Below are 57,671 nucleotides of genomic sequence, written 5' to 3'. Positions count from 1 at the left end.
ACAAAGTAATCTTGGTGAAAACGAACCATTACAGCTCCATTCACTACGTAAACATACTTTGTGATGATAAAACTTAGCTCTGTGTAATCCGTGTTTATGATCACAGGAATACGTGAATTGTCCTGATTGGACTTTATATACCGATTCACTTCCTGATCTAGCTTAGGGAATGAAACATGATTGTCCATTTACAACCAATCCTCTCCAGTGGTACAATGACCACAACTGTTATTTCCGATGTGTCCACTAGTTGCCGCTAGTGGGCTTTTTCATTTTTTAGCCATTCTTGAAGTTGTTGTCTTATCTCCCCGGCAGTTCCCTTTAATCCGAACCATTGACCGTTAATTGGTTTTTGAGGGAGTTTCACGATTCACACCCCCTTAAGCAGACTCAACATCAACTCGATACTGAATCGCCATTTCCTTTACTATCGCCAGATAAATCTCTGTCAACCTTGCATCATCAGCAATAACATCCATTTTGCTAACCTTGTCGATCTTGGACTTTGACACACCTTCCAACGCCATCTGTCTTCTCTTATTTGTTAGCCGAATCGATAAATTACATTTTGCTCGATCTTCCAATTTATCGTAGCTTTCGTTTCGTACCTCTTGGTAAGCTCCATGTCCTCCGCGTTCATAAGCAATTTTATTTAACAGTGCCGTTGTCTTTTTCCGCCATTCCGTTGGGTTAAGGCTCATTACTTCAGTGATGTATTCCTGGCGTTTCTCCGTTACATCTATTCGAGACTCGATCAGCGTGAGCCGTCTGGCCTGATCTGCCGCGTGTTTGGCTACAGCAGCAATCATTTCGATCTCGGTTAGCTGAGGGAGTTTCTTGGCTTCCTTCTCCATTTCGATAAAGTACCTTCGCGCCTGCCTGCCTTTCTCGTTGTTCTCCACCATGCTAAGTTCCTTTGCCATTTCAATAGAGAGCGAGTAATCATGACGGGTAACGTTTTGACGTTCGCCAGTTTTGGTGAGCGTTACTTTGAAGTCCGCACCTTCAACGAATCCGTATTTTCGGATTCGTTCTTGAATCCAATCGGTAAACTTTGTTCCTGCTTCCAAAAACTCGTGAAGCTCTCGGCCATCAATCCACATGCCGGTGTCAGTAGATTCGATAGTGATGATCTGTGTTTCGTTCATGTTCATCATCCTTTCTGTATACTTGTCCACTGGCGACTCCTAAGAGCCGCTTGCTGTTTTAAACTCTTTGCTTTCGATTAACTCATACTTATTTCCAGTAATTAATTCCGCAAAAATCAATTTACAACGATCAGGTAAGTCAGTTTCTTTTGGGTCAATCTCAACCTTTTCGCCATTAATGATCATAAAGTGTGATCTTAATCTAAGTTCTGGTTGCTTCTTTCGCATTGAGCATCCCTCCCGCTGAATTAACATATGCTCAAATGTCTGTCCAACTTACCTTGTTTTAGAGAGTACTGTTAAGCACTAGCAACAGTACTCTCAGAAAGTTGTTTTTGATATAATCCGTGAAACTCGGACTCCTTGCCAAAAAAAATATTACTAAACGGTACTTTGTATAGTTCTAAAAGAGATAACATAAGGTCATGTGGGATATTTGAAGAATCAGCTTCATATTTACTCAGGGTATCAATGCACCTTCTAGTCTTCACAGATACTTCTTTTAAAGTAAACCCTCGATTGATTCGAGCTGCTCGTAGTGTTATTTTAAAAATCATCTTGTTTTCACCGCCCTTCTAAAGCAAATGTTAGTCCGAATTTCCCGGATTGTCAACCGAGTTTTTCGGATTTTTTCTTTACAAAAACGCTTTAATCCTATATTATAGGATTAAAATATTATTGAAACGGGGAATTATCGTGGCAAGACGGAGAATAACCGAAGTGGAACAGAAAATAATGCAAGAAATTGCCATTAATTTAAAAAAGATTCTAATCGAAAAAGGCATCACTCAAAAACAAGTTAGCGAGCTAACTGGAGCTTCAACGAGTGCGGTATCGGATTACATAAATGCCAAAACACTTATGGCTCCAAATATCATCCAACTATTTTCAGAAAAGTTAGGTGTTCCTGCTAGTAAAATTTCATCATCACTCGCGCCTGTTGATGGCACAAACAATGATCCATCTATCATTATGCTGCCAGTTGTCGGAAAAATTTCTTGTGGAAACGGTTTGTTTGCTTATGAAGATGTTGAAGGTTATGAGCCAACACCTAAGGATTGGTTAAACGGCGGGGAATATTTTTATCTTCGTGCTAAAGGCAACTCGATGATGGGGGCAAGAATTTTTGAGGGTGATTTACTTTTGATACGTAAGCAGCCAGAAGTAGAAAATGGCGAAATTGCAGCAGTTTTGATCGGAGATGAAGCTGTTCTTAAACGGGTTTTTCGGAATGGAGATACGTTGATTCTCCAATCCGAGAATTCACAATACCCTCCAATCATCTGCCCACCAGCGGATGTGCGTATCCTTGGAAAATTAAAAATGAATGTAATAAAATACTGAAAAGGAAGGATCTATAATGCGAATAGCATCCTATATTCGAGTTAGTACAGATGAACAGGCGGAAAAGGGTAACTCTTTGACAGAGCAAAAAGAACGTCAAATAGCATACTGTATCGCAATGGGATGGGGTAATCCTGAGTTCTTCATTGACGATGGTTACAGTGCAAAAAATTTAAACAGACCAGCTATTCAACAATTGATAAACCGTGTTAAAGAAAATGAATTCGATTTGGTACTTACAACAAAGTTAGATCGGTTTTGCCGTAAACTACTTGATTTGCTTCAGGTAATTGATTTATTTACTCAGCATAACTGTAGCTTCGTTTCAGCTTCGGAAAGCTTTGATACGTCTACAGCGGTTGGACGGATGACGCTACAGTTGCTGGGCACATTTGCAGAGTTTGAACGCGAGAGAATCAGTGAGCGCGTTAAGGATAATATGATGTCACTCGCTAAGAACACAGATAAGGTGTTGGCCATACCTTGTTACGGGTATGACATTGTCGATGGAAAGTATTCGATCATTGACTATGAAGCTGCAAATATACGATTTATGTTTGAATTAGCTGAACAAGGACATGGCCACAGAATGATAGCAAAGGAACTGAATGATCGAGGAATTACAACAAAACGTGGTAAGCTTTGGGATCAGGTTAATGTTAAGCGTCTCATTAACACAGAAACTATTGCTGGTATAATGGTTTACAACAAACGAAAAACACAAAGTGGTAAAACAGTAATGAGAGATAAAAGTGAATGGATAATCAAAGAAAATAATCACCCCTATATAATCCCTCCAGAACAATTTTACAAAGTCCAATCGATCATGCAATCCCGTTCTCGGGCTAATAAACACGCAGAAAGTGAATCCTACCTTCTCACGGGTCTGGTTAAATGCGGGCATTGTGGAAAAAACATGAAGGGACAAACTAGTCGTTATAACAGAGCGAACAAAAGCTATACCTATTATCGGTACATTTGCTCTTCTTATGTTTTGGGTTACGGATGTAAAAGTCATACTGTCCACCGCGATCAACTGGAAAATTTTATTATCGATGAGATTAAAGATTTAGTTAATACTTCGACAAAAAAGCTCCATATAAAGGTTGCAGCTCCTGCCGCTCAAGGAGACGAAATTCAAGAAATTCACTCACAACTTTCTAAAATTGACAAGAGAATGCAAAAACAGATCGAGGCATATGAAAATGACTTAATTTCTGCTGATGATTTAAAACTGGCTCGCAACCGTATAGATGCTGATCGTCAGCGTTTACGCGAGAAGCTTCAAAAACTTGAAAGTAAATCTGGAGATCCAAAAGCAGTGAAAATAAACGCCACAAAATTATTAGATGATATAACTGGTGTAGATCGAATTAAAGCTAAAGCGGCAATTCGTCAAATCGTAGATCGTATCGATATTGAGAACGGTGAAGTTATTGATCTAACTTGGAAACCATAATATGTGCCTCAGTAAACAAATGGTGATCCCATCGCCGATCTATATGAAGATATTGCCGCTGAAGAAAAAGCGCGAGCAACTTATCAATGGCTGATTGATAGTACAGACGACGTCGACTTGCAGGACGGCCTCAAATTCCTTCGTGAACGTGAAATCATCCACTCCCTACGATTCCGTGAGGCTGTAGAGATTTTGAAAGAAGAGCAAGCCAGAAAGAAAGTCTTCTAATCACATAAGCTAAACGCGATATACATGACTCGCCCTCACGTAAACGGTGGGGGTTTATTTGTTCATGATAAAAAACCTAGTACCTGACTGATGGGTACTAGGTTTTCTCAAACCAGAATCTCCGAGGATGCCTATTAGCGAATATTCTGTGGAGTGGTTGCCAATCTCCAGCCAAAGTTGTCAACAAAAACAAAATCTACGGTCTTTGTTTCAACTCCTTGATCACCCACGGGAACCTGAAGGTCTGCTTTTGCCCTCTTGTCTTGTTGGATTAGCTTGATCACCTTGGCTTTGGACCAATCCAACAACGAACCGTAATCACCATCAGGTTGTGCCAATTGTCCGTCTACTTCTAACAACATTTTGCGAGCCAATTGATCATCAAGGTAACTCTTCACGGCTTCCTTGGAGTAAATCGTGCCTAAATAATTGGACAGGTTTTCTTTTGTGCCAATGTCTTCACTCAACCAGCGATACGGTGTTTTCATTCCGCTAGGTTGGAAGCTGGCTTTGCCAGACGAGCCTTTACCTCCAGTGGCAATGTACCAGAATCTGATTTGCGCTTCAGCCACTAGGCCTTTTAGGGTATCCTCATTTAGCTTAGGAGCCAACAAATCCATATTGGTTTTGAATTGCAGAGGTGTGAAGCTGTCGATTAGCCATTTGTAATCACGTTTTTTGATGACAACACTCGCGTTCTCAACGCCCATGAACCCCGTCGATGTGTATTCGGGAATGGATAGCGTATACTCTACGGTCGATTCATCTTTTTCTTTCACATTAACGACACGGTATTCTCTCACCCAAGGAGAGGAGCCCCCCAACAGCCAGTTGTTTTGTGCGAATCGTTGGTATTCACGCTTCTGGGCTTCCGGAGTAAGAAGCGCGAACAAATACGCTCCATTGCGGATGGCATAACTTTTGACAAATAATTCAGCCGCTTTATCCGCGGAGTCGGGCTGAATCGCATATTCGAGTTCGGCAAGTCGCTGTTGATCGCTCTTCTGATCGCCCATTTGAGTTGAGATTGTATGATTGCCTACACTGCCTGAATCCGCCCATGTCCATGCTGGACCAGTGAAGCTAAGCAACATTCCCGCTGCTACCACGCTTGCTGTTACGGAAACGATTCTTCTTTTCATCGGAACTCCTCCATACAAGGAAATAATTTCTATTCATATGACGGAGTTTTCCAATAAAAGTTACAAAAATTATTTTATTTAATTTTCCTTCCATAACGCCTCGAATGGTCCCGCTATTGCAGCTTTTTACCGTTCTTCGTTGTTGTAAACCCTCTGAGAAGTATTATAATGAAAAATCATCCATGATGGAGGAGATAAACATGACTATTCAAGTAGGAATCATCGGCTATGGATTATCCGGATCTATTTTTCACGCACCAATCATCAGTCGGGTAAAGGAGCTTCAGCTTCGAGGGGTTGTTTCGAGCAATCCGTCCAAAGTACATCAAGATTATCCGGAAGCCTTGGTTTACGCTGATGTAGATTCCCTTTTGCAAGACAAAGAAATCAATTTGGTCATCGTCACCAGTCCCAATACAACACACTTCGAGTATGCGAAACAGGCGATCCTTGCCAAGAAGCACGTTGTCGTGGAAAAGCCCTTCACCATTACCTCGCAAGAAGCGGATGATTTGATTTCCCTCGCTCAAGAACATCAGGTTCTCTTGACCGTTTATCAAAACCGCAGATGGGATCATGACTTTCTGACCGTTCGCAAGCTTCTTGACACTGGAGTTTTGGGCAACCTCTCTGTATTTGAATCCCACTTTGACCGCTTTCGTCCAGTAGTCCAAAATCGCTGGCGCGAACAGGATTTGCCGGGTTCTGGCCTCTTGTATGATCTCGGCTCCCACCTGATTGATCAGGCATTGCTATTGTTTGGAATGCCTCAAACCATTTGGGCAGATCTTCGGTCAGAGCGCCAAGGCTCCCCGACAACGGATTATTTTCATCTTGTGTTAGGCTACGAAAACATGCGGGTGATTCTCCACTCCGGTTCGCTAGTGCGGGAAAAAGGCCCGCGATTTGCTATTCATGGAGATCAAGGCAGCTTCATCAAATATGGATTGGATACTCAGGAGGAACAACTGAGACAAGGCAAAAAACCAGGTGACCCTGGCTGGGGGGTGGATCGAGAAGAGAACTACGGACAGCTTACTGCCGAAATTGGCGGACTTGTGATGAAAAGTACTGTGGAGACAATCACAGGTTGTTATGAAGCGTTTTACGAGGATGTTGCCAAGGCGATTCAATCTGGAGAGTCCGCATCGGTAAAGCCTGAAGAAGCCCGCAATACGATTCGACTAATTGAATACGCGATCCTAAGTCACAAGGAACAGCGTACGATTCATATCTAGTGACTCCTTGGAAAATTATCCTTGACGCTAAACTAACCATTGGTTATATTATAACCAATGGTTAGTTTACTTCGCAGAGCAACTGCTAAAATTATTTATCCAACCTCCCCAGAAGGAGTAAGTTATTTATGACTAGATCCCGTCAAGAAATTCGCGCTGAGGAAACCAAACAGGCTATTTTGTTGGCAGCTCAACAGCTTTTTGCCGTCCGCGGGTATGATTCCGTCACTATGCGGGAGATCGCCAAAGCGGCTGGATGCTCGCATACCACCATTTATCTGTATTACAAAGACAAAGAAGCGCTCCTTCACCAGCTTTCCATGGAGCCATTGACTGCCTTGCAGGAGCAGCTTAAGTCGATCACCCTGATTCAGGATTTGCCCGCAGTTGGGCGGCTAAAATCCTTCAGTCTGACGTTCATCCAGTTCTGTTTGCTGAATCGAAATATGTACTCCCTGTTTTTCATGGCCAAATCGTCACGCGTAGACGAACAAGAGCCTGCTTTGGAAGTACAAAAAATACGGAACAATTTGTTCGCGTTGATGCGTCAGGGAGTCCAGGATTACGTTGGCGACCAGATCGATGAGGAACAGCTGCTTGCGTACACACGCATCTATTTTTTTCTCCTAAATGGGGTAATCACAACCTACCTCCAATCCACGGAGTCCTGCGAGCAGTTAATGGAGCGATTGACCCCAACCTTTGAGCTAGCCATTGACGTTATGTTGTCGGGCTTTACAGAAAATCTTCACAGTGAGAAAACATCTGATGGGAGAGGCTGAAAATGAACTTTATTCTGTTTGTCTTACTTTTTACGGGATTAGGCGGGTGGCTGGACGCAAAAGCTCGATCTACAGGAAAGGGAGTGAACTAAATGTTTGCAGGACATTTCGGATTAGCGGCAGCGGTGAAAGCCAAAACCAAGCAAGTACCGCTTTGGGCATTGATGCTTAGCACGCAATTGCTCGATGTCATTTTCGTTCCGTTATTCTTAAGCGGCGTGGAGACGATGGAGCCTGTCGCTCCTGGGTACGGTGGAAGCATTATTCACGCCGATTACACGCATTCGCTCGTTGGCGCTTTGTTCATTGCTATGGTGGCTGGACATTTTGCGAAGTACCTATGGGGGTTAAGAGGCGGTTTGATTATTTCCGCAATGGTATTTAGCCATTGGATTCTGGATCTTCTGGTTCATCGCCCAGACCTTCCCATCTTGCCTGGCAATTATGGTAATTTGCCGCTTCTTGGTTTTGGATTATGGCAATTTTCAATCGTCAGCATCGTGATCGAATTCATCCTTATCGCCGTCGGATTGACGATGTACGCTCGATCGATCCTACCAGGAACAGTGGGTGTTCAAAGAAAGTGGGCGGTTCTCTCCACCTTAGTATTGGGCATTTTATTAGGATTATCCCTACTTACCGATGTACTGGGGATTGCCTAGCTTTCACAGCACCGAACGGACCGTATTATTTTATAAATAATGCGGTTTTTTTATTGGGGAATTAACGAATCCAATGTTACAATTGATAAATACCATAATTTAGCAGGTGATGAAATGACTGATGTTTGTGGAATTTGTAAGGAACGGTTAGATCATAATTTAAAATGTCGTTGCACGCGCCAAGAAACTCTGAGCCAAAACAAAAGAAAAGGCTGTCCCAAGTGCGGCTCTTCCTCCGCTTCTGTTACGGAGATGTCCGCGACCGGTGGCGTGCTATCCCGCATGCTGGATGTACATTACCAGCGATATTCTGTTGTATCTTGTAACTCTTGTGGCTACAGTGAATTTTACAAGCAGGACTCATTACTTTCTAATAATATTCTTGACTTGTTTTTTAGCTAAGTATCCCTTCGTTACTCGTGTGGTTATTGATTTAGGTAAATGAGAAAAAAAACACCAAGAAGTATACCGTGTAATAAAAACATACCCCCGGGGAAAAATACTGCTTGTAATACGCTAAAACAAAACTACACTACTGGGGGTAATTATGCTGAAAAAAATGAACATAACTGCCTTGGCCTTAGTTTTGACATTTGTTTTGGGTTCAGCAGCAAGTGCTGAAACTGTTGGTAATCGGAACGTATCCGGAACAACAGGAATGGGTACTACTGGAACAATGGGTACTACTACCGGAACACCTGGTGTTTATGGAACAACTCCTGGCACGTATGGAACTACTGGTCCCACAACTGGAGCTTACGGTACTACTGCTACCACACCAGGGGCTTACGGTACCTATGGAACCACCGGGACATACGCTCCTGGCACTTACGGAACTACTGGAACAGGCACTTACGGAACCAGAACCACTCCAAGCACCTATGGAACAACTAGCACTCCATCGACCTACGGTACCACTGGAACAAATACTGGCTACCGGACAAATGCAACAACCCCAACCCGCACTTCCAATTGGGGCTGGCTTGGTCTCTTGGGATTGTTCGGTCTTGCAGGCATGAGAGGGAAAAATCGCGAAGAAGGTACACAGCGATAATTCTAAGCAAAACCCACCTTTCAATTAAGGTGGGTTTCCGTTATTTTAGCTATGCATTCCGGCTGATCGTACCGGACGTTTCCTACTTTGGCCGAGACAGGGTAGGCTTCCATTTCGTTTGCGTCGTAAGGAACCAATAAGGATCGAAGCAATTTTGGATCATACTCCTCACGATCTAGCCATATTCCCTCATCCTCAGGTCTTAAAATGACGGGCATCCGCTCATGAATATCAGCCACAATACGATTAGGTTCAGTCGTAATGATCGTACAGCTATGGATTTTCTCCCCATCAGGACGAATCCAGGTATCGTACAGTCCAGCAAAAGCAAATAATCCCTGATTCTTTAGCGTCATCCTCATTGGTTGCTTGCCGTGTTTCGTTTGCTTCCACTCATAGAACCCGTCCGCCGGAATGATACATCGTTTCCGCGCGAAAAGATTCCGAAAAGCTGGCTTCTCCTCAATCGTCTCGGCCTTGGCATTCATCATTTTATAGCCGAGCTTGTCATCCTTGGTCCAAGCTGGAACAAGTCCCCACCGTAGCTGTCCGATTCTCCTCGTCCCTTTGTCTTGAATAATCGAGGGAATCATTTGCCCGGGAGCAATATTGTAGCGAGGGTGCAAATCAATGGGTACTCCATTAATAAAAAAACGCTTCATCATGGTCTCATGATCTGTCACAAGAGTGTATCGCCCGCACATATTCCGTCCTCCTGAGCTCATCTTATCCCTATTAAAGCAAAAAGTCCCCGCAAAGGCGAGGAACCCCAAAACAAAAAAAGCTATCGGCAAGTAAATAACCGATAGCACCCCCCATATAATTAATTGGCTTAAAGGGTAGTAAGTAAGTGATAAACCAATTGTACTAGTTCGATAGTCCTTTTTCATTGTAAAAAATACGGTAATTCATGCAAAAATAAGAAAAAAGCAACCTTCTGCAGAATTTGGTTGCTTTCCTATATCCCCAAGAAAATACTAGACTTGTTACCCTTATTTTCCGTCGAGTCAGGTAAAAAATCCATAGGTAAATGCTGGGGTCTAGACTTTTCCGCTTCCCCTTCTCACTTCCTCGACGATCGCTTTAACCCCCTCGTCAATCTGCTCCGGATTCGCCTGCGAAATGCTGATTCGCAAAAACTTTTCCCGCTCTAGATAATTCGATAGATAAAAACCTTTCCCAGAGACAACGCTAACATTTCTCATCGTAAGCCGCTTCGTTAGTTGCTCCAAATTGACGGTTGGCGGAAGTTTAAACTGTGTATAAACACCGGAGCTTTCGCCAGATATTTCAATCAATCCCGCATGGTTATACCGCCGTACGGCCTCTTTTAACGCGCGAACCCGCACCGCATAGAGGCTGTAAATTTTGTGCTTGTGTCGCTCGTACATGCCATTTTTGATATAGACCTCGAGTGCCGCCTGCGACAATAACGAGGTGTCGGGGTATCGTTTGTATTCATCGAACATTTCTTGCAAAGGTTCCGGTAGAACGACTGCACCCAATCTCAATCCCGGAAATATGATTTTCGAAAAGCTTTTTACATAAACGACGTGTGAAGTGGTGTTGTACGCGTAAATAGGATCGAAACCCTGTTCCTCTCCCAAGTCGGCCATGTAATCGTCCTCCACGATGTACACGTCGTATTTGCTTGCCAAACGGGCGATCGCTTTCCTCTCGTCCACGCTGTATGAAGTGCCGAGCGGATTGTGATATCTTGACATCGTGTAAAAAAATTTAATTCCGCCGTTTTTAAACTTCTCCTCCAATTCCCGCAAATCAATGCCTTTTGTCGAACGAGCGATTCCGCAAACTGGTATGCCCTCCGTCTCAAGAAACCGCAAATATATATCGTAACTTGGCTGTTCGACCAAAATCACCGACTTTCCATTTGGAAAAGGCATTTTCGCCAAAATTTCCAACGACTGCTGAACACCCGAAGTAACCACAATTTGCTCCATTTTTGCAAATACTTGATCTGTGGCCAGATGAGAAGTAAGTGTGAGACGAAGCTTATGGAGGCCTTTTGAATCGCCGTAGGTAAACAGCTGGTGTTTGTATGTATCAATCGCCTTGTTCAAACAGTGCTGAAAATCCACATACGGAAACAGATTGGGATCAGGTGAAGCCGAAGCAAAATCGATCAGTTTGCTTTCGGATTCATCCGACCTGTCTCCAGGTTTGTCGACCACGTAATAGCCGCTTTGAGCAATTGAATAGATGGCGTGGCGCTTTTCCAGTTCCGCGTATGCCCGAATGATCGTGCTGATACTGCATCCGTATGAGCTCGCGGCATTGCGAACGGAAGGAAGTTTTTGTCCCGAACGGTAGTGGCCGTCGTTCATTTTTTGTTCCATATCTGACAGAATCGACAAGTATTTTTTCACGCCACTCCCCTCCCTTTTCTCTCCTCATTATAAAAGAACAAGCCAACTGTATCGATACACTTTTAATAAAAAGCGATTGTTCCAATCAACAGCAAGCCCTACTATTTCCAGTAACGGATTGATTTGCGCGATGTCGATCCAGACATTACGAAACTGGAGGAAACCATGATGAATCAAAAAGGACTCAAACTTGCTTATTTATGTTCGGTGCTGAACGCGGCAATTATCGGACTTTCGTTCTTGTTTACCAAAATGGCGCTCGAATTCGCCAACCCGGTTGACACACTGACGTACCGTTTTACCGCTTCCTTTGCGGTCATGTCCATCCCGGTACTGTTCGGACAAGTAAAATTGAACTACCGCGGCAAACCGTTAGGGAAAGCGTTACTGCTGGCCACCATGTACCCGCTTGGATTCTTCACGCTTCAAGCATTTGGTATGCAGCACGCTACCTCTTCCGAAGGTGGCATCCTCTACGCTTTCACACCAGTCTTGACGATGTTGCTGGCCTCTATATTTTTGAAGGAAGCGACAACCGTTCTGCAGAAGCTGTCCATTTTGCTGTCGGTGCTCGGTGTTGTGTACATCTTTGTCATGAAAGGAAGCAGCATTGATTTGTCGAACGAGACGGGGATATTCCTGTTGTTCTTATCGTGTCTGGCTTCCGCAGGCTACAGCGTTTTGGCGCGGTCGCTTTTGAAGACGTATAAGCCAGTAGAAATCACCTATTTGATGTTAGGAATCGGCTTTGTTACCTTTCTCGTTGTATCGGTCTTCGGTCACCTATCTGCTGGGACGCTTAACCACTTAATCGCGCCGCTGACCAATGGTACCTTTATCGTGTCGATCCTCTACCTAGGGGTGATGTCTTCGCTCGTTACAGCCTTAACCTCAAACTACTCCTTGTCCAAATTAGAGGCTTCCAAAACAAGTGTGTTCTCCAATCTGTCGACAGTCGTCTCTATTGCTGCCGGAGCGATGTTCCTTGGGGAGGAAATTAAGCTGTTTCATATCATCGGTTCGGTGCTGATTATTGCGGGGGTAATGGGGACGAATTATTTTGGGAAAAAGAAAGTAATAGCGCGAGATTCAAAGAGTTGCTGAACACAGAAGCACATTTAGAAGAAGCAAAGAAGCTCAAGCATACGGCATGAGCTTCTTTTTGGTTATTATGATTTCTGCCTATTATCATCGTTGCTCCAGTCTGGATGGTCCGAATCCAAGACCAGTCAAGAAAATATAGGATTCATAGGTGCTTGTCTATTCAACTACAAAAGTGATGAATATAATGTTGAAACTGCAGAAAAAAGCAATGAAGGAAGGAGAAAGAATGTGGATTTATTGATGACCAAAGAGATTATTTAACTCTCAGGCGCATCAATTCCGGTACGGTCACAAAATGGAATCCTTTTTTTCGCAGCCTACGGATGATAATCGGAAGGGCCTTGGGTGTCTGACGCGCCGAATCGCTTGCGTGAAGCAGCAGAATGTCACCTGGTTTTACTTTTTCAGTAGAATTCCGAATAATAGCGCGGATTCCCGGATTCGTCCAATCCATGGAGTCCACACTCCAGTGAATCGTACTGTATCCAAGGGAAGCAAGCTGTTTTGTCACACGGGAATTCAAATCACCATTCGGTGTGCGGATCAGACGGCATTTGACGCCTGTAACTCGACGTATCGCTGAACCCGCCAATTTCACTTCTCGGATGATCCACTTGTTGCTGTGCTTGGTGTAATTTTCATGAAGATGTCCATGCGATCCAATTTCGAAACCCATCTTTTTAATTTTTCGAGCTAAACGTGGACGTTGTACTGCCCATGTGCTGGATAGAAAAAAGGTGGCTTTTTTCACATTATTCGCTGATAACACATCAAGAACAGGTGTAAGTACCTTGTTTCCCCAACCAATATCAAATGTGAGAGCTACGCACTTCTTTTTCGTATCAATGCGATACACCGCTTCAAATAATGGATTCATCGAATGCCTCCTTTCCCACATGTATATGTCAACCCCAAAAAATCTGCTTATGCATCTGCCATTGTGATAACAGGATGGTGGTTCTAGTGAAAATATTGTTTTTGGAACGCGGGCAGCTTTGGTCAATCGGTTTGCCAGCAGGTTTAAGAGATCTCGGACACCGGGTACGGATGTCGGGACCTGTGGATAAACGAGCTCTTACCCGTTTGTTGTCGTCCTTTAAACCAGATCTGCTTGTTTCCGTAGGCTGGGGGCCTGGCCTGATCATTCCGTCCCTAAGCAACGCTTAATGAGAAGATTGGCTACCCAATACAAGATTCCACTTGTCTATTGGTCAACAGAAGATCCGAACTTTACCAAGGTCTTCACCCTTCCGCTTCTGAAGCGTATGAAACCGGATTACACCTTTACCACTTCAGCCAAAACAGCCAAACGATTCCGCAAGATGGGCTATCCAGCTGCTCACCTGGATTTTGCGTTTCATCCCAAAGTCCACCACCGAACCAAAGTGCAAAAGAAATATCAAGCGGATCTTGCCGTTGTTGCCAATGCCTACCCGGATGTACTGCGAAAATATCCAAAGCATTACCGCAATCAGTCGATTCGCATTTTGGTGCGTCCACTGTTAAAAAACGGTTACAAAATCGACTTTTACGGCCGGAATTGGGAGAAAATGAGGCCCTATCTTGGATGCTCGATTCCCAAAAGGTCAATCAAAGGGCATCTTCCCTACAAGGATGCCAATAAAGTGTTTAGCTCGGCCAAAATTATTTTGGGATTGCAAAATTATACCGACTCGGTGACGCAAAGAACCTTCGAAACGCTTGGTTCAGGCGGCTTTTTCCTGACTTGTGACACCCCGGCAGTCCGAGCGTTATTGAAGCCAGGACGTGATTTGGTGGTCAGTTCCAGTCCGGCAAAGACTTTAAGAAAAGTTCGTTACTATTTGAATCATCCGAACGAAAGGGAGAAAATCAGGAGAAACGGACGCCGAGCCATCGCCAGACATACTTACACCTCTCGCGCAAGGTTCATGCTATCCACTTTAAGAAGGGGTGGATTGATCAAGTGAAAGCTTCTTCACATAAAGCAAAAAAAGCTACAGACAAGGTAGCCTACTTAACATTTGATGATGGGCCTTCCAAGAACACGAATAAAATATTAGCGATATTGAAACAGCATCGGATCAAAGGCACTTTTTTTGTGGTTGCGAATCAGAGTCCCTACGGTATCCGGATGTACAAGAAAATATTTAGGCACGGTCACACTATCGGGAACCACTCGTATTCTCATAACTACTCCAAAATTTATAGGAATAAGAAAGCTTTTTTCGCCGACTTTTATCGAATGGAACGCTTTCTTCACAGTATGATTGGCTTTAAACCTCGTCTATTCCGCTTCCCCGGTGGTTCTAATACCCGTATGGGCTACTCCCAAGGCGGTAAAAAGACCATGCTATCCATTAAAGCTGCGCTTCAGTCAAGGAAATACCGATATTGTGACTGGACAATTGATTCGCATGATTCCTATACTCCCCCCCCTACTCCACGGCAAGTTGTACAGAAAGTCCTTTCCGAGAGCAGTCTTCAACCCAAATGTATTATCCTGTTTCATGATTATTCTGACGTATCCGTGGTTGCGTTGCCTGTCATTATCCGCAGGTTAAAAAGTCAAGGTTTTCGCTTTGATGTGCTCACAAGGCGCTCTTACAATTACCAAATTGCGGAGGGTGAATAATGAAAGTATTGTTCTTAGAAAGCCATCCGATGTGGATTCACGGGCTTCCCAATGGGTTTCGGGACGCAGGACATACCGTGAAAATCTCCGGACCCCTGACCCCTCAGAAACTTCCCCGTCTTCTTAAGCAGTTCAAACCTGATCTGATCATCAGCATGGGCTGGACGATCGAACATAGACGATATAAACAGTTATGGGTGAGAAGATTTATCACTTCATCCGGCATCCCTTTTATTTATTGGGCTACGGAAGATCCCACACATCACGAATCCTTCTCTCGCCCCTATGTCCGTACGGTCAAACCTGACTTTGTTTTTACCATCTGCCGCTCTATGGTCAACAATTACAAGAAAATGGGGATTAAGGCTACCCATATGGATTTTGGCTATCACCGCAAAGTTCACCGGGCTGGAAAAAGCGTCAAACGTCTGCGCAGTAATATCGCAGTAGTGGCCAACGGATACTCCCGCATATTGAAGAAATACCCCAAACACTTCCGGCGCAAATCCCTTCATCATCTCATTCGTCCCTTGGTACAAGACAGAATCCGGATTGATTTTTGGGGCAGACACTGGGCTAAAATGGCGCCTATTCTTGGAGCCAAAATTCCGCGCAACTGGATCCATGGCTATTTGCCTTATTCAAACGCCCACAAAGTATATAATTCAGCCAAAATTGTACTGGGTCCTCAGAACCAACTAACCCAGGTAACTCAAAGGACCTATGAAATTCTCGCTTCAGGCGGCTTCCTGATTACCAGTGATACACCAGAAGTCCGGCGTTTGTTCAAGCCGGGAAGGGATCTCGTTGTCTCCAGCTCCGCGCAACAGACGCGTAAGCTTGTCAGCTACTACATGAAGCATCCCAAGGATCGTGAACGCATCCGCAAACAAGGCATGCTCACTGTTCAGAAGCATAACTATAAACGACGCGCCCAATATATGATTCAACAGCTAAAAAAACATAAAATCCTTTGAATATACACCCTCTATCAAGGAGGAATACACCAAAGATGAGTACTGGCCGGATTCTCCAACGCGTTTCAACGAATCAAAAGGTGATTGCTTTGACCTTTGATATTGCTTACGGTCATCAAGTACCTCCACGAATGCTGTCCGTCCTTCGAAGGATCGGTGTAAGGAAAGCCACATTCTTCATTACAGGCATATGGGCTGGCTTAAATCCCGGCCTCGCCAAGCGGATTCGCCAAAACGGTTACGAGATTGCTTCACACGGGCATCAGCATAAGGATTACAGGAAACATACGGATTCCTGGATTGAAAAAGAAGTCAAAACGGCAAAGAGAATTATTCGTCAAACCACAGGCGTCAACACCAATATGTTTCGTCCACCAGGCGGTGACATGAATCAGCGTGTCGTTCATAAGCTGAAGTCCATGAATCAGACGATTGTACACTGGGATGTGGATTCTCTGGATTGGAAGCAGACAGATATCAACAAAATCGTGGAGCGTGTTGTGCCTCGAACACGAACCGGTTCCATTATTTTGCTGCATGCATGTGATCCGTGGTTCCAAAGCTTGAAAGCTGTAGCGATCATTGTAAGAAAACTACGTCAAAAAGGCTACCGCTTTGTAACGGTAACCGAACTGCTGCGTGAACAGAAACGCCGTCGAAAATCAGGATCGAGCCGATGAAAGTAACAGACAAATCAAAGTTGACCTTTCCATCTGATGCCGTAACAGTCATTACCTGTACGAATCGTCCACAGCATTTCAACCGACTACTAGCGAATTATAACCGGCAACAGTATAAGACCAAAGAGCTGATTGTCATTCTGAACAAAAACTCGATGAAGCTTGACAATTATATCAGAAGATTCAAACACCGCAAGGACATCTTCATTTATCAACTCCCCGAAAAAAGATCACTCGGATACTGTCTGAACTATGCGATCAGTAAAGCAAATCATCCGTATATTGCCAGATTCGATGATGACGATTATTACTCACCCTTTTACTTGCACACCATGATGTGTGCACTTAAGAAATCCAAAGCCAATATTGTTGGAAAAAGAGCCTGTCTAATCTACCTGGAATCCAGCACCAAGCTGATCCTGCGTCATCCTAAAGCCCAGAACAGATTTGTAAATCAAATTTTGGGTGCCACGTTGCTGTGTAGCAAAAAGATTTTCAACAAGGTCCGGTTTAATCCGATTTCACTTGGGGAGACAGTTGATTTTCTAAGACGCTGCAGGCGCAAACGCTACAGGATTTATTCAACAGACTGCTTTCATTTCGTGATCCGGCGTCGTGCTCACAAAGGCAGTCATACATGGAAAATCAGTGATCGCAAATTAATCTCACAGAGTAAACTGATAGCAGTACGCGGCTCCCACTACCAAAGTTATGCCACTCAAAAAGGCTAATTCATGACAAGGGAAAGTCTCAATCCGGGACCTTCCCTTTTTCCTATAACCTATCCTTTTGGGAGGGTACAATTTCTAAGCAAATTGCTATTCTGTACCAGATAAAAATAGAAGACGCTCATAGAATCGAGCGAATATAGCAAGTAAAGGGAGGAATTCGTGGAATGAGGTTAGAGATACCTGAAAAAACCAGAAAAAAGGTCATATTGCATTTGTCCTTTATTTTCACGCTGCTTATGGGAATGTTCGTTGGTACTGGCAATCATGTCGTTCATGCTGGAACCGTTTCTGGAAAGGTATTACATTATTTTGGTGTTTTTAATAACAGTAAAACAGCAGTTACCTATATCTTCAGTAAAGATGGACAGGTACATACCGTCTCCAATACCTCTCAAATTCCGGCAGACGCGAGATGGGCAACCTTATCTGGAACTAACGTGTACTCCGGTGACACTTTGCATCTCTCCGAAGTGGAACTGAAGGTGAAGAAAACCTCCAAGCTGGTGCTAACTGCCCATTATCCGAATGGATTTGAGGAGGATATCACGGCAAAGGCAAGCTGGTCGTCTGAGGACAAAAGTATTGCAACTGTAAAAAAAGGTGTCATTACAGGAAAAGCAAAAGGAACGACAGTCATTACCGCTAAGTATGGTGAGGAAGAACTTAACGTAACCGTAACTGTGACGAAATGAATAGCAGGCTAACGAATCGCTCAGGTAATCACACGTTACCTGAGCGATTCGTTTATTGAATAAGTAAAAAGTTACACTCCCGATAGGAGTCAGTTCTTAAAAACCTCTTTGGCAAGTAAGATTGCCGATCCCGCACGAGGCCAGCCCACATAAAAAGCGAGATGAGTCATCACTTCGATCAACTCTTCTTCCGTTAGGCCATTTTCCTTGGCTAGCTTGAGATGATAAGGGAGTTGACTTGAATGTTCACTCGCGATCAGGGCGGCTACCGTAATGAGACTCCGCTCCCGTAGCGAAAGTTCTTCTCTCCTCCATACATCACCGAACAGAACTTCTTCCGTATACCCGACAAAAGCTGGCGCAAGATCCCCAATGATTTCACGAACAGTCGATTGAATCGGTTTATGTTTCATCGTCATTCCTACTTTCTCTATTTTCTCTCTCACAAACTGCTTATCCAATCATTTGCGCGACTCCGTTTCCAAATGACCAATCTTCCGCTTCCGTTTCAACCAGAACAATAAACACATCTTCTTCCCTGATGCCGCACTCTGTGGACAAGAGCGTAGCCAAGCTTTTATAGAGCTTACTTTTTTGATCTCTGCTTCTGTCTGATCCACAGGTGATTTGGATATAAAGCAACCGATCCGTTCTCGCAATATTCAAATAATCGGGGTTGTAATAAAATTCGCTCGGTTTATGGGCGTGAAAGACCTGGAAAAAGTCTTTTTCCGGGATGTTGAACTGTTCTATCAACGCACTCATGATACATTGACTTATGATTGGCAAATCCCTCTCGGTGTATTGATTTTCCATGTAACTCACTCGCATGAATGGCATCTGGTATCACCCCTTCCGTTTCATAGCTTAATTTTACACCCTTCATCTTCATCTGTATAATTGAATAAAATCATAATATTTTTCATTTTTTTAGATGGAGTTGAGCGGCATGGATTTAAAAGAACTCACTACCTTTCGCACCATCATTCAAGAGGGCACGTTCTCCAAGGCGGCTGCTAAGCTGAATTACGCGCAGTCTACTGTCACCAATCAAGTGCAGAGACTGGAAAAGGAGTTAGGCATCAAGCTATTTAAAAGGGGCTGGGACGCGGAGTTAACCGCATCTGGAAAAATATATGCACAGGAAGTCGATAAACTCATTCAGCATTGGAATTATGTCTTAGAGCAAGCCAAATCCTTGCAAAAAGAAGAGATTGGTACACTCAATATTGGGGTGATCGAAACGTTGACAGCCACTGTACTCCCGTCTGTTCTTCACAAATTCCGAGAATTCAAGCCAAATGTTACCTGCAATTTTATTGTTGGGAATACGGACTCTCTCTCCCGCGCATTACTGGATAACTCGCTTGACTTCGCCATTTGCGGGGAACCGTACAATCTATCTTCCTTACACTTTGAGCACCTATACAGCGAGGAGATTTCTTTTATCGTATCTAAGCAGCATCCATTAGCAAAAAAAGCTTCTCTTACACTGGAGGAACTGTTTGAGTACCCGCTGATCGTAGGCGGAAAAACCTGTTTGTACCAAATGCGTTTGGAAAAAGAAATATCCCGCCATGCTGCTAAGCCGTTTTGTTACTCTGTCAGCCAGATTTCTTCCATACCACCCTTTGTGCAAAAAATCCCGTCTGTCGGAGTCATCCCTTCTTCCTTGCCTCTAACGTCTGATTTCGTCACTTTAGAGGTCAAAATGACAGAACCGTATTTTCCGATTGGCCTCTTGCAACATAGGCATCAAGCGTATATATCTTCGGCTAAAAACTTGTTTTGTGAATGTTTAAAAGAAGAATTACCCAAATTCAGCTGAGTGGTTTTTCTTTTCAATCTGCCTTATTTTTATAGGTTGCATATTTGTCCAATCACTCTCCTTTTGTCCAACATATTTTGAAACTATCAAACAAGAGGAGATGATTTTTTGGTACGTATTCTCGATAAAGCTGCCGTTCAGCCACGCCGTCGTTTTAACTTAGCTAAAGCAGTGATTATCAAACGTTCGCCAGGAAGGATTAACCTAGCAACCATTCGAATTAGAATCCCCGTTTTGAATTCTCAACCGAATCGAGTTGAATTAGTAGCAACGGTTGGGGTCCGTGGAGTTACCGGTATCGCTCAAATCCGTTTTAGAATCTTCCGTGACGGCAAAGAGGTTTTCAATACTAAACAAGGTATTGAATCAACTGGTTCTGAACAAAACTATGCGGTCACATTTCAGGCGATCGATCACAATGTAAGGCCCGGCAATCATGTTTACACGGTAACCGCAGAAAACCAAACCGCAGGTACCCGAGCTGATATTGTTGGTCCAGTTTCTTTTAGTGGGTTAGCTGTAAGAACGAGAACCTAATCTGGATTTTTCCGCACCCAAATAAGGTGCGTTTTTTATTTCATGTTTCAAACCTTGATTAACCTTAAACGAGAAGTCGATTTCAGGTAAGAAGGCACTTTTAAGTGGCCTCCCCACTTAAAAGTGCCTCTATGCATAAGACCCTCCAAGTTCTAGCAATTTATATAGGCCAAACTAGTTTCTGACTGGAACAACACATCGGCTGGGTGTTCCTTAAGCGAAATATTCTTCTCCCAACAGACCTCTTCACACAAGCCGCATTCAACACATGTTACTGGTTGCAATCTGATTTCTCTTCCTACCCCATTTTCCGATTCAACCATACGCAGTGCTTGTGTCGGACAGAGAATGGCACAGGCTCCACATCTATCACATGAGTCGTTAATAACTGGCAGCTTCACGATCGTTCGTTGCATAAGTTCCTGATCCTGCTTAAGTTGATGCATCAAGATCTTTCGTCTTTCCACATAGGAATATCGTGATTCTTTCAGGATTTTTTCTACAAATTCCGCTTTTTTCTTCCGGATTTCCTCTGATATCTCTGGTATCTCGGCTAGTCTCTGATTCGGTGTCTCACCAAGATACTCTTTGATTACCTCCTTACCGGATTCTCTCAATTCATGAAAAGCAAGCTGAAGAAACTGGCGACGGCTACTATCATAGGAATTGTCCCTGTTTGTTTTCTCAATAGATAAGCTTCGAGTCACCTTCTTCTGACACAAGGCTTCCGCACGACCTAATTGTTCGCTCCAGATCTGCTCCCCGGTTGTTACCTCGCAGGTTTGACAACTTCCCTCTGGCAAATAAATTGAAAGCGAAGGGTAGGATACCAACATGGACATCCAGACTTCCCAAGGAATAGCTGCTAAACAAGGCACTTTTACACCTGTTACCGGCTCAGAAAATAACTGGTTGGAACAATAAATATAAACTCGGCCTTCATCCACAAATTGAAGTTCTGCCTGCTCTAGCATTCTTTTAAAGGAGGGATGCTTCCAAGAAAATGCGTTAGTTGGACAAACAATTCCACAGATTCCACATTCCATGCAGTTTGTCTTCTGGATCTCTGTGGCTGTTATGCTGATACTGTTTGAAGGGCAGTTGTCCATACAAAGCGTACAGGTGCTGGCCGTCGATTTTAGTCGAGTACAAACATCCTTTTGAATCTCTACAGGTGACACATGTCGCTCAAACGCATTAAACAATTTAAACAAGTTTAACAAGGTTGCACCCTCCTTTCTTTGAACATATGACTATAATTGAACCGCCGTTGAATAGAACAAGATTCTACCTAGTAGCTCACTTATCGTCAGTAAGAAAAACAGAAGACTATAGTAAACTGTACGATTGCTCTTATTCTCTTTGATAGCTGGGAAAAGCATGGCCAGTACTACACCTAATAAAGCAACGCGAATCCAAAACATGCCACTGTTTACGATTTGAACTCCAGTTTGCTCAGCTTCTTCTAATCCAGAGAACAGAAATGTAAGGTAAACGCCTAGAAATACGGCGGACAAACTCGTAGTGGCTAAGGTAATACGTGAACAGTTAAACATCTGCTCTTTTCTCCATTGCAGGACAACCGCTACCAAAACAGGCCCCAACAGCACTGACGTCAGAAAAAAGGAGAGTGTGGTTGACCCGTTGTCCCAAGCTGGAATAGCTGGAATCGTATAAATCATTGCAGAGGAAAAAATCGTTCCTACTCCGAACAAAGTGGCTAGGGCACCCACTGTTTTTCGTTTGGCTGGATGGTCCGCTTTCCAATAAAAGCAATACGCCAGACTGAACAAAATGAACAGTACATATACAGTAACTTCACGACTTAGCCAGGATTCCCCAAGATTGCGAATCGCCCGATAGGCTTCAAACGGATGCCCCAAGTGAAATAAGGAGGCTAGCACTCCGACAATCGCGATACCAGCTACTGCGGAACTGATGAAAAAGCCGGAAGAAGCGGAAATTTTTCTGCCTGTCGTCTCCAGTAGCCATAAGGTCACAAGCGCACCAATCGCTATCTGTGAAAAAATAGTGAAGATTACGAGTGCAAAGTCATGCATTACACGTCCCTCCTTACTTGCTTTCCTGTTTTCGGTAAGATGAAACGAGTTGTCGGGTGGGTAATGGCAGTGTTTGCAAATCCAGCGACTGACACTTCAAGGTTGGCACGAAGCTCCTTATCCAAATCCACTACTGCTAATGCATCCATTGGGCATTTTGATACGCAAATGGGTTGTTTCCCGTCATCCTGCAATTGATAGCACATGCTGCATTTATCCATTTTCTTCGTCGTATTGTTAAACTGCGGAACTTTATAGGGGCAAGCCTTCGCACACATTTTACAACCAATACACAGACCAGGGTCATGGACGACAATGCCATCTTCCCTTTTGCTATACGCTCCAACGGGACACGCTTTTTTGCATGCTGGATCTTCACAATGATTACACGCAGAAGACACGTATGCTCGTGTAGGAGCACCAGTTATGATCTCTGGCAACTCTCTTACGGTTCGACGACTCATGTCGGGTTCCAACTGATAAAAGCTTTTACATGCAATCTCACAGGCATGACATCCGATACAACGATCAATATTTACTACAAATGCTTTTTTGGCCACCTCCTATCCCCCCTTATGCTTTTTCGATGTTTACAAAATTATCATGGAATGCTATTCCGGGCATCCCTGTTTGATAGGCTCCCATATCAGCAGGTATGGCTTTTACTGTAAAATTCACGTTAAAATCTTGATCTTTATACCATGCTTCGTATACAGCTACTGTGTCTTTTGGAACATTTTGAGTAATTTTTGCAGGCACAATAATGTAACCGATATCGTTAAACATTTTTACATGATCGTTCTCACTGATTCCTTTCTCTTTCGCAAGAGCCGGGTTAATTTCAATAAACGGTTTATTATTAATTTTCTCTACCCAATCTAGATTCTGGAATTGGCTGTGCAGCCCAAATTTCCAGTGCGGAGAGATGCATCGAATTGGATACTGCTCGGGTGCCTGAAGTTCCTCCAGATAGACGGGGAGCTGATGATTATTAAATTCGGTCGCCTTTTCAGACCAGAACTCATACTTTCCAGATGGCGTTGTGAATTTACCTTCTTTCCATTGGATTTCCATACCTTTTGCTTTGGCAGTTCCTGTTTTATATAGGTCTTTCCAGTCGTTAATATCAAACATCTTATAAATACCTTCATTAAATTCTTTACCTACCCACTCTTCCAAATTACCTGACGTTGGGTACGTACATGATCCTGGTTCTAATTCATTCATTTTTTTGGACAATCCCATCGCAATTTCCACATCACTCTTGGCTTCATACAACGGTTTTATCGCTTGTTGGTTGATATTAATCCAATAGTGCCAGTAGCTTACATTTACACCCCAAGTCTCAAATGGAGTCGTAACGGGTAGAACCAGATCAGACATCTTTACTGTATTGGTCATAAACATGTCAGCCGTAACAATGAGATCCATCTTCTCAAATGCTTTTTGTACAACTTGTGGTTCCGGATCTTGTGAAAGTGGATTACGGCAGGCGATCCATAGCATTTTGATCGGTGGCTCTTTTGCCGCTAATACCTCGGCACCAAAATTATTAATATTGATGGCCCGATCCTTTTCCCCTCCGCTTCCCTTTGGAGCCTTTTGTATCATTGCATGGTAATTAAAGCCCCAAGTCGTAAGTTGCGCATAGTTTGCGCCCCCACCTAAAATTCCGATATTACCTGTCAATGCAGCTAATGCATCAATAGCCCGGACATTGGCTCCACCATTGGTATGGCGCTGAGAACCGTACCCAATCCAAATGTTTGCCGGTTTCGCTGTGGCATATTCTCTCGCAAGGCGCTCAATCACTTCAATTGGTATCCCTGTTTTTTCCGAAGCCCATTGAAGGGTGATATTGGTTTTCACATAATCCAGGTACTCTTGGAATCCTTTGGAATGCTGCTGCAACCAGTTCTCATCATATAACTTGTGATCGATAATATATCGGGCCATCCCTAGCGCCAACGCGCCGTCCGTACTCGCCTTGACTTGGATATATTCATCTGCTTTGGCTGCAGTCTGCGTAAGAATTGGGTCAATGACAACGATCTTGCAACCTTTTTCTTTTGCTTTCTCAATAATGCTCATAGAGTGTACTGCACACCAGGCCGGGTTTGCCCCCCAGACGATCAGATACTTGGAATGAACCATTTGTTCAGGATCAGCATTGGCGATTTTCCCCATATCAAAGGCTTGTGAATCGATTCCAGCAGGCCAGCAAGGGGTTCCAGTTGCTCTTGTTGTATAGCCGATGCTGGACAATGTACCTTCAATCCCATAATTGAGAATATTGAAGTTACCAGAGTATTTGTTCAAACAAATAGGAAGCGTACTGCCGTATTCCTTTTTAATCTCAAATATCTTTTTGGCAATGATTGTATAAGCTTCTTCCCAACTGATCCGCTCCCACTTGCCACTACCTCTACCGATTTGACGCATTGGATACTTGATGCGATCTGGTGAATAAACCATCCTGGGATAGGTGTTCCCTTTTATGCATAACTTCCCGTTTGTATAAGTGTTATTTTCATTCCCGGTTACAAAAGTAATAGTGCCGTCCTTCACAGTTGTTACCATTGAACAAGTATCATAGCAATTTCGTGGACACGCATTGAAGAATGTTTGTTCAGCACTATCCGCTCTCACTTTTTGTGGAGCTAGGCCCAGAAATTCATATTCTTTGGAGAATTTCAATCCAAGTAAAGCACCAACCGAAGCTCCAACTGCTCCTGTCACTTTTAAAAAGCTGCGTCTGGATATCTTATTGTCATTCATCGGCCTCATTTCCCTTCTTTCTCATCGGTAATAGCCTCTCCTGCTCCTGCTCTAATACTCCTTCCAAGAGATAAGCCATTGCCTGGCAAATTGGATTCTCAGAATGATTGTGAATACATTCACAATGTTGTTTGTACCAAACCAAAAGATGTTTCTCCAGGAACTCTTGATACTCGACTGGAAATCCTTCTTCGGCATGAGTGGCGAGAAGGTAACAAATAAACTCTAGTTCCAAAGCAAGATGATCATCTGGCTCAATTCCCTTGTTGGCTACCTCTAACCCTACCCACGAATAAAATTCTCTAACCTGCAAGGTCTCCCTTTGCATTAATGTCTTTTCGGGATTTCGATAGCTTGATTCATACGGTGAGGCAAGCAGCTTGTCCGGACCTACAAAAAGCCGATTAAAATCATACTCCAATGAAAGTACTTCCTCTTCTTGAATTCCTTGTAATAAATCAATGCTATTCGCTATTTTCTGACAGGGTGAAACCAGTTGATAAGCCTCTATGCTTGAGCAAATCTCTTTCCAATCTTGCACACTCCACTTCAAGGAACGCCCTGCATAAAAGTTCTGAAGGACCAAGAACATACGAAAACGATCTTCCAGATACTGGCTATATGTGTGGTTTGGTTGCATCTTTCTCTCCTCCAGTACCCTGTTTTTGAAGTTGCCCAGATTGCATCAGAGAGTCAAACGTTTTTTGCTGTTCATTCGTTATTTTGATCTTTCTTTCCACAATCGGCTTTACTTTTCCCTGATACTCGAGGTTAGAAGACCGGCTTTCAATTATTGAATTTTCCGACTTTGTAGTCTGATTCGTACAAGCCGACATCACAAGAATGGAAAGTACCAAGCAAGAATAGATGATTTTATGTTTACTCCGCATTTTCTCACCCCCTGTTTATAGCCAAATCGTATCACTTGCCCCACTGTAGAGATGAACATGTTTTGATGAGGTGCGGTGTGAATTTCTCACATATCCGTATGCAAGAATGATTCTTCTTCATCATTTGTACATAAAACGGTCATGACCGTTTTATGCTGACCGCCATGCGGTCACACCAACTTTTATGAAAAACGTCGAGATGTTTCGATCCCCCGACGTTTCAGTCCCCCGATGAGAGGGGAAGAGAGGGGACGTTTTTCACACAAAAAAACTACAAGTTTTAGAACTTGCAGTCTATTTTAATAACTGTGAAATTTTGATTGTGACAAAAATATTTAACAAATCTTCGTAAGAATTCAAGCTAATATCCAGTAAACTTTCGATCTTCTTCAACCGATTGCGCAGAGTATTCGGATGAATATAAAGAAAGTCAGCGGTGCGAGAAATATCTCCGTTTTCCTGAAAATACATTTCAAGCGTTTTAACTAATTCTCCATCATGTTCATGATCATACTCCAGTAACTCTCCAAGGGTTTCTTTAAAGAATGTAATGAGAACATCGTTGTTAATGAGACTAAGTAACCGAATAACCCCAATCTCTTCGAACAAACATACGCCCTTTCTTTGATGAAGAAATCTTCCCATTTCCAGGGCAATCTTTGCTTCTTGAAAACTACGAAAAATCTCAAGATTGGATCGATATAAACGTCCTAACCCAATCGTATTCATTACCTCGGGAAACTTCCCTGCTATTACCTGATGAATTTGGTTTGCAAGTAATTTACTAAATTCTTTTCGGCCTTTTTTGGATTGACTCATTTCATCAAACACAAAGATAACTACTTGATCCTGAAAATTGGTAACGATACCTGGAAGAGATCGTGAGTGGAGGATGTAGGTGATCTGATGTTTAATACTCTCCAGCAATTCCATAGTAAGGGATTGGTCATTATCGGCACGTAATTGCAGCACCATCAGTAGAGGCTGTTTTGTAAAATTCCATCCCCAGAGTTTTGCTTGTGTAATCAACATCTCTTCTGATTCAAAATTGTTATACAAGACATCATAAATAAACTGATTCGCATATTTTCGATTCGTCTGTAGTATAGCTTCTTCTTTCTTAAACCAAACGAGGAGGCTCGGCAAAACCTGATAAACCAGTTCAATGGTCATATCAGTGATGGTTCCCCGCTCCTGTTTGATTAATAGAAATCCATGGTTTTCTAGTTTGAACAGAAGAAACGATTCTTGTTGTTCTTGCAATAAAGTGTAATCATCCTGAGAACTGGTTCTAATCTGTGCGTATCTTGGCTTCAAAAATGTATATCTGTCTGAAATGTCTGTGGTGGAAGGGATGGAAGAATGCACAAAGAAAAAGGGATCCAACAAGACAACAGGATTGTCGATGATGACCGACAAACGCTCTAGCACCTTTTGGATATGATTCTCATTTATCATCGTTAGCCAGTATCTGGTCGATTGTTCCCACACATACCGGAATAAACCTATCTGCTTCAGTTTTTTCATTTCCTCAATTGTATGAACGATTGAATCAAAGTCACCATTGTTAAGATACAAGACTGGTTTGGATACACGTTGCATCTCTTCGATTAACTTCGATGGAATGTATTTTTTATCCTTATGGTAGAGTAAAATCCCTTGAATATAATCATGGTTTAACATCTCCAGAAGCTTTTGAATGTTTTCTTGCGATGCTTCTAGAATCATTATCGATTGTCTCTTGACTGCTTGCCAATTTGTCTGTACATCAATAAAGAAATTACCCTTGCCTGACCAGCCACTTATTATCTCTACTTCCTGAAAAGGGTGACCAATAATTAGCTCCTGAAAGGTCATGGTTGTTTCTATGATGACTCACTCCTTCTCATCTTGTACCCAGAAGCGCTGTAATTGACTCTTTTTTTCTTTGAAACGAATAGAAGGACAAGTTATTGATTTCATTTGATAGGCAAGGATTGCTTTTTGATACCCGGAGCTTTGATTACTGTTAATGTCTATGACAGAAATAGCACCTACAATGCATGAGGAAACACAAGCAGGAAGTTCTCCCACCCTCTGTTTTTCTATACAAAAGTCACATTTGTCCGCTTTGCCCGTATCGGGATTGATCGCTATGGCATGAAACGGACAAGCATTTACACACAACTTACAGCCTGAGCATTTACTTGAATCTAGCAGAACGATTCCATCTCGAGACTTCTTCAGGCAAGCATTCGGACAAACAGACATACAAGCCGGGTTTTGGCAGTGGTTACAAGCGATTGACAGATAACCAAAAATATTCTCATCATTTCGGGAAATCGAAACCACTTTTCGTCGAGAGGTATCCTTTCGATTCCTCTCGTTTCTACAAGCAAATTCACAGGTTCGACAACCGATACATTTTTGTGTATCAACCAAGAAACCTAGCTGTTTTTCCATGTTTAATCCTTCAATTTGTCGTAGTTATTTTGGTTGCTAAAAGTATATCGCTAGTATACTATTAGCACGAATATTTGAGTGTCGCATATATTACAGTTTGTTGAATCATAAGGAGGTCAGAACATGCTCGAACCTTATACCATTACTAGACATGTTTGTCCTCGTAACTGCTATAGTTCCTGCAGTATGCTTGGCTTTTCTACTGATGGCATTCTTCAGAAAGTGGGAGGAGACCCTCTCCACGGCTATACCAAAGGAAAACTCTGCCCCAAAGGCTTCAACTACGTAAATCTGGTGTATCATCCTGAAAGAATTAAACATCCCATGATTCAGGAGAAGAGAGGAAGCGGAAAGTGGCGTAAAATTTCATGGGACAGTGCTTTGGATATTATTTCTGATAAAATCATTGAACTCTACCAGCGTTATGGTTCTCACATGTCTCTTGCTCTAAATAAATATTCAGGCAATTTCGGTATCCTGCATCAAGCCGTGGAGGGAATGTTTAATAGCCTTGGGAAAACAACAAGAGCAATTGGTTCACCTTGTTGGTCACCAGGGCTAGATGCCTTTCATTATGATTTTGGTTGGCACCAAACGTCTGATCTTGAAGATTTGCTTCACGCCAAAACCATTATTCTATGGGGTGTCAATCCAGTATGGACTTCAATCCATGCGCTTCCTTATTTGAATCAAGCAAAAGAATTGGGAGCCACCCTTATCACAATTGACCCTGTCTACACGGCTACGGCTCAGAAATCAGATCTGTATATTCAAGTGAAACCAGGCAGTGACGGGGCTTTAGCACTTGCAATCGCCAAATACATGATTGACCATCAATTTCATGACATGGATTTCATTGAAAAAAATACGGTTGGGTGGAGCGAATTAAAAGAATATGTCGATTCCTTCCCAATGGAAGAAGCTTTGGCAAAGTGTGGTCAAACACTTGAAGCAATCAAGGAATTATCCAATCAACTGATAAAAGGAAGCCCTGTTTTTATTTGGACTGGATTCGGGTTACAGCGGCATGTTCATGCTGGACAATGCATCCGAGCGATCAACGCTTTGGCAGCTATCACTGGGAATATTGGACGAAAAGGAAGTGGTGTCCATTTTGCCAATGATCCTCAGTGGAAGTTTACTTCTAATGTTATGAAACACTTCCCAGATGGTTTAGATCAGAACAATTGTATCCGTCCAATAGACATTAATAACTTCGCAACCGAAATTCATGCCCTGCAAGACCCGCCGGTGAAATTCCTCTGGATTTCTTGTCGCAACCTGTTAACCCAAAATCCAGATCGTGCTTTACTTATTCACGCACTCCAATCTTTAGAACTGATTGTTACTGTCGATCTATTCCTGACTCCCACAGCACAGCTATCCGACCTTGTCCTTCCTGCCACAACCAATTTTGAAGAGTGGGATATTGTTTCAAGTTACTGGCATCATTGGATCAGTATCAATCAGCCAGCTATCCCGCCCTATCACGAAAGTAAAAGTGATTTACAGATTGCCAAACTCTTATCCCAAAAGTTAAATATCAAATCTCCCGGGATTTCTTCGTTTCCCACAGATAAGACGTCCATACAATTTATTGAGGACGAATTTACAGAAGAAATTTATAGAGATCTTCAAATATCCCATTGGAAAGAGCTTCTCCATGCTCCGAGAAGGAAACCTGTGCCCTCTACGGCATGGGAAAATTTGCAGTTTGGCACTCCTTCTAAAAAAATCGAGCTTTATTCGCAAACAGCTAAAGAAAATTCCCATCCACCACTAGCTTTGTTTGTTCCTACTCAACAAGAAAACCAGAAGTATCCCTATCGCCTCTTGATCACTCATGAACAATATCAAATTAATTCTCAATTTATTAATATTTACTCGCTTCACGCAATCAAGACAGAACCGCATGTTTTACTTCATCCAACATTAGCGAAAGAACGAAATATAGAACTGGATGACATGGTTCGAATTTACAATCATGATGGAGAAATGATTATTAAGGCCAAGATTTCATCGAGTGTAAGTAAATACACCATACAAATTGCTCATTCTAATAATCTTCCTATTAACAATTTGATTTCTTATATTCCGGCTGATATGGGAAAAACAGTTACAGGGGCAAATGGTGTAGCACTAAACGATACATTTGTTACCATTGAAAAACTTGTCTAGAAAAACGTTCAAGGCAGTTCGACAGTTATAGTAGCTGAAAGATGCTTTAGATGGGCTCAATGAAATTGACTGTGGATCATGGACAGCTATTCTTTGTCCTGCATACCCATTCCAAGTCTTCGTTAAGTATAAAAAAAGCCCCCCTCGGAGCACTGCAGAAGAGAGGGGCAGAATACCGAATTGTACGGGAACCTAATGATCTTTTACTCTCCCCTTTTTTTTGTTCCATCTTACAGAGACCTAGCAAGACGAAAGCCGAGGTCATCAATTCGAAAGGTAGGGTGACTGCGGCGGCGGCACGTTGCTCCACAGCCCCTAGCCTCTTCCGCCCAGCTTCCACCGCGGAAAACTCTGTAGGGGCCGTATACTTCGACATCGTACAGATCCCAACACCACTCCCAAACATTTCCTAACATATCGTAGAGACCCCACGCATTTGGCTCCTTTTTACCCACCTCATGGACCATGCCCTCAGAATTTCCATGATACCAAGCTATTCTCTCAAGCTTGCCGTATTGATACCCAGTTGTTCCTGCTTTACACGCATACTGCCATTCCGCTTCTGTAGGAAGACGATAGCCATCCGCACCCCAGTCACAGATGACACTCTCACCATCATCACTTATCGAGTAACATTCCTTAAGACCTGATTGCTGAGATAGCAAATTACAGAAGAGAATAGCGTCATTCCATGAGACTTCCACCACCGGAGCTTGAGGGTGGTTATTAGGACCAACTGTCTTTTCCAATACCGAGAAATATAACTCATTGGTAACAGGAACCGGTGCAAGCAAAAAAGATTTTACCTCTACCGTCCATTCAGTCTTTATTCGATCATCTCTTAATACGATTTCACCTGCAGGAATTTTCACCATTGGACGCTCAGTATGACTACGCTGTGCTTTTGACACCTAATTCCCTCCCGTTCTATTTTAATTTCAACATACGGTCTGCTTCCTCTTGAAAGAAGGGAGGGATGCCCATGGAGGAATGCTATCATTGTTAGAATTGATTAAGCTCCACAGATATGACGACATTCCCCTTTTTGTGCCCCTTCTCCACATAGCGATGGGCTTCCGAGATCTGTTCCAATGCATAGTGTCTATCAATGACCGATTTTAATTTTCCTACCTCAATCAGTTCTTTGAGGAAAAGTAAATCCTCTGGTCGATCAATGTTTACCGTCCCACCGATTACCTTCTTGCTGCTGGTCATTGAAGTCCACAGCCCTCGAACGATCGGCGAAAGCTCCATGTGGACAGCTCGAAGGTAGTATCCTTTTGGCTTAAGGGATTTGATACAACCAGCAAAAGAACTCTTGCCTACCGTGTCAAAAATAATATCATAGGTCTCACCGCTTTGGGTAAAATCCTCTTTCGTGTAATCCATCACCTTATCGGCTCCCAGTGACCTCACCAAAGCTAGATTCGTCGTACTACATACCCCGGTAACTTCTGCCCCAAAGTATTTGGCAAGCTGTACCGCATAAGTACCTACACTTCCAGAGGCGCCATAGATCAGAACTTTTTGCCCGCCCCGAATCTTTCCTTTTCTGAGAAAATGTAAGGCGGTCATTCCTCCAATCGGAACTGCTGCGGCTTCCTCATAGGTCATATTGGCCGGTTTTATTGCCACTCCCCCGTCTTCTGGCAGACATTTGTACTCGGCATAAGCACCAAAACCAGTACCACAAGAGGCAAAAACCTGGTCGCCTTTCTTAAATCGTGTTACATCTTTGCCTGCTGCTTCAACGATCCCCGCTAGCTCAAACCCCAATACCGTAACTTTTTGGGGCCGTGTGAGACCGTTGAAAAATCTTGCCGCGAATGGGTCAGCCTTTCGTAAACGCCAATCCCCAGCTGTTACTGTTGTCGCATGTATTTTTACCAGTATTTCATTGTCCTTGGGAGTAGGTTTTTCTACCTCTTTGAGCTGAAGAACTTCCGGTGGTCCGTATTGAGTGTACACGATTGCTTTCATGCGTTTCCTCCTACACTTTGACTTACATACGTGTACTTCTTCGGTTCGCCGATTGAACTGCAGTTTGTTTAAGGGATTCTTGCAATAAACAATCCTCAATGATTAATACGACATTAAAGTTCAGAAATTTCCAACAACTACAGAAAGAATTGTCATCGGAGTTGCCAAAAGTACCAACTCGCTCATGTCAAAGATCGTAAAGGAAAAAGCTCAAAAGATAGAAAATGCACATTATATAAAAGAAATTTTATCTATCGTTTTCAGAAAATCAAGATAAGTAGTGTATAGACTATAGAAATAACTTATTTACCCCAAACAACGCACGTTTACCTACACGGGGCAAATACATATGGGGGGATGTTTGAAAAAGTCTGAAGTGAACGCAATTTTCATCCGTGCAAGCAAGAATGAAGGAATTCCTAGGGAGGTGGACTTGAATGACACATCATCCGACAAGAATGGATAAAGATTCATTGGATCTAGAAAGAATGGGGTATAAGCAGGAGTTAAACCGGAATTTGAGTTTTTTCTCGAATTTTGCAATCGCGTTCTCCTTCATCTCCGCTACGACAGGTATTTTCAGTCTTTTCAATTATGGATTAACGACTGGAGGACCTGCGTTTGTTTGGAGTTGGCCAATCGTTTTTATCGGACAGTTGCTTGTCGGACTATCGATGGGGGAGGCTGCCTCCCATTATCCCCTTGCAGGCTCTATCTATCAGTGGGGTAAAAATTTGGTGAATCACACGTATGCTTGGTTCGCAGGCTGGATTTACTTAATTGCGCTGCTCGCTACGATCGCGGCGGTTGACTTCGGCGGTGCGCCTTATGTAGCTCAATTATTCGGATTCGACGCCACCAACCAAACCGTACTGATCGTAGCAACGGCCGTGATGGTACTGCTGCAGACACTGATTAACGCGTTCGGCGTAAAATTAACCGCTATTATCAATAACATCGGAATGGTCGCCGAAATTGTAGCGATGATCGTGTTGGCTGTCATGCTGTATGCTGTCGGGGTGCATCAACCCTTTTCGTTTACGTTTCATACTGCGGGCACTGCGGGAGCAGGCGGATATTTGCCGGTATTTCTTGCGGCCATGCTGACCTCTACCTGGGTGCTTTACGGCTTCGACTCTGCGGGAGGTCTAGCTGAAGAAGTAAAGGATCCACGGCGCGTGGTGCCAAAAGCGATCATTTACTCGCTTGTCCTAACCTTTATCATCGGTGCACTTGCTCTATGGGCGTTTGTACTGGGGATCCCCGATTTGGATACCGCGATGAAGTCAGACGCCCCATTATCCTATATTTTAGAAAGCAACCTTGGAACAGGTATCGCGAATTCGTTTATTATTATCGCGGTCATTGCCATTTTTGTGTGTGGTACCGCTGTGCAGGCGACCGTTTCCCGATTACTGTACTCTTTTGGTCGCGATAATAAGATCCCTTTCTCCAAAACTTGGGTAAAAGTATCGCAACGCTTCGAAACACCAGTTGCTGCCATCGTATTTAGCGGAATGTTTACGATCCTTTTATCAGTTTCTGCGTCGGTCGAAACGTACATCGTGAATATTTGCGTGGTTGGGATGTATCTTGCTTATCTTAGCGTTCCTGTGGGCAATCTCATCTCCAGGAGCCGTGGCTGGGATTCGACCACATCTCCGTGGAACCTTGGCAAGTGGGGGCTGCCGGTTAACCTGGTAGCAGCTCTCTGGGGGGTATTCGTAGTGATTAACCTAAGCTGGCCGCGTAGTCCGGACAGCCCGTGGTATCAGAATTATTCGATTCCGTTGCTGGTTCTTGGGGCGTTGTTGATTGGCGGGATGTATTACTTTACGGTTATTCGTCCTCGGGAAGTGTTGGAGAAAGGACAAGAGAGATAATTTACTAGGTAACATAAAAAAAGCCACTAAAGGTGGCTTGGGGTGTGACCCTGAGAGCTGGACACTTAACATTAGACCATCTCTCGGGGTCTTTGCTATGGTTATCATCTTCGTGCGCCATGTTAATGTGTACCACAGATCGCTACAATGCCCGTACAGCGCTATTTCTCATCTCGGCCAGAATCTTGCGATGTGATCTTCATTTCCTTGATACGTATAAAAAATCAGATACTTGATTCCTTTTTCTTTAATTTTGTTAGTGATCAATCAATTACTGTATAAGAAACCCATTTTTTCTTTGCAACATACGGATCGTATTGGTAATGCCCTCTTCAAAAGGTGTCGCCCGCAATGGACCAATCATCTTCTCGAATTTGTCCCCGCTCAAGACAAGCGGCTCTTCTGTTAAATAGAGCATTTCTACTACCTCTTTCATCACCGGTACAACCAGACCGAGTAATGACAGCCCTCCTTTGCCGAGCGGAATGACGGGTCTGAAGCTTCCGCTTGCCTGTCTTGCGATTCGCACGATCTCCCTGCCTGAAATCAGGCCTGCACCAGGTATATTCCAGTTCTCCCCATAGGTTTCGTCCTTGGCAGCCAATTCTGCAATCATGAAGGCCGCATCTGGCAAGAAAATAAATTCCCTGGGAACACGCATGTTGCCGATGAAGAATGCCATCTTACCAGCTGCGATTGCTTCGAGCGTTGAGCCCAGATAAGAAGCCTCATTCGCCGTTGGACCGTAATAATCCGGCAGGCGGACGATCATTACTTTGGTCCTGCTCCACCGGCCGTCGAACAACATCTTCTCGTAAGCAAGCCTTGTCTTCCCTTTTCGGGTATGCGGCTGCTTCGGATGTTCCTCGGTCACCCGATCCATCTGTCTTCTTCCATAGGGATAAATGCCGTCGATCACGACTACCTTCAAACCCAGCTGGTCAGCGGCCTCCATCACTGATTCGCCTAGGGGAATCAGCTTGCTCTACATCTCGTGATACGGCACATTCGCGCAATGGAACAGGACATCCGCACCTCGTGCTGCCGTGACGATGTCATTCGGTCGGAAAGCGTCACCTGTTGCAATCGTTAGATTCTCTGGATTACCCAGCTTAGCCCGAAGTTGCTCCAGCTTCTGTAAAGATCTTCCGAAGGCCACCGTGCGAATCCCTCGCTTAACAAGCTCCTCTATAATCGCAGCGCCCGTACCACCAGTTGCTCCTACGACAATCGCTTTTTTCAACGGAATCACCTCGTTTTAATAATTGTGATTGATCAATCACTAACAATAGACAACGCCTTGTTTTGTAATCGATCAATCACTAACTTGAGAACAATGTATCACCTTGTTATTGATCAGTCAATCACAACTTTTCAAAAATCTCCGCCTTCATATTTTCATCAATTCGGGCAGGTTAAGCACTGTTGAAATGTTGCACAGCATCCCCCTGGCCAAGAACAGCATTGTCCGTTCCTCAGAATTCGGAATGCCAGCTTCACGAAAGGCATCCAGAACTATTCGGCGAACTTCCCGAAATCCATTTCGCATCGCTTCGCGGATAGAGTCTTCCTGAATCGTCTGAGCCTGCATCTGAAGCAGGATTTCATTCTGGTAGGCGTTCAGAATTTCCTCATAAGCCCGAATTAGATCAGTCTCAAGCTGTTCCGGCGAGGCGGACTCCACGACTTTGCGGAAGGAATCGATCACTCGCTCCCAGGATACTTCCAGTGCTGCGAGCAACAAGGCTTCTTTTGTTGAGAAAAAACGAAAGATATATGGCTGCGATATTTTCGCACGTTTCGCGACTTCTGCCGTCGTTGCCCGGTAGTATCCAATCTCTGCGAACACCTCAATCGCCGCAGATATAATCTCCGTTTTGCGGTTAACTGAGGTCGTTTCGGACTTCGCCATCGAATTGCCGCCCCCTTCTCAGGTTAGTGATTCATCAATCAGTTCCCTATTATATACCAGGATGAGCTACGAAACAATTCGGCAAGAGAAATCTCCAATTCCCTCTGAGTTCTCAAGATAGACGGATTCCTTCAAACGCATTAGAGACCAAATGCTGCACATATGAATCGTCTAATTTTTCACCTGTTGCCAGCAATCGATAGAAAATCGGTCCGTAAATGAGATCCGTGCTTAATTCAATATCGAGATTTTTCTTTAATTCCCCACGCTGAACTCCCCGTTCCATTAGCTGCCGGGCCTCAAGCCGTCGTGGCTGGAAATAGCGAGCCTGATATTCCTGCGCCAATCCTGAATCAAACTGCCCTTCACCTATTAACTGAGTAATGATTATACCCTCCCGACTTGTCAAAAATCGGGCTAAATTTGAGGCATGAATGAGGATATCATTGAAAACCGAACCCGTGTCAGGCACAGGCAATCTTGTAGAGGCAGCAGCTAGAAAGCCATCCATCACCACGGCAGCCTTGTTAGGCCACCATTTATAAATCGTGGCTTTGCTGACCCTGGCACGTTCAGCAATTTTATCTACAGTGACCGCTCCAAATCCAGTTTCCAATAATAAATCATAGGCAGCGGTAAGGATAGAATTTTGCGTTTCAACATTACGTGGACGCCCTCTTTTTACTTGCACCCGAACCCCCCCTTTGGCTACTTGTCGACAAAACATAAACTGTACGTTCAGTATACAAAAAAATAAATAAAAAGAAAATCGAATTTCACTATTTACAATACTAAACGTTTAGTTTACTATTTAGTCATCAATTAGTGAACTGAACGTTCAGTATTCATTTTACAATGGTAGCACCGAAATGATTAGAGCAGTCTCACTCTTAGAAAACAATCATAAGGAGGATTATCATGAAAACGGAACAAGTGCTGGAAGTTGACCGCATTTCAAGTAAGATCATATTTCTGATAGCATCTGCGTGTGGTCTGATCGTTGCTAATCTTTATTATGCTCAAACCCTTGTAGGACCTATCCGAGTAGCTACGGGCCTTTCTTCCACAGCAGCTGGATTAATCGTCACATTGACTCAAATCGGTTATGTTTTGGGTCTGCTATTTATCGTACCAATCAGCGATATTGTTGAAAATCGCCGCCTCACGATTCTTTCACTTACGGTTGCAGTCGGTGCATTATTTACAGCCGCAATCGCCCCCAATGCGCCAGTATTCCTTACCGCATCCCTGTTTATCGGTGTTGCATCTGTGGTAGCTCAGATACTGGTGCCATATGCCACCTATTTGGCGTCTGAAGAGCAGCGCGGCCGCGTGGTTGGGAATGTGATGAGCGGCCTCTTGCTTGGAATTATGTTTGCTCGACCGGTGGCAAGCTTTATAACCAGCATCTGGGGCTGGCGTACCGTCTTTGCTTTGTCAGCGATTGTGATTGCGTTATTGGCGGTTGTGCTGTCGCGTGTTCTCCCCGAGCGAAAGCCATCGCCTGCGGTCCGCTACGGTAAATTAATTACTTCTTTAGGTACCCTATTAAAACAAACAACTGCATTGCGCCGCCGTGCCCTATATCAAGCCTGTTTATTTGGAGCCTTTAGCCTCTTTTGGACTGTGGTTCCTATGCGATTAGCGGATGATTTCGGAATGTCCCAGAAAGGCATTGCATTATTTGCTTTAGTTGGTGTGGGCGGAGCAGTAGCAGCACCGATTGCCGGGAGATTGGCGGATAAAGGCTGGAGCAGAGTGTTAACCGGTTTGGCTATGATAATTGCTGCCTTGTCTTTTCTGTTGATCTATCTTTTTCAAAGCCATTCAACTTTTTCACTCATTATGCTCTTTCTTTCCGCGGTTACACTGGATATGGCCGTATCGGGAAATCTTGTTCTTGGACAGCGTGTGATTTATTCATTAGGAAGTGAAGCAAGAGGGCGTCTAAATGGGCTTTTCATGTCTATCTTTTTTGTAGGCGGAGCCATTGGCTCGTCTTTGGGCAGTTGGTCTTATGCCTATGGGGGCTGGAATTTCACCGCTTTTATTGGAGTCTCCTTACCAATATTAGCACTACTTTACTTTTTCACAGAGAAGCGAACTATTGGGGATGAGGACCTGAATACTTAACAACAAAAGCCCCGATAAACCGGGGCTTTGCAAACACTCTGAACGGCATTTCAGTCGTTATATATATGATATAGACCCTAGGAGGATATTACTTAATTAGATTTCTGGAACTGGAAATCAACGTAGTTGCTCCTACGACCATCACCCTCCAAGTCGGCTTCTACTCATCATCTATTCGTAGTCCTTTCGAAAAAAACCTCATGGAGCTGCTTCTTATCACGCTTCCCCAAATGTGTATAAGAGATCTGATCAACGAAAACGATCTCCTTGGGCAATTGATACCTTGCAACTTTAGGGCGCAACCATTCCAGTAGTGCCTCTTTTGTAAGATCAGTATTTTTAACTGGTTGTACGACCGCTTTCAATCTTTGCCCAAACATTTCGTCATGAACACCTATCACGGCTACGTCTTCTACCGAAGGATGATGGATGAGTATGTGTTCTATCTCGCTGGGATAAACATTTTCGCCAGCTGAAACCACCATATCATCTGTTCTTCCGCTTAAAAAATAATACCCAGAATCATCCCGGTAACCTAAATCTCCCGTCTCGATCCACGAACCCTTTCTATTCCACATGGACCAATTATTTTTTAGGCTAAACCCGCCGATTTCACCTATTCCACATTTTTTCTTATTGCGATCCAACACATATAACCTGACGCCTTTTATCTTTCGGCCAATTGTGTTCGCCGAATATTTTAAATCTTGCGGTGTTGCAATGATATTCAAACCAGCCTCTGAAGTACCGTACAAATTGTATAAGACGTCTCCTAGTTTGTTGAACACCTCGGCTACAAGTTTCGGATTGAGTTCTGCTCCTCCTGAAGCGATACAGGCCAGCGATTTCAAGTCCTCGACATTATGTTTCAGCATTTTTTGTACCATTAACGGGACGACGGTTACGACTTCTACCTTGTGCTTTTGTATCAGGTCGCATGCCTTTGCCGCGTCAAATCTGGAGGTCATCACGATTTTCTTCCCTAAAGCGACGAACAAAAGTAATAGGGCTATCCCATAACCATGATAAATCGGGGTTGCTATGTAAGCCGTCTGATAACGCACAAGTTGAAGTCTGGTAAGTAACGCTGAAAAAGGAGGCAAATAATTGAATAAGGATGGTTTGTGTTCGACCTTTTTCGATTTCCCGGTTGTACCGCCTGTAAGCAGGATGATCTTGCTTGAAGACGTTCTCTGCCGTTTGTATTCTTCATGAACGAATGGTTGAAGCAAATTATTGATTGCGGGCAGAGAATCATGGTAACTCAAAACTCTATCCTTCGTATACGACGATTGTTCAATGAATGAGGCCATCTCACCATCATGCACAAGAAAATCCAAATGATATGTGCCTAGGAGTTGATTGAACTGTCCTATGCTCATCTGTGTATTGAGCAAAAAAATATCTGCGCCGGTAAAAGAAGCAGCAAAAATAGATTTCACCAAAGAAGCGTGATTTTTGCATAAAAACCCGACCTTCTGTCCGCTAGCAAGTCCGTATTTTTGCTTCAGAGTGATCGAAAGGCGCTCCGACTGTAACAATAACTGTTGAAAGCTGATGGTTTCCTGCTCATCTACCAAGGCGATTTTTGCACCATACGTTCTCTCTGCAACCTTTAAGAGAGTCATCAAATTGATTCCATATTGAAAGATAGCCACGATTAACCGACAGAGGCTGATTGGGGAGAGCATTCTCATTTGGTAAAGAACGCTGAATAGATAAATGATTCGCAGCTTTACTTCCTCCTTTTGCGCAGCCACTCCGCCATGGCCCATTCCCAAAATCCTCTAAAGAATTGAGAGGCCAATTGTCCAAAAATCAACCACCATGGCTTCATGGATTTTTGTCTTGTATACATCGATTTAACGATCATTCGGGCTGCGTGTTCCGCGCTCATCGCGGGCATGTTTTGATATGCGGCTGTTGGCGAGATCATGGGAGTTTTCACTAATGGAAGATAGATGGACGTCGTTGCGATCCCCATTGCATTCAATTCCGGTGCCGCAGATCGAAACCATGCATCAAAAGCTGCCTTGGAAGCCTGGTACGCAGCCCAATAGGGGAAAGGGATTAACGAAGTGTTTATTGTAGAAACGTTGATAATCTGCCCACGATTATGTTTAAGCTGAGGAATGACAGACAATAGCAATCTCACGGGCCCCAAATAATTGATCGCCATCGTTCGCGTAAAATCGTGATAACGATTCAATGAGTCCATAATCGAACGTCTGATGGATAGGCCTGCGTTGTTCACCACAATGTCCACACCGCCAGGCTGTTGATGAATAAAAGTTAGGAAACCTTCCATCTCATCCGCCTGTCTTAGATCAGCTCCAAAGAAACTTACCTTGGCAGCTTTCTTTTCAATTTCCCGTTTCAAATTTTGGAGCTTGTCCACTCTTCTAGCCACAAGGATCAAATGAACATCGAAATCAGCCAGGAAGTAAGCTACCTGCTCACCGATTCCGGAGCTCGCGCCTGTTATCACAATCGTCTTTCCTTGCACGGAGTTGGCTAGCTTCTTCTTGTCCAAACTTGTAGGCAAAAACAACAGGTTTTCCCAAATGGTATAGTTATGCATAAAAGTAATCCTTCTTTGGTATTTTTGTGTAGCCTATTTCTATTTTCTTTCATTTTTTGGCTAGAAACAATATCCTTGCCCCTTCACCATCGCATCAAAAAAGACGCTTCCGAGGAGGCGTCTTTGCATTAAGAATGTATGTTCGTTTATTGAAACAATCAAACTAAAGCGGAGTATATTCGACTTTCATATTATTAGTATAAATTATTTTGAAATATAAGTCTATATTTAATTGGGAAAATATCCTAAAGTTTGTATACCCGGTCAGGAAACTTGCTTACCACAAAATGAGGAGGGTATTGATGCAAATACGGTTATGGAATAACAATTTGAAAGTACGTTTAATCGGAGAAGCACTGTTTAACATGCTGTTTTGGATGTACTTTCCGTTTATCACTGTATATTTTGGAGATGCATTAGGCAATCAACTTGCAGGCATTTTGATGACTGTCCCTCCGCTATTCAGCTTGGTAGGAAGTCTGTTCGGAGGTGTTTTAGCGGACCGGTTAGGGCGGCGTCCAGTGATGCTGCTGGGAGCCTCGCTTCAGACGGTGATGTTTGCACTTTTTGCAGTGTCACCGTCCAACTGGATCGATTATTTCGCATATATTGGCCTAGGGGTGGGGGGAGCCATCTATAGACCAGCAAGCTCTGCTATGGTTGCTGATCTAGTTCCAGCTCAAAACCGTCGCCAGATCTTCGCAACGTTCACGACGGCAAATAACATTGGTGCCGTGCTTGGACCCGCACTTGGAGGCGTCTTCTTCTTCCATTACCGACAAGAGCTTTTGTGGACCTGCGCTTTGATCTTGCTGCTTTATTTTATCGCTATTTATTTCATGATCCATGAAACATTGCCACAAAAGGCGAAACGAGTAGAGATTTCAACTTCAATTTCGATTACGAGTGTTTTCAAACAACAGTGGGAGGGATATGGCGTTATTTTTCGCGATAAAGTGTTCCTGGTTTATATTCTGGCAGGCATCTTTGCCCTGATACCCATTATGCAACTGGACCTTTATTTGGCGGTATATATCATCAATGATATCCCTTCCCAGGCTCTATTCACATGGAATGGTGATTCCCTTATGCTTTCCAGTACAGATATATATGGATGGTTACTGGGCTTTAACGGTCTGTTGTTCGTCCTGTTTATCCTTCCCGTGACGAAATGGTTCGATAATTGGAAAGAGCGTAATGTGTTCATTCTGTCATCGCTCTTGGCCGGAGTAGGCACATTCCTTGTTGGACTGGGCACCAACATATGGTACTTGTTTGTTGTTACGATAATCTTTACCTTTGGTGAGATGGTACGCTCTCCCGTGACGCAGAGCTTCATCAGCCGCTATGCCCCGGAGGATGCAAGAGGACAATACATGGGAGCCGACAACTTGCAGGCCACGATCGGTAAATTTTTGGCGCCGTTGACGGTATTCCTTTCAGGTTGGGCTCAGCCTATGGTAATATTTAGCCTCATTTTGCTGGTTTCATTCATCAGCATCGTGTTCTACATTCAGTTATTTAGAATGTATGTGGAGAAGCCGGTTGCAGCTGACTGACTGAATCCAAGTTAGTGGTACCGGATTTCTGATTGATTTTCCGTTAGGATTAACTGCCTGAAACATTTTTTGCGACTTAGTGCCGCACGACTTCTAATTGAGAAGCAGATGTAGAGGTAACGTCCTGTGTTGAATTAGTAGCAACTGTTGAATGCTTACTACCATACAAAACAAAAGACCCTTGATTTCTCAAGGGTTTTACTTATGTATGATGTTGGAGCCTAGCGGGATTTAATGTTTTGATTGGGCATCGACATTCTGTATAATGTTTTTTCCTTTAGGGACAAACGCCAGTTGCACGTCATCTTTTTCATCTGAATACAGGTAACACATTTCCCAATCGACTTCTCCCAGTAGCTTTGCTTTAGCCGTTTCGGTTGAAATCGTCTCCTTGCCTGCCGGAAACTTCCTGTCCAGATTAATCGGTTCAATTGTCAGACCCACGATTTTTCCCGTAGTGGGTTCGGTTGATATCAGCCAGGACTCTCCGTTCACCGGAATCCCATTTACCGTTCGTTGTACAAGGTAGTTATTCAGATGATGCTTGATCCGTACCTCTGTTACTTTTTGGTTCATATTTCTCTCCAAAAAAGCTGTAATGATCTGATTTTCTGCCTGTTCCGTCAGTCCGTTAGAAGGTGCCTTGCCCGGATACTGCTTCTCCACCTTGGCACTCAGAAGTTGCCCCGTCTTCGCTTCCAATTCGATTATTATCGCCTTCAACTCCCCGTATTGTTTGGGTGTCCAAGAATACAAAATCACTGAAGGTGTGTCTGAACCGGCCTTCTTCACTTCGCTGGTGGCAAATGTTAGCTCATTAGACTTGATTCCCCACTCATTTGCAACAAAGCGGTTCAACTCATCAATTGAATGAAACGCCAGATTGCTTCCCTTCCCCTGCAAGGCTTTTGTTTGCTGTTGCCAGTCAATCGCATCCAAAGGTGTACCGTTTACCGCATCGAGTGGTCCGAAATAGTTGGGCACGTATTGCAGTTTTGCATCATTATCACCTTGCTCCGCTGTATACTGAAGTTCCATATTGAGCAGCTTGGCATACGCTTGCTTGATTGTTTCCGGTGTTTTCCGATTTGGAGGAAGAGCCAAATTGGATTCATCCCACTTGTTATCAAACTTGGTTGTGAAGCCAAGAATGCTTCCGTCACCATTCACCCGGATTTCAATCCACTTTTTCTTCACGGGTAGATGATTGAGGCTCGGATAAAGCACAACCGTTTTGACCCCCTCTTGTTCATTGGTAATGGTTTCTTCAGCTACATGAAAATTTTCGATCAAAACAATATCAGCGAAGCCAGACGCCCGCTCTTTTGCCAATTGATCGCTTGGGGGCAACGAGGAAGCTGCCTCCGGCAAGGTTATTCGGTAGTTGATAAGTTGCCCTTCCGAATCAAAGTTGATCTGCACGTTTTTCTCGCTTTTCCCATTCTTTTCTGGACTGCTTAACACCAATAAGCTGTTCTCCACATTTTGGTGATAATATTCTGGGTCCAAATTCAGTCTTTCCCATTCCGGTAAATATTCTTTCAAGTCTCCCAGCAGTTTGTGGATATGAGCGGGAATTTCTACAGTGGCAATCACGTTTGTTGTGCTTGCATTTCCTTGTGTAGGTGTTTGTTCGGCAAAAACGGGCTGAACGAATAATAACGAACTCACTATTACCATCGTCGGGATCGTACTCATTTTTTTCATATCTTTCCCCTCCTTTTTTCAAACTCACAGATCTACACTAATACTTGTATCATTAATAGTACGAATAAAAACTTGAATAAGTTTAAAAATTAGTAGTTTTTTTACATTTCTATTATTATTATCACGAAAATACCCCTTCAAGAATCTTAGTAGTCAGATGTTACTCCAACCTGTTTTTCCTTTGTAGGTTGCCCGGATGTTGGAGGTGCCAGGAGAAACCGCTGTAATCACCCCGTCCCTTTCCGTGACAATCTGTTCATCGCTTGACGACCACTCCGCTTTATCCTCGACAAGCGCCTTCGTACCGTCTTGATAATTTGCTGTTAGTTTTAGCGATTCAGATTGCTCCGCCGTCGGAGCTCCATTCCACGATCTTCGTTGCCTCTATCGACTTTCCGTTAGAAATGGTAAGGAATCTTGTTGTTCCAAGAATTGTATAAATGCGCAAATATTCAGTATTAAGTATTTATTAAATATCCGATAAGGAGTATAATAAGATATTAAAAAAAAGAAAGAGGCTATCATATGGAATCAACATTCTCCCCGAGAGCAACAAGTAAAACAAAAACCTTAGTTGTCAACGCACTTTTCATCGCAATTACCTTAGCAGCCACAATGTTCATCAACATAAGGCTCCCAATAATGGGGAACGGTGGCCTTATCCATCTGGGTAACGTGCCTCTATTTATTGCAGCCTTTGTTTACGGCAGAAAAACAGGAGCTATAGCGGGCGCCTTCGGAATGGGACTCTTCGATCTTATTTCTGGTTGGACAGCATGGGCACCGTTTACATTCCTCATCGTAGGGACAATGGGCTATCTAGCCGGACTCATATCTGAAAAGGTACCTGGCAATAGAGTACTTGTAAACACACTGGCAGTTCTGGTTGCACTGATTATAAAAGTCGTGGGCTACTACTTTGCCGAAGTCATCCTTTACAATAACTGGATACAGCCATTCGGCTCCATCCCAGGAAACGTTCTTCAGGTCGCTATAGCCGGTATCATTGTTGTGCCACTTGTAGGACGCTTTAAGAAAATGGCTGGGCAGATATAGTGGTCCAACATAAAAGAAACGGCATCACTGCCGTTTCTTTTTTAGTTAATATATGGTGGAGCATAGCATACTCAGATCGTATTTATTCAATCAAAGCTACAACTTTATTTCTCCCGCTATTTTTAGCTTGATATAATGCCTGATCAGAGCGCACCATCATGCTAGAAAGTTTTTCATTTTGGAATTTAGGCATCGTTAGTCCAATACTCACACTTAAACCAAGTTCGGGTGCGTCATCTAACAAAAATTTACTATCTCCTATATTCTTTCTTAACCTCTCTGCGAATTGAAGGACTTCTGGATAGTCAACATTAGCAAAGAAAATAGCAAACTCTTCACCGCCGATACGTCCTAAAACATCGCCTTCCCGTAATGAATGATTACAAATCTCTGCTACTTTTTGCAGCGCGAGGTCTCCAACAGCATGTCCAAACGAATCATTAATTTTTTTAAAATGGTCGATATCCAATAGTAATAAAGCACATTCCTTTATACCGTCACTTGAAGGCTTTTCTAATTTATTTTCAACAGACTGTTCAAAAAATCGTCGATTACAAATACCTGTTAATGCGTCTGTACTGGCAAGATGCAGTAGTCTAGCTTCCATTTGTTCCGAATATCTCCGATAATAATAGGAAGCATATGCAATACCTACAAAGTTGGCAGTTGCATTATATGCATGGATCAGATTTAAAGTGATGTAGTTCAGCTTGGTAACTGGTGGATAGGTATGTGTATAGTTAAAGATGAATATCGTTGCTGTACAAAGAAGTGCTGTTACCATTAATCGTATTGAAATAGTCCACCTCGAAAAAAATACGATGATAACCAGAGAAAGAAAGTAATAATAATATCCTTGTTCCCAACCATATGCATACGAGCAATATAAGGTATGACCGAATATTTCAAATATCCATAGAGCAGTTGCAGTTTTAATAAAACCTTTGTAATTCAATGTTAGACAAAGCAAGTCTAGAAAAACGGCAAGGATATTATTGATAAACACAATCGTGTTCCCCATTTTATAAAAGATAGGGATAAAAATGATATGGGCAAAAAATGCAAATACGAACATATAGTTGCAAAAAATAAAGAAACGATGATCCTTTGAACTAATATTCGTCGGAACTTGTAACATTTTTTTAGCTACATTCATACCGAAAATCCTCTACCTCACAATAGTTTTCTAGGGAAAATACACATTATTCTTCTATTACCAAATCACTAGAATTGAATTGCATACGTAACAACCATTGATACCATATCGTAATAATTGAATTACGAAAGAGTGAACGCTGACATCGCTCTATAATTATACAGAATTTTACTTCTGGATATAAGTAATAATATCGTAAATCTACCTCAACTATTTGTGAGAGTGCTCCTCATGTACACGCACCCTGACACTTTTTTTTGAAAACAAAAAAACGGCATCCCTGCCGTTTCCATTATTCCTATATGGTGGAGCATAACGGTATCGAACCTCTAACCTCTAACCTCTACACTGCTATTGTAGCGCTCTGGCGCAGTGGTTAGTTTAACTGCCCCACTGCCTGACCAAGCGCCTCTAGATTATGGCTGATCTCGTTAAAATTACATTGTTTCGCGAAATCCGATCGGTGATATGTAAGGTGAATGTCATATGCTGATTCTTCCAGAAGTTCTGTTGACGGCGTGCCTCGAAAAGCGAACGTGATTTCATCTACATTATCGATCATGGCGAACAAGATAAGCGCATTTTTACGACTGTTATTCGCTAGTTTGGAATTCGGCTCATGATCTGATTGAGACGGTCTTTCCATAGACTCTGTTGCTGCAGGCTCATAAAATGCTGTTAAGCCATATGGCTGTTGATTGGTTTGCAAGGCGATATAATTTTGCATGTAAAACCGATCCGGTGCCGGCAGTTGTCCCACAAGACGTGAAACCTTAGAAACGTTACCAACATAAGGTGTTCTGTCCATTGCGATTTTCTCAAGATTGTAACCGCCGTATACCTTCCCTGTTCCAGTCTCAGCTGTGTGATCGCTAACTTTGATGAACGCCCCGGCAAACAACGCTCCCGAGCCAACTAGAACTGCCAGAACGATAGAGATGATCATGATTGTTCTACTTCTTTTACCTGATTTCATAATGGCCGTTAATCTTTCCTTTAAATGCCGCTTCTCCTCACTCATCGCTCCTATAACGGTTGTACGCTTATAGGACCCTGACGCTGCCATCGCGATTAAGGTGTTGCCGTAGCCCTGTTTATCTTTAGCGCTCATTTTATTAATTACAGCTTCATCACAAGATAGCTCACAAGCGCGATCAACCACTTTTACGACAAAATAGACAACGGGATTAAACCAGTGCAGACAAAGCACCAACTGCGCTAACCATTTGTACCACAAATCCCGGCGCTTGAAGTGGGTAAGTTCATGTAAGTAAATATACCGCAATTCGTCCTCATTGTATTCTCGGCTAGGTATAACCAGAGCGGGCCTCCGTAACCCGAGCAACATCGGTGTCGAAACGAGCGAATTTTGGTACAATGGCAGCTGCTTCCCGATTTTCAATCCGCGCCTGCAATTATCTAGCACAACTAGCAAGTTCGGATCAGTGACGACCGAATGCCCCATGCTCAATAGTTTATGAAACCTTCTGTATCCGAAGAATTTCCAAGCGAGCATAGCGGTAGCCCCCACTAACCAAAACACCCACAAATAGTTCCATATGTACGTCTTAGATTGCATCTGTGATTTAACCGGTGGTGCAGCTTGTGATGTAGTAAACGGTTGGTTTGTAGCCGGCATGATCTTTTGGGTACTCGTTTGCTCGGCTGAGTAGATAGATGTTTGCCACACAACCTGCGTGTGTTCAAACCAACTACCAATTAAACTTTTTTCCGGTGTAATCGGAAGCAGAAGCCGCATGATTACGATCAAGAAAATATAATACTGCCAGGAGTGCGAGAATCGATGTCGGATAAGCGGTTTTATTGCAAATAACAAGAGTGCGATAATAGTGCCGGAAGCCGATAGTGACAATAATGTCAGCAGAAATTCACTCATGCTGCCCCTCCACCTTAAAATATGCCTTCAGCTCATCAATGTCCTTCTCATTTAGTTTGCCCCCATGACAGAGCGCTGCCACCAAACTTTTGACATTGCCCTTGTAAAGCTTATCCGCCATTTCCTGCATTTGAGCTGCAGTATACTCTGCTTCTGTAATATTAGGATAATAATAGAAGACGTCACGTTTCTCAGCAGTAATGACTTCTTTATCATACAATCTGCGAACTAACGTCAGGATCGTTGATTTTTCCCATCCTTTTGCCAATTGCAGTTTGCTTCGTATTTCTACGGATGATATAGGCAAGTCAGCCTGCCATAAAATTTTCATTACTTCTAGCTCTGAATTGGATATTTTATCTGCTAGATTCACGGGGTCAAACCTCCCGGATAATAGTCTACAAATGTAACACACTGTCAGTCTACATTAGTAAACCATTCCTGTCAAATTTATTCATTACAAGAAGTATTCGTATTTGTTTTAAGGAACGCCACTTCCTCGATGGAAGTTATGATTAAATAGGAAAACGTATTTTCAGTTGCAATTCAATTTTAAATAAGACGCAAGAAAACGAAGATAACAAAAAACAGGTCAATCATGGTGGTATCTGACCATAATCGACCTGTTCAATGTAACGCTAATATCATACCGATCCTGGATTTATTCGGAGCGGTATAGCTGGCCGCATGCAGCTTTAATGTCCGATCCGAATTGAGTTCGGACCGTGAAGTTGATACCCTTTGACTTCAAGATCCGAGCAAACGCTTTAATCCGATTAGAATCAGATTGCCGATAGCTGTCTGGCGTAACTTCGGTCGAGTTGAATGGAATCAGGTTAACGTGGTAGAGATGGTCCCCAGGTCCCCTTCCCCTTAACAACTCGGCAACTGCTTCCGCATGCGCCGTCGAGTCGTTTACTCCTCGAAGAAGAATATACGCAATATACACCTTTCTCCCTGTATGCCGGATGTGAAGATCCAATGCCTGCAGCACGTCGCGGACTGGGAATCGGTCGTTGATCGGCATCAGCTCGCTTCGCTGATCGTCGAACGGCGAATGCAGCGAGAAGGTTAGATTGACCTGCGGAAACTCCCGTGTCAGCTTGTCGATCCCCGGCAACAGACCGATAGTGGAAATCGTAATTCGTCGATGTCCTAAACCAAAGAGATGCGGGTCGGTCAAAATCGTCATTGCATCAAAAATATGCGGGTTGGCGAGCGCCTCCCCCATGCCCATGAATGAGACACTGTCCAAGGCGTGGCCGTTCAAGCGAAAGTGTAGCAATTGGTCGGTAATTTCGTCGGCGGTCAGATTTCGTTTCAGGCCGATTGTACCGGTGGCACAAAACCTGCACCCGAATCCGCAGCCGCACTGCGTGGAAATACAATACGATTTCCACCCCCGCTCATAAGTAAGTCGTACGGCCTCGACGCGTTCGTCACCTGCAATGGCAAACAGCACTTTGCTGACCTGTTTCGACGTGAGTTCCTTTACCGGAGCGATGCTGCAGACGTTCGGACCAAGCATCCGGCTCAACTCGTCGCGCAAAAATTTGGGCAGTATCGTCATCCGTTCGTATTCGCCGATATTTTGCTTGAAAATCGCTTCCATTATCTGAGCATACCGATACTCGGGCTGCTTGAGGTCGGACAACATTCGCCGAATCGTTTCATATTTCGAGGTTAGTCTCATGTCTTCTCCTTACCGCCGGAGAAAACGTAATAAAGCAACCTTCAGTTAGCGCTTTGACACGTCATTAACCAACTATACAGAAAAAGCGCATTCGTTTGCAGCCGGATCGCTACGTGCACCTGTCGATAGATTGGTAAACCTCCGGCAACCGATTTGTTTTTTCGTGAACCGCTTCACCTAACAAGAACCGGTTCACATAATCATCTACAACGTCAATCTCCATCGCTTTCATCCTCCTTGAAATGGTTTATCTATTTTAGCTCCACATTCTTTGTCGCGATATGCTTGCAAAACTCGCTGTCATGCTCCACAAAAAGGATGGTCGGAGAATGCTCCAGCAGCAGTTCTTCGATTTGCATCCGGGAAATGACGTCGACAAAATTGAGCGGTTCGTCCCAAACATGCAAATGAACCCGTTCGCTTAGGCTTTTCGCAATCAGCACCTTCTTCTTCTGGCCGCCGCTAAAAGAAGCGATGTCCTTCTCGAATTGCAAACGCGAAAAATCCAATTTCCTCAATATCGATTTGAACAAGCTTTCGTCAATTCCGCTGTTTCTGGCGAATTCCGACAAATTGCCCTTCAAGTGTGAGGTGTCCTGTGAAACGTAGGATATTTTCAACTGGCTCCCGCTTTGAAACGTGCCGGAATAAGGAATATCCTCGCCGCAAATCAGTTTGAGCAAGCTCGATTTGCCTGAGCCGTTCGGACCGGAGAGTGCAATACGGTCCCCTTGCTCGATAGTAAAGCTTACGTCACGGCAAACTTTTTTCTCGCCGTAATGAATCGAAACGCGGTCAAGCTCGACTAATTGGTGTTTGTGATACGCTAGCTGAGATATTTTCAGGCTTTCCGAGCTTTCAACATTGTTAAGCAGCTGGGATCTTTCCTCGATCGCGGATTGTTGTCTTTGCTCGATCGATTTGGACCTCTTCATCATTTTGGCGGACTTGTGACCAATGTACCCTTTATCGACCTTGGATCCGGAGTTGCGGGTGCCGTTTTTTGTTTTTTCCACTTCGTGCGACCAGTTGCTCGTCCGCTTGGCCGCTTCGGACAGCCGCTTGATGTCCTTCCTCAGCTTTTCATTCTCGGCCATCTCAAAGTTGTCCTGTCGTTGTTTGTTCTCCCACCAGTCGGAAAAATTTCCTCTCTGGATTTCGATATTCGTCTTGTTGATCGAAAGAACGTGGTCCACGCAGTTGTCGAGAAACGCCCGGTCGTGCGACACCAAAATAAACCCGCTCTTGCCGTTCAAATAATCGCTGACCAGCTTCCGAGCATGCAGGTCCAGATGGTTGGTCGGCTCATCAATGAGCAAAAAACGGTTTTCCTTCAAAAACAGGGCCGCCAGCAGCACCTTCGTTTGTTCCCCGTTAGACAACGATTCGAACGGTCGGTATAACACATCATCCGATACCTTCAGCAGCGAAAGCTCTCGAAGAAGCTGCCAGTGCTCAAAGTCAGGATGGATGTCGGCGACGATGTCAATGGTATTGTTCTCTTTGTGTTCAACGTGGAATGGGAAATACTCGAAGCTGACGTTGGCCGAAATCGTTCCGCTGTATTCGTACTTACCCAGCAGCAGATTGAGAAACGTGGTCTTGCCCCGGCCGTTTCTCCCCGTAAAGCCCAATTTCCAGTCGGTATCAATTTGAAAGCTTACATCCTCAAAGATGTTGTCGTAACTGCCGTCATAAGCAAACGTCAGGTTCGTTACCTTGATCAATGACATGTGTCGTCAACCTCCTTTGTCAAAATAAAAAAAGAGCTACAAGAAAGTTACCTTTCTTGTAGCTCAAAAAATACGGCACATCCAACCCAGTGCAGGGTATGAAAAGGATATATTTTCTGAGTGAAAAGAATAAGGTAACTTTCTTGCCAAATAAAGAATAAAACAAAACAAACTCTGCTTTATTCTCTAAAAAAGTGGCAAGAAATTTTACATTATCCTCTTCAACTCCAATCGTTAAGTGTCAGCCAGATTTTAACATACCTGCTTCTACATTGCAACATCCTATAAAATGATATACTTATTCAGGTATCTTAATATCAACAATCTTCCACTTCCAATTAGTCAATTTAACAATCATTGTTAAATTATCTGTTCCGCCAAATCCCATTGAACTCAAAAATGTCTGATTCATCCAAACCTTGGCTATAAAGAAAGCGTGTAGAGAAAGTGGAAATTTCTGTTCAAGATTTGTTGTTGCATTTGAATAGTCATTCTCTTTTGTAAATCGCTGATCATCCGTCAAAAATCATACTGACAAACAGCTTTCAGAGTCTATCGGTGAAATATATCACTCAGAGATCAGTATGGTTTTGGGTTCAAGATATTCTTCAAGACCATATATGCCACATTCTCTACCGATTCCTGATTGCTTAAATCCACCATAAGGAGCTCTCATTTCAAGAATGACATCATTAATGTACACGGTTCCGGCAATGAGACGGGAGGCAATTAGGCTGGCTTTTTCCAAATTAGAGGAGCTTATATATGCGCCTAATCCATACTCTGTATCGTTTGCAATTTCTACCGCTTCTTCCTCTGTTCTATACGTTAAAATAGACAGGACGGGTCCAAATATTTCGTCTTTCGCAATCGTCATATCTCTGGTTACATTTGCAAAAACGGTCGGCTTTACAAAATACCCCTTTTTCAGACCTCTTGGGTGTCCTTCTCCGCCTATGACTAATTCAGCACCTTCTTCCATACCGATTTTGATATACCGCTGAACCCTTTTGTATTGATTCTCATTCATCATGGGGCCAATAAATGTATCTTCTTCCCAGGGATAGCCCACCTTAGTATTTGCAACCGCCTGTTTTATTAGTTCTTTCACTTCATCGAGCCGATGCTCCGGAACTAGCAATCTGCTGCCGGCAATACACATCTGTCCGTGATTTCCAAAGCAACTTGTAACGGCACGAGGAATCGCTTTTGTAAAGTCTGCATCATCCAGAATAATATTTGCTGATTTACCTCCCAATTCAAGAACGACTCTTTTCATTGTGTCAACAGCACTATGGTGTATGGCTTTTGCTGTATTCACAGAACCCGTAAACGAAATCATTGCAATGTCCGGATTGCGGGATAATTCAGCGCCGACGGTAGTACCTAGCCCGTATACAATATTGACTACCCCGGCAGGCAATCCGGCGTCATGGAAGCACTCGGCCAGTATTTGAGTCTGAATGGAGGAAAATTCACTGGCCTTTACAACAATCGTACAGCCTGCTGATATTGCTGTAGCAACCTTTATAGCGATCTGGGAATTATTTGCGTTCCAGGGTGTGATCGCAGCGATGACACCCACAGGTTCAAGAACAACCTTGGCTTTCCCGATGTATTTTGTAAATTCAAAGGCTTCCATCGCTTCTTTTGCCAAAAGGAAGCTGTCAGCTGAGATTCGGGTTCTAAAATCTCCTGCCTTAGCTGTAGCTCCATATTCCTCCATGCACGCCTGATTTAAATCAGCAGCCCTTGATAAGATTGCATCATGTATCCTTTCAAGCATTTGTCCCCGCTCCGCAATGGAAGTTTTTGAGAAAGACTTAAATGCTTCTTTCGCAGCTCCAATCGCCTTCTGAGCATCTGACTCATTTCCCAAAACCACCTGTCCGATTACTTCTTCTGTTGACGGGTTGATAATGTCCATCCTTTCTGTCCCGTCAGGTTTTACAAATTCTCCATTGATATATACCTTGTCAATAAGTTTGATTTTAACGTTTCTATTCATTCCTTTACCTCCTATGCGATATTTATGATTAATGCTTCCTGGATCACTGTACTCCGTTCAAGTAACTTGAAGTCAATAAAAAATTTTGATAAAAAATATAAAATATTGAAAAAGAACTATTTATGGAATCTGCCGGTTCAACAATATGCTATAATAATTTACAAACACTTCAAGTAACTTGAATCAAGTGATAGGAGACAGTTATGGAAGAATTTATTTACGGCACTGAGCCGAAATACTCCATCAAGGAAGTATCAAAAATAACGAACCTGCCCAAACCTACAATCCGCTATTATGAGGAAATCGGCTTATTGCAAAATATAGCGCGGGACCGGAATAATATCCGCCTGTTCTCTGATGATCAAATCATGAGATTAAGAATGATCCAATGTATGAGAAACACAGGAATGGGAATTGACATGATTCGTCATTATATTGGCCTCTCAAATGATGATACATTGGAGTTGAAAGAAAAATACTCCATTGTCTTAAATCAGGAAACAATACTTTTAGCCCAAAAACAGGAGATTGAAATACAACTGGCTCTTATCGAGCACAAAAAGGCAAATTATGAAAAAAAATTAAACAAGGTATAAAATGCAATGCACCGCGAGCAAGGGGCAGCAAAGGAGAGTCCTCTTGAAACATTCATCAAAAATTGCTATGTCTCTCAAAACAAAAGCCTGTCCTATGAAAGGGCAGGCTTTTAGCAATACTTGGCGGTAGGTTACGCCTTCTGAACTAAATTTTCGGTCAGGAGCTTCTGAATAACTTCTTCCTTTGGCCTGACATAAATTGATTTATGGGCTCCAAATAACACCAATCCCATTGGGGCGCCTTTGGGCTTTTTAAGAGTCTTGACTTGACAATAATTTACTTCGACCAAACCAGAGGCCTTGATTTGTGAAAAGTAAGCAGCCAGTAAGGCCCCATAGTATAACGTTTCTTCATCAGGTGTTGTGGTATTTATAACAACATGGGCTCCATGATAACTTTTCACGTGCAGCCATAAATCCTCTTTCTTGGCATAATGGAATGTTAGGTATTCATTCTGAATACTGTTCTTGCCTACGAAGATTTTAATACCATGCCCGAATTGAAAAGTCATAATGTTCGGTTTCCTGTTCTGCTTTTTCTTCGTTGATTGGTTTTGCTTTGAAATAGCCGTGTTTTTCAAGCTCCCTGCGAATTTCTAATACATCTATGCCATCAGCCAGTTCAAGCCGGGACTCCAGCCGAAAAAAATAATCTGATTCCATTTTACAAAGCACAATTTGCTCCTTGAGTTTGGTATGAGCAATTTTTCCTTTGTGGTATTTTTCATAGTATTTTTGAGCATTTTGTTTTGCACTCAGTTTGGTGTCTAACGGAATATGAAGCAGTTCTCCTGTCATAAAATCCTTGAGATCGGCAGAAGCATCGTTGCGGGGAAGCAGATGATAGTATGTGTAAAGTAGATCCGCATAGGTACGATATTGCTCAAAATGCCCGACTTCAAGAACTGCTTGCTCCAATTTTGAAAGTTTTCGGGAGCGTTTACTTAATTCATTGCGTACCAATTGGAATAAACCGTCTGTTTGCTGACGAGTTTGTATTTTATACAAGGCAATATCTACGCCTTCCATAATTGGATAAAAACTCAATTTTCCCCTCAAGTGTGTAAGCGGAATACAATGAAACTGGATACCCTGCTCTGTTTCCGACAAATAAAGCTTGTCGCTTCTATTTAGCTCATACATAATGTCGTAAAATGACTGCCCATGTTGCATGCGGTATTGAAATTCACGGCTTAACAGAGGCGAAAAACCATGAAATTGTGTTACAAGTGACTCTGATTCATTTATGGAAGACGGCTGAAAAGGATTCTGTTTTCCACTATAATCAAATGGAAGGTGATAAACGGCTCCAGGCGAGAGTGTCCGCGCACTGGCTTTGCAGAGCGATGTTTGTTTCATTGAACCCATAATGTTATGCGCTTCATCGACAAGTATGATGTTTGCATCTTTGCCTAGCAGTTCAATGTAAAGTGAGAAGCGAACTGCCTCAACACTGATTTGAAAGCAGTATATTCGTTCAACACCGACCTGTTCCATACTTTGGATGACGCCAGCTCGTAGATGTTTTGCGAGTAATATCAAAAATTCATTTTTCTGCTTCGATTCCGAATAATTTTCTTCTGTGAAATTTATACGGTTATTTTGTGAATCAACGCTGATAATCAGCCTAAGTTTACGCTCGTTTGATTGTCCATCCAGGAGAATCTCCGTATCAGAAATTTGTAAGATCTTATTGATTGTCATCGGTAGATTAGTCTTGATTTCTTTGGCAAGTTGATGCATTAGTAAACCGTCAAATGCCATGAATATTCCTCCTTTCATCAGAGATATTTGCAACGGTTTGGAAATTAAGATCTTGTATACATTTCTGTAATTATTGTGACAGCATCTTTTGCGATAATGAGCTTGTCATAGCGCAAAAGATCGTACACATTCAGAGAATTTGAAATTGCGGTTTCAACGCCGGGAATATTGCTTGCGCTTTTATAAACAATTTTATCTGCTGCAGGTGTGACAATAAGTGCCTTCCTATCTGCACCAAGTGCATGAAGCATAGCTACAATAGCCTTGGTCTTATAAGTTTCCAATGTAATGTTGTCCACAACAATGAAATTATTATCTTGTACTTTAGAAGATAACGCTGATTTGATGGCAAGACGTTTGGTTTTTTTATTGATATGATAGCTATAGTCTCTCGGCTTGGGTGCAAATGCAACGCCCCCATGCCGCCAATGAGGCATACGAGTTGAACCAGCTCTCGATTTGTCGATTTTATTATTTTTGTAAGGCTTTTTCCCTCCGCCGCGCACCTCACCACGAGTCAAAGCAGATTGTGTTCCTTGGCGCTGATTAGCAAGATAGTTTACGATGGCATCATGCATAACTGATTCATTTGGAGTAATCCCAAAAACAGATTCTTCCAGTTTCATCTCTCCGACAATATTGCCTGCCATATCATAGATTTGTGTCAACATTAAATGTTCCTCCTAATATTCATTAAAAATGGGCACAAAAAAAGCGCCTGTACCGGCGCTTTACATGTGTGATTTCATTTCCTGAAAACCAAATGAAATGTATTACATAAACAAATCCTACACATTGAAAGCCAAAAGCACGGTAGCAGATTATTCACATTTATTTGAACAGCAAAACTTAAATATGACTTATTTACAATAGCATCCATTACTTTGACCTCCTTTGCACATTGTAGTTACAATATTTTCGGCCTGCCATACATTCCGTACACTTAGAATATCAACTAACTTTGTAACTCACTATACACAAAATGTCTCTGTATCGTTTTGTATAAAAAAAATAATCCGAGGGAACGACTTCTATGTTGTTCCCTCGGATTATTCATC

57 protein-coding genes and 3 pseudogenes (2 of these 60 running past the window's edge) are annotated in these 57,671 nt (G+C 43.1%); 24 read left to right on the top strand and 36 right to left on the bottom strand.

The genetic code is table 11. The features are described 5' to 3' along the window. The 3 genes from ACQCN2_RS00865 to ACQCN2_RS00855 all read right to left on the bottom strand — a co-directional run. Positions 1-188, bottom strand: partial view of a hypothetical protein gene (locus ACQCN2_RS00865; protein ID WP_426926992.1) — the 5' portion only. The gene continues 109 nt to the left of window position 1, outside the view; 188 of the gene's 297 nt are visible here — the first part of the coding sequence; it begins with the start codon at positions 186-188; the stop codon falls past the left edge of the window. Between the two features lie 192 nt (positions 189-380). Continuing rightward, positions 381-1,148, bottom strand: a complete 768-nt coding sequence (locus tag ACQCN2_RS00860) for an antA/AntB antirepressor family protein (protein ID WP_426926991.1) — start codon at positions 1,146-1,148, stop codon at positions 381-383. A 39-nt stretch (positions 1,149-1,187) separates the two neighbouring features. Further along, on the bottom strand, positions 1,188-1,376 hold the full coding sequence (locus ACQCN2_RS00855; protein WP_426926990.1) for a hypothetical protein: 189 nt from the start codon (positions 1,374-1,376) through the stop codon (positions 1,188-1,190). A 492-nt stretch (positions 1,377-1,868) separates the two neighbouring features. On the opposite strand from ACQCN2_RS00855, the gene ACQCN2_RS00850 reads away from it, so the two are divergent. The 3 genes and pseudogenes from ACQCN2_RS00850 to ACQCN2_RS00840 all read left to right on the top strand — a co-directional run. Further along, on the top strand, positions 1,869-2,492 hold the full coding sequence (locus ACQCN2_RS00850) for a LexA family protein (protein WP_426926989.1): 624 nt from the start codon (positions 1,869-1,871) through the stop codon (positions 2,490-2,492). 16 nt (positions 2,493-2,508) lie between these two features. After that, the gene (locus ACQCN2_RS00845; protein WP_426926988.1) at positions 2,509-3,951 is read left to right on the top strand and encodes a recombinase family protein; all 1,443 of its coding nucleotides are present in this window, start codon (positions 2,509-2,511) and stop codon (positions 3,949-3,951) included. A gap of 21 nt (positions 3,952-3,972) precedes the next feature. Beyond that, a pseudogene (locus tag ACQCN2_RS00840) lies at positions 3,973-4,179 on the top strand (manganese catalase family protein); the annotation flags it as partial. 134 nt (positions 4,180-4,313) lie between these two features. Here ACQCN2_RS00840 and ACQCN2_RS00835 read toward each other — a convergent pair. After that, the gene (locus ACQCN2_RS00835) at positions 4,314-5,321 is read right to left on the bottom strand and encodes a DL-endopeptidase inhibitor IseA family protein (RefSeq protein WP_426926987.1); all 1,008 of its coding nucleotides are present in this window, start codon (positions 5,319-5,321) and stop codon (positions 4,314-4,316) included. A 200-nt stretch (positions 5,322-5,521) separates the two neighbouring features. Between ACQCN2_RS00835 and ACQCN2_RS00830 the strand changes: the two genes are divergently transcribed. From ACQCN2_RS00830 to ACQCN2_RS00810, 5 genes are all read left to right on the top strand, one after another. Next, positions 5,522-6,559 (top strand): oxidoreductase, encoded by a 1,038-nt coding sequence (locus ACQCN2_RS00830; RefSeq protein ID WP_426926986.1) that lies wholly within the window; start codon positions 5,522-5,524, stop codon positions 6,557-6,559. Positions 6,560-6,687: 128 nt separating this feature from the next. Continuing rightward, complete coding sequence (locus ACQCN2_RS00825) at positions 6,688-7,341, top strand: TetR/AcrR family transcriptional regulator (RefSeq protein WP_426926985.1); 654 nt, start codon at positions 6,688-6,690, stop codon at positions 7,339-7,341. 92 nt (positions 7,342-7,433) lie between these two features. Further along, positions 7,434-8,003 (top strand): permease, encoded by a 570-nt coding sequence (locus ACQCN2_RS00820; RefSeq protein WP_426926984.1) that lies wholly within the window; start codon positions 7,434-7,436, stop codon positions 8,001-8,003. A 39-nt stretch (positions 8,004-8,042) separates the two neighbouring features. Beyond that, the gene (locus tag ACQCN2_RS00815) at positions 8,043-8,405 is read left to right on the top strand and encodes a zinc ribbon domain-containing protein (protein ID WP_426926983.1); all 363 of its coding nucleotides are present in this window, start codon (positions 8,043-8,045) and stop codon (positions 8,403-8,405) included. A gap of 145 nt (positions 8,406-8,550) precedes the next feature. Continuing rightward, complete coding sequence (locus ACQCN2_RS00810; protein WP_426926982.1) at positions 8,551-9,057, top strand: WGxxGxxG family protein; 507 nt, start codon at positions 8,551-8,553, stop codon at positions 9,055-9,057. A 20-nt stretch (positions 9,058-9,077) separates the two neighbouring features. Here the strand turns inward: ACQCN2_RS00810 and ACQCN2_RS00805 are convergent, their stop codons facing one another. Both ACQCN2_RS00805 and ACQCN2_RS00800 read right to left on the bottom strand, forming a co-directional pair. Next, positions 9,078-9,761 (bottom strand): SOS response-associated peptidase, encoded by a 684-nt coding sequence (locus ACQCN2_RS00805; protein ID WP_426926981.1) that lies wholly within the window; start codon positions 9,759-9,761, stop codon positions 9,078-9,080. 336 nt (positions 9,762-10,097) lie between these two features. Beyond that, complete coding sequence (locus ACQCN2_RS00800) at positions 10,098-11,444, bottom strand: aminotransferase-like domain-containing protein (RefSeq protein ID WP_426926980.1); 1,347 nt, start codon at positions 11,442-11,444, stop codon at positions 10,098-10,100. A 168-nt stretch (positions 11,445-11,612) separates the two neighbouring features. On the opposite strand from ACQCN2_RS00800, the gene ACQCN2_RS00795 reads away from it, so the two are divergent. Beyond that, positions 11,613-12,548: a DMT family transporter gene (locus ACQCN2_RS00795; RefSeq protein WP_426927501.1), complete on the top strand. Its 936-nt coding sequence runs from the start codon at positions 11,613-11,615 to the stop codon at positions 12,546-12,548. Positions 12,549-12,801: 253 nt separating this feature from the next. On the opposite strand, the gene ACQCN2_RS00790 is transcribed toward ACQCN2_RS00795, so the two are convergent. Next, positions 12,802-13,425 (bottom strand): polysaccharide deacetylase family protein, encoded by a 624-nt coding sequence (locus ACQCN2_RS00790; RefSeq protein WP_426926979.1) that lies wholly within the window; start codon positions 13,423-13,425, stop codon positions 12,802-12,804. An 86-nt stretch (positions 13,426-13,511) separates the two neighbouring features. On the opposite strand from ACQCN2_RS00790, the gene ACQCN2_RS00785 reads away from it, so the two are divergent. The 7 genes from ACQCN2_RS00785 to ACQCN2_RS00755 all read left to right on the top strand — a co-directional run bounded on the left by ACQCN2_RS00785 (position 13,512) and on the right by ACQCN2_RS00755 (position 18,242). Then, positions 13,512-13,715, top strand: coding sequence for a DUF3880 domain-containing protein (locus ACQCN2_RS00785; RefSeq protein ID WP_426926978.1), 204 nt, complete (start codon positions 13,512-13,514; stop codon positions 13,713-13,715). Next, positions 13,715-14,497 carry a CgeB family protein gene (locus ACQCN2_RS00780; RefSeq protein WP_426926977.1) on the top strand — a complete coding sequence of 261 codons (783 nt, stop codon included), beginning with the start codon at positions 13,715-13,717 and terminating at the stop codon, positions 14,495-14,497. Before ACQCN2_RS00785 ends, ACQCN2_RS00780 begins: the two co-directional genes overlap by 1 nt. Continuing rightward, positions 14,494-15,162 (top strand): polysaccharide deacetylase family protein, encoded by a 669-nt coding sequence (locus tag ACQCN2_RS00775; protein ID WP_426926976.1) that lies wholly within the window; start codon positions 14,494-14,496, stop codon positions 15,160-15,162. The genes ACQCN2_RS00780 and ACQCN2_RS00775 overlap by 4 nt, the downstream gene beginning before the upstream one ends. Then, positions 15,162-16,139 carry a CgeB family protein gene (locus ACQCN2_RS00770; protein WP_426926975.1) on the top strand — a complete coding sequence of 326 codons (978 nt, stop codon included), beginning with the start codon at positions 15,162-15,164 and terminating at the stop codon, positions 16,137-16,139. Before ACQCN2_RS00775 ends, ACQCN2_RS00770 begins: the two co-directional genes overlap by 1 nt. Positions 16,140-16,174: 35 nt before the next feature. Continuing rightward, complete coding sequence (locus ACQCN2_RS00765; protein WP_426926974.1) at positions 16,175-16,819, top strand: polysaccharide deacetylase family protein; 645 nt, start codon at positions 16,175-16,177, stop codon at positions 16,817-16,819. After that, complete coding sequence (locus ACQCN2_RS00760) at positions 16,816-17,550, top strand: glycosyltransferase family 2 protein (RefSeq protein ID WP_426926973.1); 735 nt, start codon at positions 16,816-16,818, stop codon at positions 17,548-17,550. The genes ACQCN2_RS00765 and ACQCN2_RS00760 overlap by 4 nt, the downstream gene beginning before the upstream one ends. Positions 17,551-17,714: 164 nt before the next feature. Then, complete coding sequence (locus ACQCN2_RS00755; RefSeq protein ID WP_426926972.1) at positions 17,715-18,242, top strand: hypothetical protein; 528 nt, start codon at positions 17,715-17,717, stop codon at positions 18,240-18,242. A gap of 89 nt (positions 18,243-18,331) precedes the next feature. Here the strand turns inward: ACQCN2_RS00755 and ACQCN2_RS00750 are convergent, their stop codons facing one another. Then, positions 18,332-18,655 carry a carboxymuconolactone decarboxylase family protein gene (locus ACQCN2_RS00750; protein ID WP_426927500.1) on the bottom strand — a complete coding sequence of 108 codons (324 nt, stop codon included), beginning with the start codon at positions 18,653-18,655 and terminating at the stop codon, positions 18,332-18,334. A gap of 40 nt (positions 18,656-18,695) precedes the next feature. Then, entirely contained in the window at positions 18,696-19,082 is a 387-nt protein-coding gene (locus ACQCN2_RS00745) for a tautomerase family protein (protein WP_426926971.1), read from the bottom strand. Positions 19,083-19,191: 109 nt separating this feature from the next. On the opposite strand from ACQCN2_RS00745, the gene ACQCN2_RS00740 reads away from it, so the two are divergent. Further along, positions 19,192-20,070: a LysR family transcriptional regulator gene (locus ACQCN2_RS00740; RefSeq protein ID WP_426926970.1), complete on the top strand. Its 879-nt coding sequence runs from the start codon at positions 19,192-19,194 to the stop codon at positions 20,068-20,070. 108 nt (positions 20,071-20,178) lie between these two features. After that, positions 20,179-20,607, top strand: coding sequence for an exosporium protein C (locus ACQCN2_RS00735; protein WP_426926969.1), 429 nt, complete (start codon positions 20,179-20,181; stop codon positions 20,605-20,607). Between the two features lie 152 nt (positions 20,608-20,759). Here ACQCN2_RS00735 and ACQCN2_RS00730 read toward each other — a convergent pair whose 3' ends face one another. The 8 genes from ACQCN2_RS00730 to ACQCN2_RS00695 all read right to left on the bottom strand — a co-directional run bounded on the left by ACQCN2_RS00730 (position 20,760) and on the right by ACQCN2_RS00695 (position 28,777). Continuing rightward, a complete protein-coding gene (locus ACQCN2_RS00730; protein WP_426926968.1) occupies positions 20,760-21,830 on the bottom strand; it encodes a 4Fe-4S dicluster domain-containing protein in 1,071 nt (356 codons plus the stop codon). Positions 21,831-21,860: 30 nt separating this feature from the next. Further along, the gene (locus ACQCN2_RS00725) at positions 21,861-22,667 is read right to left on the bottom strand and encodes a dimethyl sulfoxide reductase anchor subunit family protein (RefSeq protein WP_426926967.1); all 807 of its coding nucleotides are present in this window, start codon (positions 22,665-22,667) and stop codon (positions 21,861-21,863) included. Continuing rightward, on the bottom strand, positions 22,667-23,227 hold the full coding sequence (locus tag ACQCN2_RS00720) for a 4Fe-4S dicluster domain-containing protein (protein WP_426926966.1): 561 nt from the start codon (positions 23,225-23,227) through the stop codon (positions 22,667-22,669). The genes ACQCN2_RS00725 and ACQCN2_RS00720 overlap by 1 nt, the downstream gene beginning before the upstream one ends. A gap of 13 nt (positions 23,228-23,240) precedes the next feature. After that, a complete protein-coding gene (locus ACQCN2_RS00715; RefSeq protein ID WP_426926965.1) occupies positions 23,241-25,445 on the bottom strand; it encodes a molybdopterin-dependent oxidoreductase in 2,205 nt (734 codons plus the stop codon). Next, on the bottom strand, positions 25,438-26,085 hold the full coding sequence (locus ACQCN2_RS00710) for a TorD/DmsD family molecular chaperone (RefSeq protein WP_426926964.1): 648 nt from the start codon (positions 26,083-26,085) through the stop codon (positions 25,438-25,440). The genes ACQCN2_RS00715 and ACQCN2_RS00710 overlap by 8 nt, the downstream gene beginning before the upstream one ends. Next, positions 26,063-26,335: a hypothetical protein gene (locus ACQCN2_RS00705; protein WP_426926963.1), complete on the bottom strand. Its 273-nt coding sequence runs from the start codon at positions 26,333-26,335 to the stop codon at positions 26,063-26,065. The genes ACQCN2_RS00710 and ACQCN2_RS00705 overlap by 23 nt, the downstream gene beginning before the upstream one ends. Positions 26,336-26,629: 294 nt before the next feature. Then, complete coding sequence (locus ACQCN2_RS00700) at positions 26,630-28,063, bottom strand: PucR family transcriptional regulator (protein ID WP_426926962.1); 1,434 nt, start codon at positions 28,061-28,063, stop codon at positions 26,630-26,632. Positions 28,064-28,210: 147 nt separating this feature from the next. After that, positions 28,211-28,777 carry a 4Fe-4S dicluster domain-containing protein gene (locus ACQCN2_RS00695; protein ID WP_426926961.1) on the bottom strand — a complete coding sequence of 189 codons (567 nt, stop codon included), beginning with the start codon at positions 28,775-28,777 and terminating at the stop codon, positions 28,211-28,213. Between the two features lie 123 nt (positions 28,778-28,900). Here ACQCN2_RS00695 and ACQCN2_RS00690 point away from each other — a divergent pair, with 123 nt between their 5' ends. Further along, the gene (locus ACQCN2_RS00690) at positions 28,901-30,955 is read left to right on the top strand and encodes a molybdopterin-dependent oxidoreductase (RefSeq protein ID WP_426926960.1); all 2,055 of its coding nucleotides are present in this window, start codon (positions 28,901-28,903) and stop codon (positions 30,953-30,955) included. A gap of 230 nt (positions 30,956-31,185) precedes the next feature. Here the strand turns inward: ACQCN2_RS00690 and ACQCN2_RS00685 are convergent, their stop codons facing one another. Further along, positions 31,186-31,830: a formylglycine-generating enzyme family protein gene (locus ACQCN2_RS00685; protein WP_426927499.1), complete on the bottom strand. Its 645-nt coding sequence runs from the start codon at positions 31,828-31,830 to the stop codon at positions 31,186-31,188. A 127-nt stretch (positions 31,831-31,957) separates the two neighbouring features. Continuing rightward, positions 31,958-32,935: an NAD(P)-dependent alcohol dehydrogenase gene (locus ACQCN2_RS00680; protein WP_426926959.1), complete on the bottom strand. Its 978-nt coding sequence runs from the start codon at positions 32,933-32,935 to the stop codon at positions 31,958-31,960. Positions 32,936-33,372: 437 nt separating this feature from the next. On the opposite strand from ACQCN2_RS00680, the gene ACQCN2_RS00675 reads away from it, so the two are divergent. Further along, positions 33,373-34,818, top strand: a complete 1,446-nt coding sequence (locus ACQCN2_RS00675) for an APC family permease (RefSeq protein ID WP_426926958.1) — start codon at positions 33,373-33,375, stop codon at positions 34,816-34,818. Positions 34,819-35,089: 271 nt separating this feature from the next. On the opposite strand, the pseudogene ACQCN2_RS00670 reads toward ACQCN2_RS00675, so the two are convergent. The 3 genes and pseudogenes from ACQCN2_RS00670 to ACQCN2_RS00660 all read right to left on the bottom strand — a co-directional run bounded on the left by ACQCN2_RS00670 (position 35,090) and on the right by ACQCN2_RS00660 (position 37,457). Beyond that, positions 35,090-36,061: pseudogene (locus ACQCN2_RS00670) on the bottom strand (SDR family NAD(P)-dependent oxidoreductase). Positions 36,062-36,208: 147 nt separating this feature from the next. Next, positions 36,209-36,730: a TetR/AcrR family transcriptional regulator gene (locus ACQCN2_RS00665; protein WP_426926957.1), complete on the bottom strand. Its 522-nt coding sequence runs from the start codon at positions 36,728-36,730 to the stop codon at positions 36,209-36,211. Between the two features lie 112 nt (positions 36,731-36,842). Further along, the gene (locus ACQCN2_RS00660; protein ID WP_426926956.1) at positions 36,843-37,457 is read right to left on the bottom strand and encodes a TetR/AcrR family transcriptional regulator; all 615 of its coding nucleotides are present in this window, start codon (positions 37,455-37,457) and stop codon (positions 36,843-36,845) included. A gap of 191 nt (positions 37,458-37,648) precedes the next feature. On the opposite strand from ACQCN2_RS00660, the gene ACQCN2_RS00655 reads away from it, so the two are divergent. Then, entirely contained in the window at positions 37,649-38,863 is a 1,215-nt protein-coding gene (locus ACQCN2_RS00655; RefSeq protein WP_426926955.1) for an MFS transporter, read from the top strand. 167 nt (positions 38,864-39,030) lie between these two features. Here the strand turns inward: ACQCN2_RS00655 and ACQCN2_RS00650 are convergent, their stop codons facing one another. Then, positions 39,031-40,638: an AMP-binding protein gene (locus tag ACQCN2_RS00650; protein ID WP_426926954.1), complete on the bottom strand. Its 1,608-nt coding sequence runs from the start codon at positions 40,636-40,638 to the stop codon at positions 39,031-39,033. After that, complete coding sequence (locus ACQCN2_RS00645; RefSeq protein WP_426926953.1) at positions 40,599-41,444, bottom strand: SDR family NAD(P)-dependent oxidoreductase; 846 nt, start codon at positions 41,442-41,444, stop codon at positions 40,599-40,601. Before ACQCN2_RS00645 ends, ACQCN2_RS00650 begins: the two co-directional genes overlap by 40 nt. Positions 41,445-41,746: 302 nt before the next feature. Between ACQCN2_RS00645 and ACQCN2_RS00640 the strand changes: the two genes are divergently transcribed. Next, a complete protein-coding gene (locus ACQCN2_RS00640; RefSeq protein WP_426926952.1) occupies positions 41,747-43,003 on the top strand; it encodes an MDR family MFS transporter in 1,257 nt (418 codons plus the stop codon). A gap of 231 nt (positions 43,004-43,234) precedes the next feature. Here the strand turns inward: ACQCN2_RS00640 and ACQCN2_RS00635 are convergent, their stop codons facing one another. Both ACQCN2_RS00635 and ACQCN2_RS00630 read right to left on the bottom strand, forming a co-directional pair. Then, positions 43,235-44,710 carry a YcdB/YcdC domain-containing protein gene (locus tag ACQCN2_RS00635; RefSeq protein WP_426926951.1) on the bottom strand — a complete coding sequence of 492 codons (1,476 nt, stop codon included), beginning with the start codon at positions 44,708-44,710 and terminating at the stop codon, positions 43,235-43,237. A 153-nt stretch (positions 44,711-44,863) separates the two neighbouring features. After that, positions 44,864-45,052: pseudogene (locus tag ACQCN2_RS00630) on the bottom strand (Ig-like domain-containing protein); the annotation flags it as partial. Positions 45,053-45,235: 183 nt separating this feature from the next. Between ACQCN2_RS00630 and ACQCN2_RS00625 the strand changes: the two are divergent. Further along, on the top strand, positions 45,236-45,766 hold the full coding sequence (locus tag ACQCN2_RS00625) for an ECF transporter S component (protein ID WP_426926950.1): 531 nt from the start codon (positions 45,236-45,238) through the stop codon (positions 45,764-45,766). Between the two features lie 82 nt (positions 45,767-45,848). On the opposite strand, the gene ACQCN2_RS00620 is transcribed toward ACQCN2_RS00625, so the two are convergent. From ACQCN2_RS00620 to ACQCN2_RS00595, 6 genes are all read right to left on the bottom strand, one after another. Beyond that, positions 45,849-46,922, bottom strand: a complete 1,074-nt coding sequence (locus ACQCN2_RS00620) for a GGDEF domain-containing protein (protein ID WP_426926949.1) — start codon at positions 46,920-46,922, stop codon at positions 45,849-45,851. Between the two features lie 376 nt (positions 46,923-47,298). Next, positions 47,299-48,819, bottom strand: a complete 1,521-nt coding sequence (locus tag ACQCN2_RS00615) for a M56 family metallopeptidase (RefSeq protein WP_426926948.1) — start codon at positions 48,817-48,819, stop codon at positions 47,299-47,301. Next, on the bottom strand, positions 48,812-49,192 hold the full coding sequence (locus ACQCN2_RS00610; protein ID WP_426926947.1) for a BlaI/MecI/CopY family transcriptional regulator: 381 nt from the start codon (positions 49,190-49,192) through the stop codon (positions 48,812-48,814). The genes ACQCN2_RS00615 and ACQCN2_RS00610 overlap by 8 nt, the downstream gene beginning before the upstream one ends. A gap of 288 nt (positions 49,193-49,480) precedes the next feature. Next, positions 49,481-50,512 carry a Cfr family 23S rRNA (adenine(2503)-C(8))-methyltransferase gene (locus tag ACQCN2_RS00605; protein ID WP_426926946.1) on the bottom strand — a complete coding sequence of 344 codons (1,032 nt, stop codon included), beginning with the start codon at positions 50,510-50,512 and terminating at the stop codon, positions 49,481-49,483. A 251-nt stretch (positions 50,513-50,763) separates the two neighbouring features. Further along, positions 50,764-52,245 carry an Lsa family ABC-F type ribosomal protection protein gene (locus ACQCN2_RS00600; RefSeq protein ID WP_426926945.1) on the bottom strand — a complete coding sequence of 494 codons (1,482 nt, stop codon included), beginning with the start codon at positions 52,243-52,245 and terminating at the stop codon, positions 50,764-50,766. Between the two features lie 568 nt (positions 52,246-52,813). Next, positions 52,814-54,253 carry an aldehyde dehydrogenase family protein gene (locus tag ACQCN2_RS00595; protein ID WP_426926944.1) on the bottom strand — a complete coding sequence of 480 codons (1,440 nt, stop codon included), beginning with the start codon at positions 54,251-54,253 and terminating at the stop codon, positions 52,814-52,816. A 203-nt stretch (positions 54,254-54,456) separates the two neighbouring features. Between ACQCN2_RS00595 and ACQCN2_RS00590 the strand changes: the two genes are divergently transcribed. Then, positions 54,457-54,849, top strand: coding sequence for a MerR family transcriptional regulator (locus tag ACQCN2_RS00590; RefSeq protein ID WP_426926943.1), 393 nt, complete (start codon positions 54,457-54,459; stop codon positions 54,847-54,849). A 131-nt stretch (positions 54,850-54,980) separates the two neighbouring features. On the opposite strand, the gene ACQCN2_RS00585 is transcribed toward ACQCN2_RS00590, so the two are convergent. From ACQCN2_RS00585 to ACQCN2_RS00570, 4 genes are all read right to left on the bottom strand, one after another. After that, positions 54,981-55,361, bottom strand: coding sequence for an NFACT RNA binding domain-containing protein (locus ACQCN2_RS00585; protein WP_426926942.1), 381 nt, complete (start codon positions 55,359-55,361; stop codon positions 54,981-54,983). Beyond that, positions 55,333-56,613: an Rqc2 family fibronectin-binding protein gene (locus tag ACQCN2_RS00580; protein ID WP_426926941.1), complete on the bottom strand. Its 1,281-nt coding sequence runs from the start codon at positions 56,611-56,613 to the stop codon at positions 55,333-55,335. The genes ACQCN2_RS00585 and ACQCN2_RS00580 overlap by 29 nt, the downstream gene beginning before the upstream one ends. A 44-nt stretch (positions 56,614-56,657) precedes the next feature. Continuing rightward, positions 56,658-57,284 carry a 50S ribosomal protein L4 gene (gene rplD, locus ACQCN2_RS00575; protein ID WP_426926940.1) on the bottom strand — a complete coding sequence of 209 codons (627 nt, stop codon included), beginning with the start codon at positions 57,282-57,284 and terminating at the stop codon, positions 56,658-56,660. Between the two features lie 382 nt (positions 57,285-57,666). Continuing rightward, positions 57,667-57,671, bottom strand: partial view of a CD3324 family protein gene (locus ACQCN2_RS00570; RefSeq protein WP_426926939.1) — the end only. Its footprint extends 259 nt past the window's final position; only the last 5 of its 264 coding nucleotides appear in the window; the start codon falls outside the window, past its right edge — the gene reads right to left on this strand; the stop codon is at positions 57,667-57,669.

This window comes from Brevibacillus ginsengisoli (genome assembly GCF_050113715.1).
GTDB classification, from domain to species: domain Bacteria; phylum Bacillota; class Bacilli; order Brevibacillales; family Brevibacillaceae; genus Brevibacillus_H; species Brevibacillus_H ginsengisoli.
This window is presented reverse-complemented; position numbering and strand designations above follow the sequence as displayed.

Coding starts and splice junctions, on each gene's coding strand:
- ACQCN2_RS00725 (WP_426926967.1), bottom strand. CDS start 22,667: ATGCATGACTTTGCACTCGTAATCTTCACTATTTTTTCACAGATAGCG.
- ACQCN2_RS00675 (WP_426926958.1), top strand. CDS start 33,373: ATGACACATCATCCGACAAGAATGGATAAAGATTCATTGGATCTAGAA.
- ACQCN2_RS00715 (WP_426926965.1), bottom strand. CDS start 25,445: ATGAATGACAATAAGATATCCAGACGCAGCTTTTTAAAAGTGACAGGA.
- ACQCN2_RS00645 (WP_426926953.1), bottom strand. CDS start 41,444: ATGCATAACTATACCATTTGGGAAAACCTGTTGTTTTTGCCTACAAGT.
- ACQCN2_RS00700 (WP_426926962.1), bottom strand. CDS start 28,063: ATGATTCTAGAAGCATCGCAAGAAAACATTCAAAAGCTTCTGGAGATG.
- ACQCN2_RS00830 (WP_426926986.1), top strand. CDS start 5,522: ATGACTATTCAAGTAGGAATCATCGGCTATGGATTATCCGGATCTATT.
- ACQCN2_RS00845 (WP_426926988.1), top strand. CDS start 2,509: ATGCGAATAGCATCCTATATTCGAGTTAGTACAGATGAACAGGCGGAA.
- ACQCN2_RS00760 (WP_426926973.1), top strand. CDS start 16,816: ATGAAAGTAACAGACAAATCAAAGTTGACCTTTCCATCTGATGCCGTA.
- ACQCN2_RS00590 (WP_426926943.1), top strand. CDS start 54,457: ATGGAAGAATTTATTTACGGCACTGAGCCGAAATACTCCATCAAGGAA.
- ACQCN2_RS00605 (WP_426926946.1), bottom strand. CDS start 50,512: ATGAGACTAACCTCGAAATATGAAACGATTCGGCGAATGTTGTCCGAC.
- ACQCN2_RS00770 (WP_426926975.1), top strand. CDS start 15,162: ATGAAAGTATTGTTCTTAGAAAGCCATCCGATGTGGATTCACGGGCTT.
- ACQCN2_RS00650 (WP_426926954.1), bottom strand. CDS start 40,638: ATGGGCCATGGCGGAGTGGCTGCGCAAAAGGAGGAAGTAAAGCTGCGA.
- ACQCN2_RS00825 (WP_426926985.1), top strand. CDS start 6,688: ATGACTAGATCCCGTCAAGAAATTCGCGCTGAGGAAACCAAACAGGCT.
- ACQCN2_RS00655 (WP_426926955.1), top strand. CDS start 37,649: ATGAAAACGGAACAAGTGCTGGAAGTTGACCGCATTTCAAGTAAGATC.
- ACQCN2_RS00620 (WP_426926949.1), bottom strand. CDS start 46,922: ATGAATGTAGCTAAAAAAATGTTACAAGTTCCGACGAATATTAGTTCA.
- ACQCN2_RS00635 (WP_426926951.1), bottom strand. CDS start 44,710: ATGAAAAAAATGAGTACGATCCCGACGATGGTAATAGTGAGTTCGTTA.
- ACQCN2_RS00750 (WP_426927500.1), bottom strand. CDS start 18,655: ATGAAACATAAACCGATTCAATCGACTGTTCGTGAAATCATTGGGGAT.
- ACQCN2_RS00705 (WP_426926963.1), bottom strand. CDS start 26,335: ATGCGGAGTAAACATAAAATCATCTATTCTTGCTTGGTACTTTCCATT.
- ACQCN2_RS00625 (WP_426926950.1), top strand. CDS start 45,236: ATGGAATCAACATTCTCCCCGAGAGCAACAAGTAAAACAAAAACCTTA.
- ACQCN2_RS00815 (WP_426926983.1), top strand. CDS start 8,043: ATGCGGTTTTTTTATTGGGGAATTAACGAATCCAATGTTACAATTGAT.
- ACQCN2_RS00740 (WP_426926970.1), top strand. CDS start 19,192: ATGGATTTAAAAGAACTCACTACCTTTCGCACCATCATTCAAGAGGGC.
- rplD (WP_426926940.1), bottom strand. CDS start 57,284: ATGTTGACACAAATCTATGATATGGCAGGCAATATTGTCGGAGAGATG.
- ACQCN2_RS00680 (WP_426926959.1), bottom strand. CDS start 32,935: ATGAAAGCAATCGTGTACACTCAATACGGACCACCGGAAGTTCTTCAG.
- ACQCN2_RS00660 (WP_426926956.1), bottom strand. CDS start 37,457: ATGTTTTGTCGACAAGTAGCCAAAGGGGGGGTTCGGGTGCAAGTAAAA.
- ACQCN2_RS00640 (WP_426926952.1), top strand. CDS start 41,747: ATGCAAATACGGTTATGGAATAACAATTTGAAAGTACGTTTAATCGGA.
- ACQCN2_RS00580 (WP_426926941.1), bottom strand. CDS start 56,613: ATGGCATTTGACGGTTTACTAATGCATCAACTTGCCAAAGAAATCAAG.
- ACQCN2_RS00755 (WP_426926972.1), top strand. CDS start 17,715: ATGAGGTTAGAGATACCTGAAAAAACCAGAAAAAAGGTCATATTGCAT.
- ACQCN2_RS00765 (WP_426926974.1), top strand. CDS start 16,175: ATGAGTACTGGCCGGATTCTCCAACGCGTTTCAACGAATCAAAAGGTG.
- ACQCN2_RS00795 (WP_426927501.1), top strand. CDS start 11,613: ATGAATCAAAAAGGACTCAAACTTGCTTATTTATGTTCGGTGCTGAAC.
- ACQCN2_RS00595 (WP_426926944.1), bottom strand. CDS start 54,253: ATGAATAGAAACGTTAAAATCAAACTTATTGACAAGGTATATATCAAT.
- ACQCN2_RS00690 (WP_426926960.1), top strand. CDS start 28,901: ATGCTCGAACCTTATACCATTACTAGACATGTTTGTCCTCGTAACTGC.
- ACQCN2_RS00695 (WP_426926961.1), bottom strand. CDS start 28,777: ATGGAAAAACAGCTAGGTTTCTTGGTTGATACACAAAAATGTATCGGT.
- ACQCN2_RS00745 (WP_426926971.1), bottom strand. CDS start 19,082: ATGCCATTCATGCGAGTGAGTTACATGGAAAATCAATACACCGAGAGG.
- ACQCN2_RS00665 (WP_426926957.1), bottom strand. CDS start 36,730: ATGGCGAAGTCCGAAACGACCTCAGTTAACCGCAAAACGGAGATTATA.
- ACQCN2_RS00855 (WP_426926990.1), bottom strand. CDS start 1,376: ATGCGAAAGAAGCAACCAGAACTTAGATTAAGATCACACTTTATGATC.
- ACQCN2_RS00790 (WP_426926979.1), bottom strand. CDS start 13,425: ATGAATCCATTATTTGAAGCGGTGTATCGCATTGATACGAAAAAGAAG.
- ACQCN2_RS00820 (WP_426926984.1), top strand. CDS start 7,434: ATGTTTGCAGGACATTTCGGATTAGCGGCAGCGGTGAAAGCCAAAACC.
- ACQCN2_RS00835 (WP_426926987.1), bottom strand. CDS start 5,321: ATGAAAAGAAGAATCGTTTCCGTAACAGCAAGCGTGGTAGCAGCGGGA.
- ACQCN2_RS00860 (WP_426926991.1), bottom strand. CDS start 1,148: ATGAACGAAACACAGATCATCACTATCGAATCTACTGACACCGGCATG.
- ACQCN2_RS00600 (WP_426926945.1), bottom strand. CDS start 52,245: ATGTCATTGATCAAGGTAACGAACCTGACGTTTGCTTATGACGGCAGT.
- ACQCN2_RS00810 (WP_426926982.1), top strand. CDS start 8,551: ATGCTGAAAAAAATGAACATAACTGCCTTGGCCTTAGTTTTGACATTT.
- ACQCN2_RS00805 (WP_426926981.1), bottom strand. CDS start 9,761: ATGTGCGGGCGATACACTCTTGTGACAGATCATGAGACCATGATGAAG.
- ACQCN2_RS00710 (WP_426926964.1), bottom strand. CDS start 26,085: ATGCAACCAAACCACACATATAGCCAGTATCTGGAAGATCGTTTTCGT.
- ACQCN2_RS00685 (WP_426927499.1), bottom strand. CDS start 31,830: ATGGTGAAAATTCCTGCAGGTGAAATCGTATTAAGAGATGATCGAATA.
- ACQCN2_RS00585 (WP_426926942.1), bottom strand. CDS start 55,361: ATGACTTTTCAATTCGGGCATGGTATTAAAATCTTCGTAGGCAAGAAC.
- ACQCN2_RS00780 (WP_426926977.1), top strand. CDS start 13,715: ATGAGAAGATTGGCTACCCAATACAAGATTCCACTTGTCTATTGGTCA.
- ACQCN2_RS00615 (WP_426926948.1), bottom strand. CDS start 48,819: ATGAGTGAATTTCTGCTGACATTATTGTCACTATCGGCTTCCGGCACT.